50 protein-coding genes and 2 pseudogenes (1 of these 52 cut by a window edge) are annotated in these 56,518 nt (G+C 69.8%); 23 read left to right on the top strand and 29 right to left on the bottom strand.

The window, feature by feature from the left end; genetic code table 11:
- Positions 1-1,010 carry the 5' end (the start) of a TonB-dependent receptor gene (locus IPG61_19105; protein MBK6736132.1) on the bottom strand. 1,018 nt of this gene lie to the left of the window's left edge, so 1,010 of the gene's 2,028 nt are visible here — the first part of the coding sequence; its start codon is at positions 1,008-1,010; its stop codon lies beyond the left edge, outside the window.
- A gap of 242 nt (positions 1,011-1,252) precedes the next feature.
- Here IPG61_19105 and IPG61_19100 point away from each other — a divergent pair, with 242 nt between their 5' ends.
- Both IPG61_19100 and IPG61_19095 read left to right on the top strand, forming a co-directional pair.
- On the top strand, positions 1,253-1,795 hold the full coding sequence (locus IPG61_19100) for a YfiR family protein (protein MBK6736131.1): 543 nt from the start codon (positions 1,253-1,255) through the stop codon (positions 1,793-1,795).
- Positions 1,796-3,661 carry a response regulator gene (locus IPG61_19095; protein ID MBK6736130.1) on the top strand — a complete coding sequence of 622 codons (1,866 nt, stop codon included), beginning with the start codon at positions 1,796-1,798 and terminating at the stop codon, positions 3,659-3,661.
- 6 nt (positions 3,662-3,667) lie between these two features.
- On the opposite strand, the gene IPG61_19090 is transcribed toward IPG61_19095, so the two are convergent.
- The gene (locus IPG61_19090; GenBank protein MBK6736129.1) at positions 3,668-4,198 is read right to left on the bottom strand and encodes a c-type cytochrome; all 531 of its coding nucleotides are present in this window, start codon (positions 4,196-4,198) and stop codon (positions 3,668-3,670) included.
- 94 nt (positions 4,199-4,292) lie between these two features.
- The gene (locus IPG61_19085) at positions 4,293-6,416 is read right to left on the bottom strand and encodes a S46 family peptidase (protein ID MBK6736128.1); all 2,124 of its coding nucleotides are present in this window, start codon (positions 6,414-6,416) and stop codon (positions 4,293-4,295) included.
- 123 nt (positions 6,417-6,539) lie between these two features.
- Between IPG61_19085 and IPG61_19080 the strand changes: the two genes are divergently transcribed.
- On the top strand, positions 6,540-7,109 hold the full coding sequence (locus IPG61_19080; protein ID MBK6736127.1) for a DOMON-like domain-containing protein: 570 nt from the start codon (positions 6,540-6,542) through the stop codon (positions 7,107-7,109).
- The gene (locus IPG61_19075; protein MBK6736126.1) at positions 7,106-7,822 is read left to right on the top strand and encodes a histidine phosphatase family protein; all 717 of its coding nucleotides are present in this window, start codon (positions 7,106-7,108) and stop codon (positions 7,820-7,822) included. Before IPG61_19080 ends, IPG61_19075 begins: the two co-directional genes overlap by 4 nt.
- A 6-nt stretch (positions 7,823-7,828) precedes the next feature.
- Here the strand turns inward: IPG61_19075 and IPG61_19070 are convergent, their stop codons facing one another.
- A complete protein-coding gene (locus IPG61_19070) occupies positions 7,829-8,896 on the bottom strand; it encodes an NADH:flavin oxidoreductase/NADH oxidase (protein ID MBK6736125.1) in 1,068 nt (355 codons plus the stop codon).
- A 135-nt stretch (positions 8,897-9,031) separates the two neighbouring features.
- On the opposite strand from IPG61_19070, the gene IPG61_19065 reads away from it, so the two are divergent.
- Complete coding sequence (locus tag IPG61_19065) at positions 9,032-10,000, top strand: calcium/sodium antiporter (GenBank protein ID MBK6736124.1); 969 nt, start codon at positions 9,032-9,034, stop codon at positions 9,998-10,000.
- A gap of 15 nt (positions 10,001-10,015) precedes the next feature.
- On the opposite strand, the gene IPG61_19060 is transcribed toward IPG61_19065, so the two are convergent.
- From IPG61_19060 to IPG61_19040, 5 genes and pseudogenes are all read right to left on the bottom strand, one after another.
- Positions 10,016-10,534, bottom strand: coding sequence for a GNAT family N-acetyltransferase (locus IPG61_19060; GenBank protein ID MBK6736123.1), 519 nt, complete (start codon positions 10,532-10,534; stop codon positions 10,016-10,018).
- A 57-nt stretch (positions 10,535-10,591) separates the two neighbouring features.
- The gene (locus tag IPG61_19055; GenBank protein ID MBK6736122.1) at positions 10,592-11,581 is read right to left on the bottom strand and encodes a D-alanine--D-alanine ligase; all 990 of its coding nucleotides are present in this window, start codon (positions 11,579-11,581) and stop codon (positions 10,592-10,594) included.
- Positions 11,532-12,590 carry a D-alanine--D-alanine ligase gene (locus IPG61_19050; protein MBK6736121.1) on the bottom strand — a complete coding sequence of 353 codons (1,059 nt, stop codon included), beginning with the start codon at positions 12,588-12,590 and terminating at the stop codon, positions 11,532-11,534. Before IPG61_19050 ends, IPG61_19055 begins: the two co-directional genes overlap by 50 nt.
- The gene (locus tag IPG61_19045) at positions 12,587-13,711 is read right to left on the bottom strand and encodes a KamA family radical SAM protein (GenBank protein MBK6736120.1); all 1,125 of its coding nucleotides are present in this window, start codon (positions 13,709-13,711) and stop codon (positions 12,587-12,589) included. The genes IPG61_19050 and IPG61_19045 overlap by 4 nt, the downstream gene beginning before the upstream one ends.
- Before the next feature lie 429 nt (positions 13,712-14,140).
- A pseudogene (locus IPG61_19040) lies at positions 14,141-15,126 on the bottom strand (DUF523 and DUF1722 domain-containing protein).
- A gap of 97 nt (positions 15,127-15,223) precedes the next feature.
- Between IPG61_19040 and IPG61_19035 the strand changes: the two are divergent.
- On the top strand, positions 15,224-16,024 hold the full coding sequence (locus IPG61_19035; GenBank protein ID MBK6736119.1) for a YkgJ family cysteine cluster protein: 801 nt from the start codon (positions 15,224-15,226) through the stop codon (positions 16,022-16,024).
- Between the two features lie 4 nt (positions 16,025-16,028).
- Here the strand turns inward: IPG61_19035 and IPG61_19030 are convergent, their stop codons facing one another.
- Entirely contained in the window at positions 16,029-16,469 is a 441-nt protein-coding gene (locus IPG61_19030) for a hypothetical protein (GenBank protein ID MBK6736118.1), read from the bottom strand.
- A gap of 227 nt (positions 16,470-16,696) precedes the next feature.
- Here IPG61_19030 and IPG61_19025 point away from each other — a divergent pair, with 227 nt between their 5' ends.
- A complete protein-coding gene (locus tag IPG61_19025) occupies positions 16,697-18,931 on the top strand; it encodes a hypothetical protein (protein MBK6736117.1) in 2,235 nt (744 codons plus the stop codon).
- A 27-nt stretch (positions 18,932-18,958) separates the two neighbouring features.
- On the opposite strand, the gene IPG61_19020 is transcribed toward IPG61_19025, so the two are convergent.
- A complete protein-coding gene (locus IPG61_19020) occupies positions 18,959-19,918 on the bottom strand; it encodes a spondin domain-containing protein (GenBank protein MBK6736116.1) in 960 nt (319 codons plus the stop codon).
- A 92-nt stretch (positions 19,919-20,010) separates the two neighbouring features.
- Entirely contained in the window at positions 20,011-21,027 is a 1,017-nt protein-coding gene (locus IPG61_19015; GenBank protein ID MBK6736115.1) for a hypothetical protein, read from the bottom strand.
- Positions 21,028-21,204: 177 nt separating this feature from the next.
- Between IPG61_19015 and IPG61_19010 the strand changes: the two genes are divergently transcribed.
- The 4 genes from IPG61_19010 (at position 21,205) to IPG61_18995 (ending at position 27,296) form a co-directional block, all read left to right on the top strand.
- Positions 21,205-22,422: a hypothetical protein gene (locus IPG61_19010; GenBank protein MBK6736114.1), complete on the top strand. Its 1,218-nt coding sequence runs from the start codon at positions 21,205-21,207 to the stop codon at positions 22,420-22,422.
- Between the two features lie 71 nt (positions 22,423-22,493).
- A complete protein-coding gene (locus tag IPG61_19005) occupies positions 22,494-23,672 on the top strand; it encodes a DUF5009 domain-containing protein (protein ID MBK6736113.1) in 1,179 nt (392 codons plus the stop codon).
- 133 nt (positions 23,673-23,805) lie between these two features.
- Positions 23,806-24,975 carry an endonuclease gene (locus IPG61_19000; GenBank protein MBK6736112.1) on the top strand — a complete coding sequence of 390 codons (1,170 nt, stop codon included), beginning with the start codon at positions 23,806-23,808 and terminating at the stop codon, positions 24,973-24,975.
- A gap of 158 nt (positions 24,976-25,133) precedes the next feature.
- Positions 25,134-27,296: an alpha-glucosidase gene (locus IPG61_18995; protein ID MBK6736111.1), complete on the top strand. Its 2,163-nt coding sequence runs from the start codon at positions 25,134-25,136 to the stop codon at positions 27,294-27,296.
- A 19-nt stretch (positions 27,297-27,315) separates the two neighbouring features.
- Here IPG61_18995 and IPG61_18990 read toward each other — a convergent pair whose 3' ends face one another.
- The 3 genes from IPG61_18990 to IPG61_18980 are packed head-to-tail and all read right to left on the bottom strand — an operon-like array spanning position 27,316 to position 30,049.
- Complete coding sequence (locus tag IPG61_18990; GenBank protein ID MBK6736110.1) at positions 27,316-27,858, bottom strand: DUF1543 domain-containing protein; 543 nt, start codon at positions 27,856-27,858, stop codon at positions 27,316-27,318.
- Complete coding sequence (locus tag IPG61_18985) at positions 27,855-28,418, bottom strand: HD family hydrolase (GenBank protein ID MBK6736109.1); 564 nt, start codon at positions 28,416-28,418, stop codon at positions 27,855-27,857. Before IPG61_18985 ends, IPG61_18990 begins: the two co-directional genes overlap by 4 nt.
- Positions 28,419-28,441: 23 nt before the next feature.
- Positions 28,442-30,049, bottom strand: a complete 1,608-nt coding sequence (locus tag IPG61_18980; GenBank protein MBK6736108.1) for a sodium/solute symporter — start codon at positions 30,047-30,049, stop codon at positions 28,442-28,444.
- Positions 30,050-30,155: 106 nt separating this feature from the next.
- On the opposite strand from IPG61_18980, the gene IPG61_18975 reads away from it, so the two are divergent.
- Positions 30,156-31,355, top strand: a complete 1,200-nt coding sequence (locus tag IPG61_18975; protein ID MBK6736107.1) for an alpha/beta hydrolase — start codon at positions 30,156-30,158, stop codon at positions 31,353-31,355.
- Positions 31,356-31,411: 56 nt separating this feature from the next.
- On the opposite strand, the gene IPG61_18970 is transcribed toward IPG61_18975, so the two are convergent.
- A complete protein-coding gene (locus IPG61_18970) occupies positions 31,412-32,353 on the bottom strand; it encodes a hypothetical protein (protein MBK6736106.1) in 942 nt (313 codons plus the stop codon).
- A 146-nt stretch (positions 32,354-32,499) separates the two neighbouring features.
- Here IPG61_18970 and IPG61_18965 point away from each other — a divergent pair, with 146 nt between their 5' ends.
- Complete coding sequence (locus IPG61_18965) at positions 32,500-33,288, top strand: class I SAM-dependent methyltransferase (protein MBK6736105.1); 789 nt, start codon at positions 32,500-32,502, stop codon at positions 33,286-33,288.
- A 28-nt stretch (positions 33,289-33,316) separates the two neighbouring features.
- Here IPG61_18965 and IPG61_18960 read toward each other — a convergent pair whose 3' ends face one another.
- On the bottom strand, positions 33,317-34,459 hold the full coding sequence (locus IPG61_18960; protein MBK6736104.1) for a hypothetical protein: 1,143 nt from the start codon (positions 34,457-34,459) through the stop codon (positions 33,317-33,319).
- Positions 34,460-34,774: 315 nt separating this feature from the next.
- On the opposite strand from IPG61_18960, the gene IPG61_18955 reads away from it, so the two are divergent.
- Positions 34,775-35,326: a MarR family transcriptional regulator gene (locus IPG61_18955; protein ID MBK6736103.1), complete on the top strand. Its 552-nt coding sequence runs from the start codon at positions 34,775-34,777 to the stop codon at positions 35,324-35,326.
- A gap of 23 nt (positions 35,327-35,349) precedes the next feature.
- Here IPG61_18955 and IPG61_18950 read toward each other — a convergent pair whose 3' ends face one another.
- Complete coding sequence (locus IPG61_18950) at positions 35,350-36,588, bottom strand: NAD(P)/FAD-dependent oxidoreductase (GenBank protein ID MBK6736102.1); 1,239 nt, start codon at positions 36,586-36,588, stop codon at positions 35,350-35,352.
- A 120-nt stretch (positions 36,589-36,708) separates the two neighbouring features.
- On the opposite strand from IPG61_18950, the gene IPG61_18945 reads away from it, so the two are divergent.
- On the top strand, positions 36,709-37,257 hold the full coding sequence (locus IPG61_18945; GenBank protein ID MBK6736101.1) for a hypothetical protein: 549 nt from the start codon (positions 36,709-36,711) through the stop codon (positions 37,255-37,257).
- A 29-nt stretch (positions 37,258-37,286) separates the two neighbouring features.
- Here IPG61_18945 and IPG61_18940 read toward each other — a convergent pair whose 3' ends face one another.
- Entirely contained in the window at positions 37,287-38,309 is a 1,023-nt protein-coding gene (locus IPG61_18940; GenBank protein MBK6736100.1) for a 3'(2'),5'-bisphosphate nucleotidase, read from the bottom strand.
- Positions 38,310-38,496: 187 nt separating this feature from the next.
- Here IPG61_18940 and IPG61_18935 point away from each other — a divergent pair, with 187 nt between their 5' ends.
- Both IPG61_18935 and IPG61_18930 read left to right on the top strand, forming a co-directional pair.
- Complete coding sequence (locus IPG61_18935) at positions 38,497-39,942, top strand: OmpA family protein (protein ID MBK6736099.1); 1,446 nt, start codon at positions 38,497-38,499, stop codon at positions 39,940-39,942.
- An 84-nt stretch (positions 39,943-40,026) separates the two neighbouring features.
- A complete protein-coding gene (locus IPG61_18930; GenBank protein ID MBK6736098.1) occupies positions 40,027-40,344 on the top strand; it encodes a hypothetical protein in 318 nt (105 codons plus the stop codon).
- Between the two features lie 11 nt (positions 40,345-40,355).
- Here IPG61_18930 and IPG61_18925 read toward each other — a convergent pair whose 3' ends face one another.
- Positions 40,356-40,973, bottom strand: a complete 618-nt coding sequence (locus IPG61_18925) for an LON peptidase substrate-binding domain-containing protein (protein MBK6736097.1) — start codon at positions 40,971-40,973, stop codon at positions 40,356-40,358.
- 90 nt (positions 40,974-41,063) lie between these two features.
- Positions 41,064-41,600 (bottom strand): hypothetical protein, encoded by a 537-nt coding sequence (locus IPG61_18920; protein ID MBK6736096.1) that lies wholly within the window; start codon positions 41,598-41,600, stop codon positions 41,064-41,066.
- Positions 41,601-41,798: 198 nt separating this feature from the next.
- Here IPG61_18920 and IPG61_18915 point away from each other — a divergent pair, with 198 nt between their 5' ends.
- Complete coding sequence (locus tag IPG61_18915; GenBank protein ID MBK6736095.1) at positions 41,799-42,449, top strand: hypothetical protein; 651 nt, start codon at positions 41,799-41,801, stop codon at positions 42,447-42,449.
- 24 nt (positions 42,450-42,473) lie between these two features.
- Here the strand turns inward: IPG61_18915 and IPG61_18910 are convergent, their stop codons facing one another.
- The 3 genes from IPG61_18910 to IPG61_18900 all read right to left on the bottom strand — a co-directional run bounded on the left by IPG61_18910 (position 42,474) and on the right by IPG61_18900 (position 46,602).
- The gene (locus IPG61_18910) at positions 42,474-43,841 is read right to left on the bottom strand and encodes an aspartate aminotransferase family protein (GenBank protein MBK6736094.1); all 1,368 of its coding nucleotides are present in this window, start codon (positions 43,839-43,841) and stop codon (positions 42,474-42,476) included.
- Between the two features lie 170 nt (positions 43,842-44,011).
- The gene (locus tag IPG61_18905) at positions 44,012-44,626 is read right to left on the bottom strand and encodes a hypothetical protein (GenBank protein MBK6736093.1); all 615 of its coding nucleotides are present in this window, start codon (positions 44,624-44,626) and stop codon (positions 44,012-44,014) included.
- A gap of 176 nt (positions 44,627-44,802) precedes the next feature.
- On the bottom strand, positions 44,803-46,602 hold the full coding sequence (locus IPG61_18900; GenBank protein ID MBK6736092.1) for a T9SS type A sorting domain-containing protein: 1,800 nt from the start codon (positions 46,600-46,602) through the stop codon (positions 44,803-44,805).
- Between the two features lie 396 nt (positions 46,603-46,998).
- On the opposite strand from IPG61_18900, the gene IPG61_18895 reads away from it, so the two are divergent.
- The 3 genes from IPG61_18895 (at position 46,999) to IPG61_18885 (ending at position 49,182) form a co-directional block, all read left to right on the top strand.
- A complete protein-coding gene (locus IPG61_18895) occupies positions 46,999-47,250 on the top strand; it encodes an RNA-binding protein (GenBank protein ID MBK6736091.1) in 252 nt (83 codons plus the stop codon).
- 191 nt (positions 47,251-47,441) lie between these two features.
- Positions 47,442-48,374, top strand: a complete 933-nt coding sequence (locus IPG61_18890) for a polysaccharide deacetylase family protein (protein MBK6736090.1) — start codon at positions 47,442-47,444, stop codon at positions 48,372-48,374.
- Positions 48,375-48,450: 76 nt separating this feature from the next.
- Positions 48,451-49,182 carry an SDR family NAD(P)-dependent oxidoreductase gene (locus tag IPG61_18885; GenBank protein MBK6736089.1) on the top strand — a complete coding sequence of 244 codons (732 nt, stop codon included), beginning with the start codon at positions 48,451-48,453 and terminating at the stop codon, positions 49,180-49,182.
- 173 nt (positions 49,183-49,355) lie between these two features.
- Here IPG61_18885 and guaA read toward each other — a convergent pair whose 3' ends face one another.
- Positions 49,356-51,203, bottom strand: a complete 1,848-nt coding sequence (gene guaA / locus IPG61_18880) for a glutamine-hydrolyzing GMP synthase (protein MBK6736088.1) — start codon at positions 51,201-51,203, stop codon at positions 49,356-49,358.
- A 302-nt stretch (positions 51,204-51,505) separates the two neighbouring features.
- Between guaA and msrA the strand changes: the two genes are divergently transcribed.
- The gene (gene msrA, locus IPG61_18875; GenBank protein ID MBK6736087.1) at positions 51,506-52,048 is read left to right on the top strand and encodes a peptide-methionine (S)-S-oxide reductase MsrA; all 543 of its coding nucleotides are present in this window, start codon (positions 51,506-51,508) and stop codon (positions 52,046-52,048) included.
- On the opposite strand, the gene IPG61_18870 is transcribed toward msrA, so the two are convergent.
- Positions 52,005-53,048, bottom strand: coding sequence for a carbonic anhydrase (locus IPG61_18870; GenBank protein ID MBK6736086.1), 1,044 nt, complete (start codon positions 53,046-53,048; stop codon positions 52,005-52,007). The genes msrA and IPG61_18870 overlap by 44 nt on opposite strands.
- A pseudogene (locus IPG61_18865) lies at positions 53,022-53,591 on the bottom strand (carbonic anhydrase). The gene IPG61_18870 and the pseudogene IPG61_18865 overlap by 27 nt, the downstream one beginning before the upstream one ends.
- A 979-nt stretch (positions 53,592-54,570) precedes the next feature.
- Between IPG61_18865 and IPG61_18860 the strand changes: the two are divergent.
- On the top strand, positions 54,571-54,855 hold the full coding sequence (locus tag IPG61_18860) for a hypothetical protein (protein MBK6736085.1): 285 nt from the start codon (positions 54,571-54,573) through the stop codon (positions 54,853-54,855).
- A 310-nt stretch (positions 54,856-55,165) separates the two neighbouring features.
- Here the strand turns inward: IPG61_18860 and IPG61_18855 are convergent, their stop codons facing one another.
- Positions 55,166-55,744: a hypothetical protein gene (locus IPG61_18855; protein MBK6736084.1), complete on the bottom strand. Its 579-nt coding sequence runs from the start codon at positions 55,742-55,744 to the stop codon at positions 55,166-55,168.
- Positions 55,745-55,860: 116 nt separating this feature from the next.
- Positions 55,861-56,304: a hypothetical protein gene (locus IPG61_18850; GenBank protein MBK6736083.1), complete on the bottom strand. Its 444-nt coding sequence runs from the start codon at positions 56,302-56,304 to the stop codon at positions 55,861-55,863.
- Positions 56,305-56,518 lie beyond the last annotated feature (214 nt).

Raw genomic sequence — 56,518 nt, 5'->3', positions numbered from 1 at the left:
CCCTCCGCGGCGTTGTCGAGCGGATAGTCACCTGTGCATTCGTAGTCGTCATAGGCGATGCGGGCGCGCACCGCGGCGGCATCCGACAGCGGATGGCTTCCCGAGAGGTCGACGGCCGTCCTCTCGTCGCGGATCATGGCGCCGTCGTCATCGAAAATCATGCCCCATTCGCCGGTGGGAATGCGCTTGTCCCGGCGCATCCAGTTCGCCGTGAGCTGGATCCCGCCGCGCCGGTACTTCGCGAAGACGTGTCCGGCCTCTTCCCGGTCGCCGTCGACCGACAGTCCGTTGTTGGTGGACGGGTCGTCATACTCCGCGAAATGGATGTCGTCGCCGTCGGTCCGGAAGCCGTCGGCGGCCAGCAACAGGCTGCCCTTGTCGCCCACCTGTCCGCCCCAGGCGGCCCGGACGCCCTGGCGCTGCCGGCTGCCGTACTCGATGCCGGCCTCGGTCGCATCCCATTCGTCGCCGTCCCAGGTCACCAGGTTGATCACCGCGAAGAAGGCCCCGGCGCCGTACAGCGCACTGCCAGGGCCACGGATGACCTCGATGCGCTTGACCATGGCCAGATCCACGGCGAGTTCGGCACCGGCCGAGGCGGTTCCATAGATGATGTCGTTGGCCGTATGCCCGTCGTGGAGAACCAGGACGCGCGTATTGTAGTCGCCCGGACGCCCGAAGCCGCGAACGCCGATGTAGTCGTAGGAGCGGTCGTTGGTCACATGGAAGCCGCGAACCGAAGCCAGTACCTCGCCCAGCGTGCGGTAGCCGTGCGCGGCGATCTCCTCGGCCGTGATCACCGTGACGGCCGCGGGCGCGTCGGTGATCTTCTGGTCGTAGCTGGACGCACCGTAGACCACATCCATGTCCGTCAACTGGCCGAGGTCGAATTCGGTGTAGTCGGTGGCCGTGCCGGATACCGTCGACGGCTGGGCGGACGCCGGCGCCGTTGCGGCCAGCGCACACAGAAGGAGGGCAGGCGCCCCGATAGCGCTTCCTGGTCTGCTCACGATGCGTTCCCGTCAGTTCCGGGGCGGCCCTGGGCGCGCCGGTCAGATCCGGCTCAGGAGCGTCCCTCGCCAGCGGGATATCGGCTGCTCACCGAGCCTTGTTGAGTCCTATTTGTCCTTATAGCGCCTCGTTCCCTGCCGATAACCGCAGGGTATCAATTTCGGCCCGGTCGGGTCGCCGGGGGTGTTTGGCAGCCCGGCGTCCGCATCGGCAAGTGGTGTCCAAGGGTGGAAGGCGGGTCGTGGTCCGCACGCGGAGCATTGCCGCTGTCATGGCGCTGGCACTGGCGGTCACGTCCGTGCCTGCCTTGCCGTCCGAACCTGTCACGCCGGAGGCGCAGATCAAGGCGGGCATCGTCTTCAACCTGGCGCTCACCACCTCCTGGCCCGAAGGCTCCCTCCCGCCGACGAATTTCGTGATCGGCGTGATCGGGCACGACGCGTCGGATCCGTCCCTGACCGGACTCGCGGGAAAGGAGTTGCGTCGTCGCTCGCTCGTGCTGCGCGACCCGATGTCCGCCGCCGCCGCCACCGAGGCGCAGATCGTCTACATCTCGCGCTCGCGCCAGGCCGACATCAGGTCCGTCCTGGACTCGCTTGCCGGGCACCCGTTGCTGACCGTCAGCGATGTCGACGGCTTCTGCGAGGCCGGCGGCATGGTGCAGTTGCGGCGCGACCGCAATCGCATCCAGCTTCGGGTCAACCGCGAGGCGGCGGAACGGGCCGGCCTGCGTTTCAGTTCGCAACTGCTGAAGGTGGCCGAGATCGTGGAAGGGGGCGACTGAGTGAAGCTCGACTTCAATGCCTCGCTCAGCCGCCGGCTGAGCCTGATCGCCACGCTGCCGGTGATCATCGCCATGACCCTTGTGGCCCTGATCGTGACCGTGGACCAGGCCCGGCGCGAGCAGACGCGCCTGCGCGACCAGCAGCAGAGTGTGGCGTCGATCGTTGCCGCCAACTGCGCCGCGTCGCTCGTCTTCGACGACCGGGAGTTCGCGCGCGGCAGCCTGGCCTCGCTGCGCGTGCTGCCGCAGGTTGTCGGGGCGCGACTCTACGACGCCGATGGTCGCTCCTTTGCCGCCTTCGGCGAGGTGACCAGGACCCCGGTGCAATTCGCCGGCGAAACCGGTGTCGCGAGCGACGAGCCGACCATGGTCAGCGCGCCGGTCGTCTGGCAGGGGGAACGGGTCGGCACCATCGTCGTCATGGGCAGCCTCGACGCCCACCATCGGCAGCAGACGGCCTACGCCGCCGTCATCGGACTCGGTTGCCTGCTGGTGACGCTGGCGGCCGTCGTGCTCGTGCATCGCCTGCAGCGCCGCATCACCGGGCCGTTGTCTGACCTGGCCGTCGTCGCGCGCCGCGTGTCGCATGAACAGGACTTCACACTCCGTGCGCCGCCTGCCGCCGACCGCGAGCTCAGTGTGCTCGTGGATGCCTTCAACGAGATGCTCGACCAGATCCGCGAACGTACGGTGGCCAAGGAGAAGGCGGACGCCGCCAACCAGGCCAAGAGCGATTTCCTGGCGAACATGAGCCATGAGATCAGGACGCCGATGAACGGCGTGCTCGGGATGACCGGGGTCCTGCTCGACACGCCGTTGACGGCCGAGCAGCGTGAGTACGCCAGCATCATCTTCAACTCGGGACAGTCGCTGATGGCGATCATCAACGACATCCTCGACTTCAGCAAGATCGAGGCCGGCAAGCTCGAGATCGAGACGCATCCGCTGCGCATGAGCACCCTGGTCTCGGAAGTTGCGGAACTCATGCGCGCCAGCGCGGAAGCCAAGGGACTGGCGATCGTAGTCGAGCTGGAGACCGGCGGTGTCGACGACGTGGTCGGCGATGCCGGTCGCATCCGCCAGATCGTCACCAACCTGCTCAACAACGCCATCAAGTTCACGGAGCGTGGCCGGGTGCGCATCACCGCCTCCGGCAGGGCGCTCGGTGACGGCACGGCGCATTGGGATATCGCGATCGTCGACACCGGCATCGGCATCTCGGCCGACCGGCTGCCCGAACTGTTCAGCCGGTTCACGCAGGCCGATACGTCGACGACGCGCCGCTACGGTGGTACGGGGCTGGGCCTGGCCATCTGTCGCCAGCTGGCCGGCCTGATGGGCGGCAGCGTGGCCGCGACAAGCCGCGTGGGCGAGGGCTCGACCTTCCGCCTGCAGTTGACGCTGCCCGTGGCCGAGTCGAGCCAACTGGTGGAACCCGCAGCGGCACCACCGGCCGCGACAGTGGAAGCCCTGGCCGGCCTGCGCGTGCTGCTGGCCGAGGACAACGTGTTCAACCAGAAGGTCGCCCAGATGACGCTCGGTCGCTTCGGGTGTCGCGTCGACACCGTGGCCAACGGCGCCGAGGCGGTGCGGATGGCGCAGGACTTCGTCTACGACGTGATCCTGATGGATTGCCAGATGCCGGAGATGGACGGCTATGCCGCCACGGGCCTCATCCGCCGTTCGGACGGAACCGCTGCCACGGTGCCGATCATCGCCATGACGGCCCACGCCATGCCGGGCGACCGCGAGCGCTGCCTGTCCGCCGGCATGGACGACTACCTGAGCAAGCCCGTGCGCGCCGAGGATCTGCGCGACGCCCTGCTGCGTTGGGCCGGTTCCCGCCGTCAGCCGGCCCATTCCTGATCGCCGCTAACGGACGCTGCTTTCCCTCACCAGGAACTGCATCAGGGCCATGGCTTCGTCGTTCGTGACGTCCAGGTCGGCCATCGGCACCCCGTACTGCTCGACCATGGCGCGTGTCAGCGAATCGTGTTCCGCCATCCAGGTCGGCGCCGTGATCTGGCGGTGGAGCCAGGCCTCGGTCCGGCGTGCGGCGATGCCGCGCAGGTCGGGCGCGTTCTCCGCAGTGCCCATTTCGTGACAACCCGTGCAGCCCTTGGTGTCGAACAGTACTTCGCCGGTTGCCGCCAGGGGCGCGACCAGCATCATGGTTTCCAGCGCCCTCGGCCCGAGGTCCAGGGCCGCGGCCGAATCGGCGGCCGTCGTCGCCAATGTCGCCGCCGTCGCCGGCCCGCCGGCGGGCCTGGCGGCAGAGGCGGCTGCCTGTTCCGCCTGCGGGTCGCGCCGGCCGCAACCGGCCAGCGTCAGCACCAACAGGGCCGGCAGGAGCAGAGCCGGCAGGAGCAGGGCATGGGGCCCCATCACTTTGTTCGTCTGCATTTCGGTACTCTCCCGGATGAAGTCGGCCGCGGTCACCCCCGGGGCGACCGCGGCCTTCAAGATGCCACAATTCGGCCCCAACCGCCGCACGTGGTCAGTGCCCCTGCATCTCCTGCAGCAGGTGGCCCGCATCGTAGATGTCGCGCAGCGCCATCGCGATGCCGGCCGCGTGCACGGACACGGCGCGGTTGGCCGTGTCGTCGAAGACGAAATTGCCGGCCAGGCTCTCGATGTTGCCGTCAAAGACCAGTCCGACCAGCCGTCCGTCCCGGTCGACCACGGGCGAGCCCGAATTGCCGCCGGTGATGTCGCAGGTGCTGACGAAATTCAGGGGCGTGGCCAGGTCCAGCCTGGCCATCCGCTCCCTGAAACGCTTCGTCAGGGCGTAGGGAGGCTTCCCGCCGAACGACAGGGCGCGGTCGACCAGGCCGTGGAAGGTGGTCATGGCCGGCGCCCGCGTCCCATTGCTGGGGTAGCCCTTCACTTCGCCGTAGGACAGGCGCAGGGTGAACGTGGCGTCGGGCGGCGCCGTCCTGCCGTAGACCGCGAAGCGCGCCGCGCCGAGCATCTCGCCGCCCGCTGCGACCAGGCTCTCGACGTTCTCCTCCTGCCACAGTTCCTGTTCGCGCAGCAGCGGATCAAGGGCGCGCGCCATGACGATCAGGGGATCGGTGCTGGCAGCCACGGCGTCCGGACCGCCTTCGAGCAGCGCCTGTCGCATGGCGGGCTCGGCCAGCTTCGTGCCCTGGATGAGCGCTGCAGCCCGGTCGGCCGGCGACATGCCGTCCAGCGACAGGCGCGCGAACACATCGTCGGGATCCAGTTCCCTGGCCACCCGCTTCAGCGTCTGCTCCAGAAGGTACTGTTCGAGTTCCGGATACACGGGGGCCGGCGACAACAGGCGGAAGCGCTGGCGGCGCAACTGCGCGTCGTGATAGCCCTCGAGCCGCTCACCGTCCGGCTTTCGCGACTCGGCCACGAACCGCACCAGTCCCAGGGCCGTGCGCGCGAGCCCGAACCGCGGGACGGTCCGGCCCTCGATCTCCTTCTGCCGGGCCAGGCGAGCCTGCTCGGCCTTCGCGATCAGGTCCCACGCACTGCCGTAGCGGGCCTGCAGCGCGGGGTCGCCGGCAACGCGCGCCCGGAAATCGGCCTCTTCCCGCTCCTTGCGGGACCAGATGGCCGGGTCGAGCAGGCCGCGGTATTCGCCCTGGCGCGACTTGCGGCCGTTGTTCATGCCCGACAGCAGGGAGCCGGCCTGGCGCGCCTGCTCGGGCCCGCGGGCGGAGTACGCCTCGAGCGCGGCGATCGTCTCGTCGAGGTACTTCTCGGCGCGCGGGAAGGTGTGGTCGCGCATGGACTGCAGCTGGGCAACCGTCAGCAGTCGCTCCGTGGTGCCGGGGTGACCGGGGACGAAGACGAGGTCGCCCTCGCGCGCGCCGCCCGTGTTCAGCGGCAACCAGGCCGGGCTGGCCAGCGGTCGGCCGTTCTCGTAGACGCGGAACAGGGCCATGTCGAGGTCGTGACGCGGGAACGTGAAGTTGTCGTCATCGCCCCCGAAGTAGGCGGCGTCGGCCTCGGGCGCGAAGACCAGGCGCACGTCGGTGAAGCTGCGATAGCGGTACAGCCAGTACTCGCCGCCGTGGTACAGCGTCACCACGTCCGATTGCAGCCCCGTCGCTTCCTGACTGGCCTTGGCGATGGCCGCGCACGCAGCCTGCCGGGCCGCCGGCGCCCCGGGGCCGGAGGCATCGGCCGGCAGCGCTGCCAGCACGCGCGCCGTCACGTCCTCGTACGACTGGAGGATGACCACTTCCAGGTCCGGGCATTGCAGCTCCTGGGCGCGCGTGCGGGCCAGGAAGCCGTCGGCCACGTAGTCGCGATCGGCCGACGACAATTTCTGCTGTTGGCCTTCAGCCACGTGCGCGTTGGTCAGCACCAGGCCGTCCGGGCTGACGAACGAGCCCGACCCGCCGCCGATGCGCACGCACGACAGTTGCAGTCGCTCGAGCCAGCCAGGTGTTGCGGTGAAACCGTACCGCTCCTGCAGCTGCGCATTGGGCGGGTTGTCGAAGGTCCACATGCCCTCGTCGGCCAGGGCGGCGGTGGAAGTGGCCAGGGTGGCCAAGACCAGGGAGGCCAAGACCAGGGAGGCCAAGACCAGGATGGCTGTGACCAGAACAGCGGTGATGGTTGCGCGCTGGTGCAGGCAAGGCATGAGTTCCGTCTCCGTTCCAGGGCGTGGGGCGCGTACCGTGACAGTGCGGGCGGAGGTTCGCCCGGCCCGATCGCGACGGGAAAACGATAGCCCCTGGCGGGTCCGGGCGGTAGTCTGGCGACCATGGAGACGCTGGAGCGGCACCTGGAACCCTTCGCCGCGGCGGCCGGCAGGCCGCCGTTCCGCGTCATGGCCAGGCTCGAACGCAACGCCGGTAGCCTGGCCTTGCGCGTGGCCATGACCGGCCCCAGGCTGCTGGTTCCCGCGACGGACGGCGAACAGCCCGGGCGTCGCGACGGCCTGTGGCAACATACCTGCGCCGAACTGTTCGTGGGGGCCGTGGGCCGGCCCGGCTACCTCGAATGGAACCTGTCGCCGTCGGGCCACTGGAACCTGTACCGCTTCGACGGCTACCGCGAGGGTGGGCGCCCTGAGCCGGCGATCGCCGCCGCGGCGCCGCGCGTGACCCGGGCCGGCAGCGAACTGGTCCTGGAGGCCGACCTGCCGCTGGCGCCGCTGGGGCTGGCTGCCGATCCGCTCGAACTGGGACTCAGCGCGGTGCTGGAGGCGACCGACGGCACGCTGTCCTGGTGGGCGCTGGTCCATCCGGCCGCGCGGCCCGATTTCCACGATCGCCGCGGCTTCCTGCTGCGGCTGGCGCCCGCCTCATCAACCGGAGGGAACGAGCCATGATCCGTCACCATCACCAGCAGGTTGCCGGCGCCCGGGTGGCGTTCGCCCTTGCCGCACTCCTTGTCGCCGTGCTCGCGACGCCTGCGTCGGCCGTGCTGCCGACCGCCGACCAGCCCGTCCGCAACCTGTACCTGATCCGCCACGGGGAATATGTCCACGACGAGAACTGCGACGAAGCGGTGGGCTGCGAACTGGACGCGCTCGGCCGCGAGCAGGCCCGGCTGGTGGCGGCGCGACTGGACGCCATGCCGGTCGTCTTCACCTCGCTGCAGACCAGCCCGCTGACCCGGGCCCGGGGCACGGCCACGATCATCGCCGCCCAGATGCCGGAGCTGGCGCCGCTGGTGCAGAACGACATCCGCGAGTGCACGCCGTCGACGCGCCGGCAGGACGTCATGGATGGACTCGAGCCCGGCGAGGCCGTCGAGTGCGAGGTGCAGCTGAATGCTGCCGCACTGCGGCTCCTGGTGCCGGCGACCGGTACAGCCGATGCCCACGACATCGTCGTCTGCCACGGCAACGTGATCCGTTGGCTGGTGTGCCGCGCCCTGGGTGTGGACCCGCAGGCGTGGCTGGGCATGAGCATCGCCAACTGCAGCCTGACCATCATCCAGGTGAAAGCCGACGGCTCGTGCAAGCTGATCTCGTTCGCCGACAGCGGGCACATCCCGTGGTCGCAGACGACGTATCCGGGTGTCATCTGGAATCCGTGATCCGGTCTAGTACCCCCGCTGGTACTGCAGCGGCACCGGCGCCGCCTGGCCGAGCGCCAGTGCCGCGCGCAACGGCCAGTGCGGCTCCCGCAGCAGCACCCGGCCCAGCAGCACGACGTCGGCCTGGCCTTCACGCACGATCGCGTCGGCCTGCGCCGGCTCGGTGATGAGGCCCACGGCGCCGGTGGCCACGCCGGCCTCGCGCCTGATTCGTCCGGCGAACCGCACCTGGTAGCCGGGGCCCACCGGGATCGCGACGCCCGGAACGTTGCCGCCCGAGGAGCAGTCGACCAGGTCGGCGCCCAGCTCCTTCAACTCGCCGGACAGGGCCACCGACTCGTCCTCGTTCCAGCCGCCTTCCACCCAGTCGGTGGCCGAGATGCGTACCCATAGCGGCAGGTGGTCCGGCCAGACGGCGCGCACGGCGGCGACCACCTCGCGCGCCAGGCGCGTGCGGTTCGTGAACGAGCCGCCCCAGCGGTCATTGCGAAGGTTCGACAACGGCGACAGGAACTGGTGCAGCAGGTAGCCGTGCGCGGCGTGCACCTCGACGACCTGCGCGCCGGCCGCCAGGGCCCGGCCGGCGGCGGCCGCGAAGGCGGCAATCACGCCGGCAATACCCGCCTCGTCCAGCGCCTGCGGTACGGGGTAACCGTCGGTGAATGCCAGGGCGCTGGGCGCCGCCTGGTTCGTCCAGCCGCCGCCGGCGACGGCCAGCGGGGCGCCGCCGCGCCAGGGCGTCGCGGTCCCGGCCTTGCGGCCCGCATGGGCCAGCTGGATGCCCGGCGCCGCGCCTTGCGCCGCCACGAAGGTGAACACCCGGCGCAGCGGCTCCACGTGCCGGTCGTCCCAGATCCCCAGGTCGTCGGGGCTGATGCGCCCTTCCGGCAGCACGGCCGCCGCCTCGGCGATGACGGCGCCGGCGCCGCCCGCGGCGCGGCTGCCGAGGTGCGCCAGGTGCCAGTCGGTGGCCAGTCCGTCGTTCGACGAGTACTGGCACATGGGCGACATGACCACGCGATTGCGCAGGGTCAGGCCGCGCTGCGTGAAGGGGGTGAACAGGTGGTCGTCCATGGAGGTCCTTTCGCGGGGGCGCAGGGTGGCGCTGCGCCGGAAATCACCGGGGCGCGAAACGATGCTGCATCTTATCATGGTGCGAGCGTTTCGCAGACCCCTGACCGCGCCGCGCGCGCGCGCCGGAGGCCGCAGTTGCTACAACCTATCCTGATCATCCTCGTCTCGCTGGGTGCCATCACCCTGGGCGCCGAGTTCCTGGTCCGCGGCTCGTCGCGCCTGGCGCTGCGGGCCGGCGTCTCGTCGCTGTTCGTCGGCCTGACCATTGTCGGGTTCGGCACCTCCTCGCCCGAGCTGGGAGCCAGCCTCACCGCCACCCTGCGCCAATCTGCGGATGTGGCCATGGGCAACGCCGTCGGCTCGAATATCTTCAACATCGGGGTCATCCTCGGCCTGACGGCGCTGCTGAAGCCGATCCGCGTGAAGCTCGCCGCTGTGCGGCGCGACCTGCTGGTCGCCGTCGGTGCGGCCGTGGTGCCGTGGCTGGCGCTGCCGTTCGCCGGGTACATCCCGCGGCCGGTCGGCATCGTGCTGTTGGCCCTGCTGGTGACCTACCTTACGGTCGCCTACCGCTCGGCGCGGCGGGCCCCGTCAGCTGAAGTGCGGCTCGTCGAGGAGGAGATGGTGCCCGCGCTCAGCGTGAAGAAGAGCTCTACCCTGCTGGATATCGTGCTGGTTGTCGCGGGCCTTGGGCTGCTGATCCTGGGCTCGAGCGGCTTCGTCGACGCCGCCATCGGCATTGCCCGCCAGATCGGCTGGTCGGAACTCACCATCGGCCTGACCCTGGTGGCGTTCGGAACGTCGCTGCCCGAACTGGTGACTTCACTGGTGGCGATGAAGCGCGGCGATTCCGAAATCGCCGTTGGCAACGTAATCGGTTCGAACATCTTCAACTCGTTCGGGATCGTGGGCGTCTGTGCGACGGTGGCGCCGCAGGCGGTCAATGCCAGCATCACGCTGCGCGATACGCCGGTCATGCTGCTGGCGACCCTGGCGCTGCTGCCAATGATGCACAGCGGCGGGCGCATCTCGCGGCTGGAGGGCGGTTTGCTGCTGGGGGGCTATATCGCCTATGTCTTCGTGCTGTTCCGGATGGGGGGCTGAGCGCCGCCCGGCGCCCTAGCGGTCCAGCCGGCGGCAGTAGGTGTACTTGGCGTCACCGGGCGCGTAGAAGTCCTCGAACACGCCGGCGGTATCGTAGCCGCTCTTCTCGTAGAACCCGCGGGTCGAGGCGTACTGCGCCTTCCCGCTGGTCTCCGCGTACAGCGCCAGCCCGCCTGCCTCGCGCACGCGCCGCTCCGTCTCGCGCAGCAGGCGCCGCCCCAGGCCGCTGCCCTGCTGGCCCGGATGCACCGCGATCCAGTACAGGTCCCAGCTCACGCTCGAGCACGGCACCAGGCCGTAGCAGCTGTAGCCCACCACCCGGCCGTCCTCGTCCGCGAACAGGAACTCGTAGCCGCTGGCCGGGCCCTTCTCCAGGCGCTCGGCCGCCAGTTCGGCCGCGATGGCGATCTCTTCGTCGTTGAAGTACCCGGTGGCGCGCACCAGGCCGGCAATCGCCTGCACGTCGCCGGGCGTGACCTGGTCACGGAACGGGGCGTGCTCCGGGTGATCGTGCGTGCGTTCACTGTGATCCATGCTGGCAAGCTCCCGAAGTCCAGGTTGCCGGCGCCCGTGGCGCCGCAGTCACGCCGCTCAACCGATGGCCGAGCCGACGATGCGCGCGATGGCGTCCGGATAGGCGATGCCCGCGCGTTCGAGCCCCGCAGCGAATCCCGCGTCCGGCGACAGGCAGGGGTTCGCGTTCACTTCCAGGATGAAGGGGCGGCCCGACGCGTCGATGCGGAAATCGACGCGCGCCCAGCCCCGCAGGCGGAACAGGCGCCAGCAGGCCAGCGCCTGACGCGTCAATTCCGTCGCCAGCGCACTGTCCGTGCCCGGCAGGTCGAAGCTGCGAACGGTATGGCTGTATTCGAACGAGTCCTCATGCCACTTGGCGGCGTAGCCGACGATGTGCGGCTTGCCGGCCGGGAAGTCCCTGAAGACGATCTCGGCCGGCGGCAGCACCACCGGGCCGTCCGGCCCGTCGAGCAGGCCCAGGTTGAACTCGCGGCCCTCGATGAACGCCTCGGCGAACCACGGCGAGCCGGTGCGGCCGGCCCGCTTGCGCAGCTCCGTGCGGGCAGCCTCGGCCCCGCCGGACACGACGGCCGAGTCGTCCATGCCCAGCGAGGCGTCTTCCCACACCGATTTCACGATCCAGCGATCGGCGTCGGCGGGGCCCGGGTCGGCAGCGGCGTCGGCGAGGCCTTCGCCCAGCCAGTCGGGTGTGGGCAGGCCGGACCTTCGCAGCAGGCCCTTGGCCAGGACCTTGTGCGAGGTCAGGAAGATGGCCTCGGCCGGGCAGCCCGCCATCGGCACGCGCATCGCCTCGAGCACGCCGGGCGCCACATGGATCAGCTTGCCGTGGCCGTCGAGGCCCTCGACGAGGTTGAAGACCAGGTCGGGCGTGGAGCCGCTGAGGGAAAACGCGAGGGATTCGAGGTCGAGGTCGCAGCCCCAGGGTTCGACGGTGTGGCCCAGTGCGATCAGCGCCTCGCCGACCGCCTCCACCTGGACCAGGACGTCGAGTTCGTCAGGCGCCGCCTGCGCCGGCACGCGGTTGTGCAGGATGACCACCCGCATGGCCGACCGCCTTCTGCTTCGGGTGGGTCGGCTCGATCCGCGTGGCGGCCGAGTCGACGATGCGGCCGATCAACTCGTCAAAGGGCAGGCCGACCATGTTGCAGATGATGGGCAGGTCCGAGTGCTCCGGATGCAGGCCCGCCAGCGGGTTCAGCTCCATCAGCTGCGGGTTGCCGTCCGCATCGCAACGCAGGTCCAGACGGCCGCCGTCACGGCAGCCCAGCAGGCGCCACGCCGCCAGCGAGATCTCCTCGGCGGCGCGCACCACAGGGTCCTGCGCGGTCACCAGCCGGTACTCGACCAGCTCCTCGCACAGTTCCTTGTTGGTGTAGGTGTAGGCGCCGGCCTCGGCCTTGTCGCCCAGGATCACTTCGATGGTGCCGACCACGCGCGCCGCCTCGCCGGTGCCCACGATGCCCGTGGTCAGCTCGCGCCCGGGCAGGTAGGTCTCCACCAGCACCGGCTGCCGGAAGGTGGCCAGCAGGCGCTCGCACGTCGCACGAAGTTCCGCCGGTGTGCGCACGACCGAAGCACCGTCGATGCCTTTGCCCGTCCCCTCGGCCAGCGGTTTGCAGAACAGCGGGAACGGCAGGTCCACCTTGTCGATGTCTGCGGGTACGACCACTTCGTGGAACTGCGGCGTCGGCAGGCCGCCGTCGCGCAGCACGCGCTTGGTCATGCCCTTGTGCAGCGTCAGGCTCAAGACCAGCGGATCGCTGAATGTGTACGGGATCGCATAGGCGTCCAGCAGCGCGGGCACCTGGGCTTCGCGCCCGATCCCGTACATCCCTTCGGCGATGTTGAAGACCAGTTCCCAGCGGTCACCGGCGGCCAGTCGGGCCGCCAGCGCCTTCACGTGTCCGATCCGGTCGGTCTGGTGGCCCAGCCGGCGCAACGCGCCCTCCAGGGCTTCGATCGTCGAGACACGGTCGAACTCGGCCGTCTCCAGCTCGTCGTAGCCCATCGCGAGGTAGTCGTCGCGCAGGTCGTAGGTCAGCCCGATTCTCACCGCACCGCCTCCATGGCCACATGGCCGTCCGGATAGCGGTGGATGTTCCCCTCGTAGTTGCGCAGCAGCACGTCGCCGCCCTCGTAGCCGACCACCGAATCCGGCTGCAGCGGGATCTTGCCGCCGCCTCCGGGAGCGTCGATCACGTAGGTCGGCACCGCGTAGCCGGTGGTGAAGCCGCGCAGCCCGCGGATGATCTCCAGCCCCCTGGCCACGGTCGTGCGGAAGTGCGACGAGCCCGAGATCGGGTCGCACTGGTACAGGTAGTAGGGTCGCACCCGCATCATCAGCAGCGAGTGCATCAGCGCCTTCATGGTTCCGACGTCGTCGTTGACGCCCTTCAGCAGCACCGTCTGGCTTCCCAGGGGGATGCCGGCGTCGGCCAGCCTCCGGCAGGCTGCCGTCGACTCGGGCGTGCACTCGTCCGGATGCAGGTAGTGCAGGCTCAGCCACAGCGGGTGATGCTTCCGCAGCACCTTGACCAGGGCCGGGGTGATGCGCTGCGGCAGCACCGCCGGCACCTTCGTGCCGATGCGCACGAATTGCACGTGCGGGATCTTCCGCAGCTCGCCCAGCAGGTAGTCCAGGCGCTCGTCACTGAGGGTCAGGGGGTCGCCGCCGGACAGCAGCACGTCCCGGATCTCCGGGTGGCTGCGGATGTAGTCCAGCGCCGATTCCCAGCGGTCGCGGCTCGGCCGCAGCTCGTCCTGGCCGACCACACGCGAGCGCGTGCAGTACCGGCAGTAGGTTGCGCAGCGATCCAGGACCAGGAACAGCACCCGGTCGGGGTAGCGATGCACCAGGCCGGGGACGGGGCTGTGCCCGTCCTCGTCCAGCGGATCGTCCGCCTCGCCGTGGGTGCGCAGGAACTCGTTCTGCACCGGCACCACCGTGCGCCGCAGGCCGCAGTCGGCGTCGAAGGCGCCCAGCAGGCTCATATAGTAAGGCGTGACCGCCACCGGCAGCAGCGAACCGCAGCGGTCCAGTGCGGTCCGCTCCTCGTCGGTAAGTTCAAGCACGCGTGCAAGTTGCTCGGTCGTTCGGAACGAATGGCGAAGCTGCCACCGCCAGTCGTGCCACTCGCTGTCCTTCACGTCCGGGAAATGCGCGCGACGGAACATGCGCGTGCGCGGCCCGGTGCGGGGCAGTCGCTTGGCGAGGAAATGTTCGAGCTGGATCGGCTGGGCGGGAATGTTGACGGGTGCTTCGACGGGCTCGGGCTCGGAAGCAAGCGACGGAGGGTCGTCGGGAGAAGCTCCCGCATCGACCTCCTGCAGGCTCCGGCTCAGCCCGGAGTGGATATCCAGACGAGCGGTATGTTCTCTCAAGGTCTGCCTCCGTGAGGACTGACCGTACCTCCGTGACCGGCAAGGGCGGGACGCCGCCGCCGGAAGATCCCTGACTACCCGCGCGCGACCCGAAAGATTCGCGAGAGAACAGCAGAGTTCGCGCAGAAAATATGGCAACTGGAAAATGTGTCAACCCGCAATCGGTCCCAACGCCGGGAAATCGCGATGTGACGCATCGCCGCAACCCTGCCGCGGTGCCGCCTAGACGTGGTTGCGGAGCATCAACTCGCGCGGATGGGGGTTCAGGTAGACCTGGTCCTTCACGTACGGCACGTCGTGCAACTCGACGTAATGGCGCAGGAGCGTCGCCGGGACGATGAGGGGAACCAGTCCGCGGCCGTAGTCGTCGATGACCGCCAGGAGGCGCTTCTGCTCGGCGTCGGAAACCTGCCCGCGCAGGTGTCCGGCCACGTGCTGGAGGGCGTTGACATGCCGCCGCGGGGTAGCCAGGACCGCCAGCGCCTCCAGGTAGAGGGCCAGGTACTGGTCGCGGAAGCGGGCGGGCGGTACCTGGGCGATGCCCGCCACGAGCCTGCCGAGCTCCTGGTAGTGCCGCGGGCTGTGGGCCATCAGCAGGTATTTCTCGCGACTGTGGAAGGCCACGACGGCGCCGCGGGCCCAGCGTCCGCTGAACACCTGCCTGGCCCGGCGATAGGCGAAGATGCGCTCGACGAAGTTCTCGCGCAGGCGCGGGTCGGTCAGGCGGCCCTCTTCCTCGACCGGCAGCAGCGGGCAGGCCGCGACCAGGGCGGCGGCGAAGAGCCCCCGCCCGCCCCGGGCGGGCATCCCGCGGTCGGGGTATACTTTGACCCGAAACAGCCCGCAGCTCGGCGAGTTCTTCTTGAGGACGAACCCGTCAAGGTCTGCCGCAGCCATTTCCCGCGCCCGCCGCCGGCTCAAGTCGTTCATCGGCGCGGTCCAGTCCACGCCGGAGCGCGCGGCGCCACCATGCGCGGCGCATCGGCGTCGCCCTCCAGCCGCACCGACTCGCGGGGGGTGCCCATGCCCACCTCGATCTCGGGGCACACCGGCACCAGCTCGCACCAGGTGGCCAGCGTTCCGGTCAGCCAGCGGTCGTGCTTGTGGCCGCCATCGAAGCGCACTTCCTGCCCGAGCAGGCAGGCGCTGACGCCGATGCGCAGGGTGGTGGCGGTCGGCTGGGGGTCTGGATCCTTGACGCGTGCCATTGTCGCTCCCGGGTCTCGCGGGACAGGGCTGGCGCTGGAGGGCCATTCATAGCAGGATTGGGGTGAGCGAGCCAGCGCCATCCCCCCGAGGTGGGTCATGAAGCAGAAGCACAGGAACACGTCGCACACGTCGCGGACGCCGCGCCCGGCCGCCAAGCCGACAGCGCGCGCCAAGCCCGCAGCCGGGGCCAGACCTGCAGCGGGCGACAAGCGTCCCGTCGGCGACAGGCCCATCGGCGACAAGCGACCCGTCGGCGAAAAGCGTCCCGTCGGCGAAAAGCGTCCGATGGGCGAGAAGCGTCCCCTCGGCGACAAGCCGGTCGGCGCCAGGCGCCCCACCGGTGCCGGTGGACCGGCGCGTTCGCTGCGCCCGGCACGCGCGGCCGCCCCGGCTTTCGCCATCGTCCCGGCCCGCGCTCCCCAGCCGAAGGAGCAGGAGGACTTCTCGGTCACGAGCTGCTCGTGCGACAACTGCCGCGCCGCCTGCCAGAACGCTCCCGGATGGTTCATGCCCAACCAGATCCCGGCCCTGGCGCGCCACCTGGGGCTGTCGGTGGAGGAGACCTTCCGTAAGTACCTGGCGATCGGGGTCACGCGCCTGGCCGACGGCACCGAGCGCTCGGGCGTCATGCCCCACAAGCTGCGCGACGGCAAGAAGCCCGGCAGCCGCTGGAGCCTGGCCGAGATCGCGCAGCCGGGCCGCTGCATCTTCTTCGACCGCGGCAAGTGCTCGATCTACGCCGGGCGCCCCTACGAGTGCGCCCGGATGATGCACGACCGCGGCGACCAGACGATCCGGCTGCGCAAGCGCATCATCCCGAAATGGACCGACGCGGCGCTCGCGCCGTTCCTCAAGCTGGCCGGCGCCGCGGCGGCCCGGCGCCGCGGCCGTCCCTGAGGCCTCAGGCGCGCGCCACGAGCGCCGCCCCGGCCATGATCAGCGCCGCCCCGCCCAGCAGCTTCGGCGTGTCGACTTCCCGGCTCTCGGCGAAGAGCACCAGCGCCAGCACGACCACCACCAGCGTGTTCAGGTTGTAGAGCGGCGCCAGCTTCGAGAGCGGCGCCCCGAACCGGCTGAGCCCCAGCATGACCGCGATCATCCCCAGGCCCCAGCTCAGGCCGATGCCGAGGGCAGCCACGCCTGCCCGCGCCGTCAGGGCGCGGTCGCCGAGCAGCGGCAGCGCCGCCAGGCCGGTGGCGGCCACGCCCAACCCGACGAGCGGCAGGTACCAGCCGGCGCCGCCGCCGGCACGGCCGTAGACCTTCTGCAGCACCCCGGTCATGCCGAAGCAGAGGGCGGGCAGCAGGCCGCCGACGAGAAGGCCTTTCCAGGCGGTGGGCACGGGGATACCTCCGGTGGGATGTGGCTTCGCGGCACATCGACGTGCGTGCCGCGACAGGATGGCGACAACAGCAAACCGAGTCAACCGCGACGGGTCGACACCCGGCCTGGTTCCTTCACCGGCCGGCTGGAACCCGGTTTCGCTATCGGACCGGTCCGGACGAGCCATCGGTGCTACAATATCGCCTTCGAATCGCGCCCGATGGGACCCCGGACGAGGAGACCAGCATGCCCCGCCTGATCCGCGCCTTCTTCATCCTGGTTTTGTGCGCCGCCGCCGGCACCGCCGCCGCGGTCTCACCGTTCCAGCAGGCCGTCACCGCCCTGGAAGGCCTGGACACCGCCCGCATTCCGGGCGGCCGCCTGTATGACCGGGCCCTGCCCATGTCAGGCCTGGCGCAGCAGGACGGCAGCGGCGCCGGCCCGGCGGTGGACGCGGCGTCGTGGCGCCAGATGCTCCACGAACTGCGGCTGGCCTCGACGGAAGAACCGGCCGGCTGGCCCACGCCGGAGCAGGCGCGCGACGAGGCGCGGCGCGCGAAGTCAGCGGGCCTGGTGCCCATCGCGCTGCTCGATGCCGGCTACGCCCGGCTGCGGCCCGACGCCCTGGAACTGGGGCTGGTGGAGATGCAGGGCGACCGCCTGGTGGAGACGCCGGCTGCCGTCGTCACCTCGCCGTACCTGGCACAGCGCGCCTTTGCCGCTGCAGCGCTGGTGCCGCGCACGTACCACGGCGCGAACGTCACCTTCGTCCTGCCGTCGTCACTGCTGGCGATCGACGGCCCGCAGGCGCCGAAGCTGGAAGCGGACCTGGCCGACGGCCGTGGCTGGCGCCCGCTGCGCGCCGATGAGCCGTTCACCGCGAGCTACGACGCAGCCGGCCCGCGCACGCTGCGCCTGCGCGCCGACGTCGGCAGCGGCGTCGTGCGCGAGGCGACCTTCAGCTTCGAGGTCGCGGCACTGGCCGCGCCCCTGCCGACGGCGACCTGGCCCATCACGGCGACGGTGCCGTTCCAGGGTGTCTACGGATTCGGAGAGGCCTACGTCTACCTCGCCCCGGGCCACGCCACGGTGACCGAGCCGGTGGTCATCGTCGAGGGCTTCGACATGGACAACATCATGGACTGGGACGAGCTGTACGACCTGCTCAACCAGGAGAACATGCTGGAGGAACTGCGCGCCGACGGGTTCGACGCCGTGGTCCTGAACTTCAACGACTCGACCGACGACATGCGCCGCAATGCGATGATCCTGACCGAACTGTTGCGCCAGGTCGAGCTCGCGCAACCGGACGGACGGGACAGGATCGTCATCGGCGCCAGCATGGGCGGCCTGGTCTCGCGCTACGCGCTGGCCTGGCTCGAACATCAGGGAGTGGACCACAACGCACGCGCATTCATCTCGTTCGACAGCCCGCAGCTGGGCGCGAACATCCCGCTCGGCGTGCAGTACTGGCTGCAGCTGTTCCAGGTCGAGTCGACCGATGCGGGGTACCTGCTCAGCCGGCTTGACCGGCCCGCCGCGCGGCAGATGCTGCTCTATCACCATTCCGTGGGCGGCGCCACGGGCCAGGCCGACCCGCAGCGCGCGGCATTCCTCGCCGATCTGGCCGCGGTCGGCAACTGGCCGCAGGACCTGCGCAAGGTGGCCGTGGCCAACGGCAGCGGCGCCGCGCAGGGCCAGGGTTACGCGCCGGGAACGCAGCTCATCTCCTACGAGTACTACAGCTTCCTGGTCGATTTGATCGGCAATGTCTGGGCGGTGCCCAACGGCGGTTCGCAGCAGATCCTGCGCGGGCTCATCGACCGCATCTGGCCGCTGCCCAACGACGAACTGAACGTGACCGTGAACGGCACGCTGCCGCTGGACAGCGCGCCCGGCGGCTGGCGCGCCTCGCTGGCCGACATGGATGCCACGCCGGCCCCTTACGGCGACATCGTCGCGCTGTACCCCAACCACTGCTTCATCCCGACGATCAGCGCACTGGCGCTCGACCTCGCCGACCCGTACACGAACATCGCCGGCCTGGCCGATCCCGCGGCCCACAGCGCCTTCGACGCCGTCTACTTCCCGGTCGCCAACCAGGAGCACATCCTGGTCACGCCGGAGAACAAGGCGTGGCTCGCGGCCGAGATCGCACGGCCTTTCAGCGGTGTGGATGATGTTGCGGGAGTGCCGACAGCGCGGCTGCGGGTCGTCGGCGCCCAGCCCAACCCGTTCAACCCGTCCACGCGCATCATCGTGGACCTGCCGGCTGCGGCGGCGCAGGCGCGCCTCGAGATCTTCGATCTGGCGGGCCGTCGCCTGCGCACGCTGGTGGACGGGCCGCTGCCGGCCGGACGCCAGCAGGTGGCGTGGGACGGGCGCGATGACGCCGGACGCGCCCTGGCTTCGGGCACCTTCGTCTGCCGGCTCAGCGCGGGGGATGCCGCCGGTGCGGCGCGGCTGACGCTCGTGCGGTAGCGTCCGCCGCGCCCGGCGTCTGTACGCCTACTTCACCAGGGTCAGGCGGCCACTGGTGCGCTGCTCGCCGGCCTGCACCACATACACGTACGATCCGGCCGCCACCGCGCGGCCGGCGTCGTCCCTGCCGTCCCAGGTGGCGCGACCGCGCTCTGCCGCGTTGTTCTCCTGGAAGACCTCTCGCACGCGGCGGCCGTTCGCGTCGAAAACCGTCACCGTCACATCGGTGCCCTGTGGCGCCTGCCAGTCGATGGTCACGCGCGGGTTGAACGGGTTCGGGTAGGCGAGTGCCGTCAGCGTCGGCGCCGGCGGCACCGCGGCCACCGACTGCAGGCGGAATGTAAAGGTGCCGAGGGGTTCGCCGGGCGTGAACGGCGTGTCCATGATCGCGAACAGCGGCACCGGCGGCACCGTGGGAATGTCCCCCGAGGCGTAGCTGGCGCCGCTGTCGGTGCCCGCGTCCCAGGGGTACAGCACGGCTGTCGCCTCTTCGACCCATTCGCCGCCCGGGCGCAGGTCCAGTCCCATCACGCCCACGAACCAGTCGGGGCTCGGCGCGATCATCGTCACCAGCGTCACCAGCGGATGCGAAGGCGTGGCCGTGAACTGCAGCGAGGCCGAGCCTGGCAGCGTGGCGATGGCCGGTCCCAGGAGCACGCTGCCGGCCGTGCCGGCGCCGATGGCCGCCTGCACCTCGCCGGCCAGCGTCGTCTGCTGGCCCCACTCGGCCATGCGCTTGATGCCGAGGCTGGCCAGCGTGCCGGGCGTCCAGAACTGGACGGCAGGGCTGTGCGTGCCGCCCACCAGGCCCGAGAAGTGCGCATTGGAAGGGAACATGACCGGATGCGTGTCCGCGCTCCAGCTGACATCGAAGGTGACTTCGTAGGTGGCGTCCCCGGGATCGGCGACGGCCTGCGCGCCTGGAAACGCAGCAAGGCTGGCGGCCAACACAACGGCGGCAGCGAAGGAACGACGGAACGCGCTCATGGCTTTCCTCCTGGCCTCAGGGCAACGGGCGATCTGTTGATCCCCCGGGTTCAATTCGGGCGGGGTCAGGGGTGCGCTCAAGGTAACTGTCGTCAGCGCCACCCCGCCAGCATCGCCGACACGCGCCAGTACCCGTGATGGCCTTCGGCGTTGGCCGGCCGGATGTCCTCGACGCGCCAGCTTACCGTGTGGGTGCCGGGCGTCAGCCAGGCCGTCAGGTCGACGACCTGGGGCAGCGCGACGTCGCCCGGGCACCAGCCGCTGCGCTCGTAGTCACTGCTCCACGAGCCGTCCGACCAGCGCGCGCAATACGGGTTGATGGCCCGCAGTTCATCGCAATCGTCGCGCCACGGCCGCCAGCGCAGCACTTCGCGCCCGTCAACGCTGATGACGTTGTCCTTGGTGATGAACTCGTCGGCGTCGGTGCCGTCGGTGCAGTGGCCGGTCGAGATGGCGGCCAGTTCCACCCGCCGCAGTCCTTCCGGCACGGTCACGGTCGTCTCGGCCAGGGGCGATGCCGCCGTCAGGTTCCCGGCCGGCAACAGGGCGCCGTGGGCCCAGGCAGGCCGGGCCACGCTGCCGTCATCCGCCACCGTGAACACCAGGGCCGCATCCACTTCCCAGGCCGGCGTCACCCAGGTGTCGATGAAGACCTCGAAGGCGCAGTGCCCGCCCAGGAGCGGCGCCACGCGCGTGACATCGACCTCGTGCTCGATGGGGCCGCCGTAGGCGGTCATGAAGCGGCACAACTCGACCGGCGCCATGCCCGGCCGCAGCAGGCGCACCGAGCCGGCGCGGTCCCAGCGGTCGACCACGCTGCGGATGTCCTGGCGGATGGGCCGCACCGCCAGGCGCAACGTCACCTTCGCCGGTCCGCGCGGGGGAGAGAGTTCGCGGTAGGTGGCCATCACGCGGCCGTTGTCGCGCGCCGTGGCCACCGGCGTGTCGTAGCGCGTGCTGTCGGCAGGGGTGAAGTGCACGGTCACGTTCTCGAACAGCGGCACCACAAGCGGCGGCGGCGACTCGACGCGCGCGCCGCATCCCGCCAGCATCACCCCGAGGCACACGGCCACTGCGCCCTCCCGCCATCGTCCCGTGCTTCCGGTCATGCCGCGAACTCCCTTGCCCGTTGCCACCGATGTGTCATTGCAGGTGCGCTTGTCCTGGCCGCGCCGACGAGCATACACGGTGCGGCGGCGGCTGGGAACGTCGCTTGCACGACGTTCCCCACAGAGATGCCCGGTCGGGCGCAACACCCGTCAAGGCGATGGCCCGGGGAAGGACCCATGAGGAACGACGAGAAGCTCAACGTGATGGAAGCCGGGGACGTCCTGGACATCAGGGACCGCACCCGGAAAGCGACCTCCACGCCCATCACCCCGCTGACGGCCCGCGGACCGTACCAGATGCCGCGTCGCGACGCCTCCGCCGCGTCGTCCCCCGCGACCGCACCGACCATGCACTATGCCCTGCTGCTGGGGTTGACCTGGCTGCTGGGGCCGGCTGCGCTGCTGTTGACGCCCGATGGTCGACGACATCACGGCTGGTTGACGCTCGGTATCGCATCGGCCCTGGCCGGCGCCGTGATCGCCCTGGTGCCGTACTCCCGGTTCGTGCCCGTCACCACGCTGGCGACGCCGTTGGCCTGGGGCACGCTCGCCGCGCTGGCGACCATCGGCGGCTTCAGCGCCTGGGCGCGCGCGGTGCAGTTCGCCGCCGCGCAGGTGCCGCCGCCGCATCGGCAGAACCGCTGGTTGCGTTCGCGCCTGGCCGTGTGCGCGCTGGGCCTGATCGCTCCCGGCTGCGGCATGCTTGTCGGTGGCAGCCGGTGGCGCGCCTCGCTGTGGTTGTGGGCCCTGTGGCCGGCGGCCCTTGGTGTGGCCGTGCTGGGAAACGCCATGGACATGTGGCGCCACCTGGCCACGACGGTGCCCGACCGCGCGGCCGCAGACCTGCTCGAGTTCTCGATCCTGATGGCTGCAGGGGCCGTCGTGCTCGGCGCCCTGGCCTGGCTGGTGCAGGCACTCGAGGGTGCGCGCCGACTCGCGCCGGCTCCGGCCCTGGCCCGTGGCCACGGCGACTGGTTTGCCGTGGCCCTCGGAGTCTCCTGTGCGGCGCTGGCGGTGGCCGGCAATCCTGAACGTGCAGCGCGCAACCTGGGCGATGCGGCGCTGGTTCTGCAGGCCGAAGGCTTCTCCGTGATCCCGCTGCAGCTGTCACTGGCGGCCGACCGGCTCGATTCCGCGCACGCCGAGTACGCGGTGACGGCGATCGCGCTGCACGAGATCCGCGGCGACGAACAGGGCGCGAAGGCGCTGCGTGAGCGGCTCGACCTCAGCCTGGCTCCGTACGTGGCTCTGCTGGATGCCTCGGCAGCACGGCCCGGAAGCGACGGCGAATCGGTTCCCTCGCCGTCCTCGCGTGCGGCAGACCCGTCGCGCCCGGGCACCGGTGAACTGTACTACGGCACGCTGGCGCGCGCGCGCCCGGCCGGCGGGCGTTGAGCAGGACCGGCCGCGAGGCGGTTCCCGGAAAACACTCGCCAACACCGGTATTGCCGGTGCACCATGGCCGCATGCGTCACAGACTGGTCTCCCTGGACGTGCTGCGCGGCCTGACCGTCGCGCTCATGATCCAGGTCAACAACCCCGGATCATGGGAGTGGAGCCTCAGTTCCCAGTTGCGGCACGCCGCCTGGCACGGCTGCACGCTGACGGACCTGGTGTTCCCGTTCTTCCTGTTCGCGATGGGCGGGGCCATGGCCCTGAGCCTGGAGCGGCGCCTGCGTGACGGCGAGGCACGGGCAAGCCTGCTGCGACACTCGCTGCGCCGGGGCGGCCTCATCATCCTGATCGGGCTCGTGCTGAACGCCTTTCCTTTCGGCCTTCCGCTCGACCCCACCGCGGCACGCGCGTTCACCCTGCAGTCCGTGGCGGACAGCTTCAGCCATCTCCGGTTGCCGGGCGTGCTGCAGCGCATCGGCGGCTGCTGGCTGCTGGCCTCGACCATCATCGTCGCCTGGCCCGGTCAGCGCCGCCGCATCGCGGCCGCCGCCGTTCTCCTGCTCCTCTATGAAGTCGCCATGCGCGCGCCACTGCTCGACGGGTGGGGTGGCGGCAGCTTCGAGGCGGCCGACAATCTTGCCCGCTGGATCGACCTCCAGGTGCTCGGCGCCGGGCACATGCTGAGCGTCGGCGTCGATGGCGGCAGCGATCCCGAGGGGCTGCTGTCGACGCTCACGGCGACCCTGACCACGCTGTTCGGGTTCGCGGTGGTGTCTTGGCTCGGGCGGGCGCCGCTGGCGACGCGCCGGTTGGCCGCCCTCGCCCTGGCCGGAGCCGGACTGGCTGCGGTCGGCCGGCTTCTGGCGCCCCTCGAGCCGGTCAACAAGTCGCTCTGGACCGCCACCTACGTACTCCTGACGGGCGGCCTGGCCTGTGTCGCCCTGGCGGCGGTGGCGTGGCTGGTCGACATCCGCGGCTGGCGTCGCCCGATGCTTCCCTTCGAGGCGTTCGGATTCAACCCCATGCTGATGTTCTTCGGCTCGGGCCTTCTGGCGCGCCTGCTCGTGAACGCGCGCTGGAGCCTCGCCGGCGGCACGCCCACCACGCTGCGCACGCTGCTTTACCGCCACGCTTTCGTGCCCTGGGCAGGCCCCGAATGGGGATCGGTGTTGTTTGCGAGCGCCCAGGTCCTGGTCTGGATGACGGTTGCCTGGGTGCTGTACCGTCGGGGCTGGGCCTGGCGGGTGTGAACGCCGGCCGGGGCCCGGTGCCGGAACCTATTGTATTGCCCGTCAAGTAATGTTATGATTATGCAGAATCGATCGCCGGATGGGGGGAGCCCGGTCCCACGCAAGTGGGCCAACACGGAACCTGGTGGTTAACATGCTGTTCAGGAACAATTTGCGGCCCTGGGGCCCGGTGCGGTCGTGCGCTGTCATCATCTCGCTGCTGGCCGCCGCGGTCGCGCAGGCCGACGCGCCGATCGGCTACTACGACGCGGTCGACACCACGACGCCGGCCACCCTGCGGGCCACGCTTCACACGGTGATCCGGGCCGGGCATGTGAAGATCCCGTACACCGCCGCCTCGACCGACACCTGGAACGTACTCGAACTGGCCGACCAGGACCCGCTCGACAGCGGACGCATCATCGACGTCTACAAGAACACCTCGTACATCAAGTACGGCGCCGGCAATGCCGAGTACGACCGCGAGCACACCTGGCCGAAGAGCTTTGGATTCCCCAACGACGGCTCGTCGGTGCTGCCGTACAGCGACTGCCACATGCTCTTCCTGTGCAACAGCAGCTACAACAGCTCGCGCAGCAACAACGTCTACGACACCTGCACGGTCATCACGCAGTCGTACCCCACGGCTGTCTACAACGGCGAATCGGGCACCAACTACCGCCAGAACATCCTGCCCGAGGGGCGCTGGGAGACCTGGACCGGCCGCCGCGGCGACGTTGCCCGCGCGCTGCTCTATTTCGATGTGCGCTACGAGGGCGACGGCACGGAGCCGGACCTGATCCTGACCGACGACATCAACCTGATCGTCGCCTCGAACACGGGCGTGAACCTCGACGTGGCCTACATGGGCATCCTCACCACGCTGCTGCAGTGGCACGTGCAGGACCCCGTGAGCGATCGCGAGCGGAACCGCAACGACATCGTCTACACGTACCAGCACAACCGGAATCCGTTCATCGACCACCCGGAGTGGGTGCTGCCGATCTTCCAGGGCTACATCAGCGGCGTGGGCGACCTGCCGCTGGCGGCGGCCGAGATCCAGTCGATCTACCCGAACCCGTTCAACCCGAACACGAACATCGCCTTCAGCCTGCCGGAGGCGGGCCAGGTGCGCGTGGAAGTGTTCACGGTGGGTGGTCGCCTGGTGCGCGTGCTGCTCAACGACAGTTATGACGCCGGCGAGCACGTGCTGCGCTGGGACGGCACCGACGAGGCGGGCGGCTCCGTCGCGAGCGGCGCCTACTTCTTCCGCGTGCAGAACAGCGCCGGCATCGACACCAAGCCGGCCATCCTGCTCAAATAGCCGCCCTTCAACAGGTGGCGGCCGCCTTCGGGCGGCGGCAACGGCCGGGGGACTGCGGACCCCCGGCCGGTTGCTTTCCCCCAACGTGGCCACCGGTCTTGAGCCCCGCGCCGGCAGACGCTATGCTGCGGCAAACCCGGTGGAAGGAACAGCCCGCCATGAGCCTGACCCGACGCTCGACCATGTCCTGTGCCCTCGTGCCGGCAGCGCTCGTTGCCGTGCTCGCCGTGTTCGCGGCCGTGCCTGCAGCACGTGCCCAGGCGGCAGCGCCCACGCCCCCGGCGGGACAATCCCTGCCCGAGCCCGTGCCCGGCACCCGCGCCGTCGTCTTCCATGCCTCGGCCGCCGCGCGTGACCAGGCGCCGCCGTCGCTGTGCCTGCAGGCGCCGCTGCGCCCCGACGGCCCGCCGCCGCCGGACTGGTCGGCCGACGCGGTGCGCACGCCCGTGTTCTCCAGGGTCCAGGGCCGCGCAGCCGCCTGGCTGCCGGTGGCCGAAGGCACCGACCTCTACGGCACCGGCGAGGTGGCCGGCGGCCTGCGCCGCAACCGCACGCGCACCGTTGCCTGGAACACCGATGCCTACGGCTGGCAGCGCGCCGAGCTCAGCCTGTACCAGTCGCACCCCTGGGTGCTGGCCGTCCGGAGCGACGGCTCGGCGTACGGCGTGCTGGCCGACACGCCGGAGCGCTGCCTGATCGACCTGAACCAGGGCATCCGTTTCGAGGCGGCGGGGCCGGAGTTCGCGGTGATCGTCATCGAGGGCGCATCGCCGCAGGACGTCGTCCGCGCCCTGGCCGCGCTGACGGGCACCATGCACCTGCCGCCTCGCTGGGCCCTGGGCTACCACCAGTGCCGCTATTCCTACACACCCGACGATCGCGTGCGCGAGATCGCCGACGGCTTCCGCAGCCGCGCCATCCCCTGCGACGTCATCTGGCTCGACATCGACTACATGGACGGCTTCCGCTGCTTCACGGTCGATGCGAACGCGTTTCCCGACCTGCGCGGACTGGACGGCGAGCTGCAGGCGCAGGGCTTCCGCACCGTGGCCATCATCGACCCGGGCATCAAGCAGGAGAGCGGCTACCACGTGTTCGAGACGGGCGACGCGCTCGACGCCTGGGTGCAGACGCCGGCAGGCAAGCCCTACCAGGGTTCGGTCTGGCCGGGCAACTGCGTGTTCCCCGACTTCACGATCGAACGCGTGCGGGCCTGGTGGGGCGGCCTCTACGGGCAGTTCCTCAGCCTGGGCCTGGACGGCATCTGGAACGACATGAACGAGCCGGCCGTCTTCAACGTCGACGGCCACACGATGCCGGTCACCAACGTGCATCGCGCCGACCCGGAGCTGGGCGGCACCGGCACGCATGCGCGCTACCACAACGTCTACGGCATGCTGATGTCGCGCGCGACGTACGAGGGCTTCGAACAGGCGCGCCCGCGGCAGAGACCGTTCGTGCTGACCCGAGCCTCGCACCTCGGCGGCCAGCGCTGGGCCGCGACGTGGACGGGCGACAACACGGCCAGCTGGGACCACCTCGACATGTCGCTGTCGATGGTCCTGAACCTGGGCCTGTCGGGGCAGCCGCTGAGCGGTCCGGACATCGGCGGCTTTGTCGGCCCCGGCGACGGCCCGCTGTACGCGCGCTGGATGGGTGTCGGCGCGCTGCTGCCGTTCGCGCGCGGACACACCGGCAAGGGTAACATCGACAAGGAACCGTGGTCGTTCGGCAAGGACGTCGAGAACACCTGCCGCCTGGCCCTGCAGCGTCGCTACCGCCTGCTGCCGTACTTCTACACGCTGGCGCGCGAGGCCGCACGCAGCGGCCTGCCCATCGCGCGGCCGGTCTTCTTCGCCGACCCGGCCGACCCGGCGCTGCGCGATGTCGACGACGCCTTCCTGCTCGGCGACGACCTGCTCGTGGTGGCCAACGTGAAGCCGGGCCGGCGCGACCCGGCCGCTCCGTTGCCGGCGTTCCCGCGCGGCAACTGGCGCGAGATCTCGCTCGTGGACGGTGACCTGACCGACGCCGACCTGCCGCGCCTGTTCCTGCGCGAAGGGGCCGCACTGCCGCTCGGGCCGCTCGTGCAGTGGTCGGACGAGAAAGCGCTCGAAGAGGTCGAACTGCTCGTCAATCCCGATGCGCAGGGCCGCGCCGTCGGGGCGCTCTACGAGGACGCCGGCGACGGCCACGGCCACCTGGACGGCGAGTACCGCCTGACGCAGTTCACCTACGGTGACGGGCGCCTGGAGTCTGCGCGGGTGGACGGCGACTGGACGGCGGGCGTGTGGTCCACGCATGTGCGGGTGGTGCGCTGAGGAAGGGCCGCTGTCGGGACTAGACCCGCCCCGACTTCAATGCGTAGGCGGCGATCACGCCTTCGGGCAGCGGGTGCCAGCCGTTGACCGGCTCAAGCGCCGCCGCGGGGTCGGCGGCGGGCTCCAGGTGCACATGCAGCCCGCCCGCAACAGCCACCTCGATGATGTCGTCGACTTCGTGCAGGTCGTCGGTGTGCTGTTCGGACTCGCCGACCAGCAGGGCGGCGCGGGCGCGCGACTTGACCTCGTCGCCCGTCTCGGCCACGAGGAAGGCGACCTCGTGCAGCTCGCCGAAGCGTCCGCTGCGGTAGGCGCCCAGGTTGATGAACCACAGGCGGCGCGAACCGCCTGGCGGCTCCGGGCGCAGCACCACGCGATGCCCGTCGACCACCTCGAGCGGCAGCCACGAATCGATGTGCAGCCCGCGCAACGCGCCGAACCACTGGCCCATCAGCTGCTCATACGTGGACTCGATGGTGTCGCCGACGGCGAAGACCGCATCGTGCAGTTCCGTATTGGCGCCGGGGGCGGTGCCGCCGAGCATGACCGCAAACAGCTTCATGGGCGGCGCTCCTGCAGCCCGCGCACCAGTTCGCGGCTCACGTCGTAGGTGAAGCCCGACTCCGGCGCGAAGCGCCAGAATTCCTCCAGGCAGCTGGTGCCGGTCGAGAGCTCGTACGACAGCGCGGTGGCCAGCAGGTCCAGCCGGTCGGCGTCGCGCACGAGCCTGGCCTCGGGCGTGGCCTGCGCCTCGAATTCCACCCACAGGTCCATCCACTCGCCGGCAAAGCCGATCCCGGCCAGCAGTTCGTCCAGGGCGGCGCTCTCGGCGGCCATCTTGGCGCCCGGCGGCAGCAGACGCGAGGCGCCCAGCGAGAGGTCTCCGGTCACGCTCTCGGCCAGGTCATGGGCGATGGCCATCGCCAGCACCTTCGCACGGTCCAGCTTCTCCGGCACGCTGCCGAGCAGCGCCAGCGCGATGAGCGCCACGCCATGGCTGTGGTCGGCCACGCTTTCGGGCGAAGGCACGCCGCGCTGGAACCAGCCGGTGCGCGGCGTTGTTTTCAGCCGGTTGGCCTGCATCAGCATGTCCAGCAGGCGCCCAGCGACGACATCGGCCATGTTCGGGACCTTTCGCCACGGTTTCAGCCGCGGAACACCCACCAGGTGATCGCGACTCCCAGGACCACCAGCCAGCTCAGCCAGACCAGCAGCCCGCGATGCTTCGACGGTACGTTCGGCCCCGCCGTCGCGTACGTCAACCCGGCCAGTTGTGCGCTCGAAGGCGCGGGCGCCGTCAGGCTCACGAGCACGAGCACGGCGACGCAGATCGCGAACAGCATCGCCGCGAAGTGCAGGAAGTTCATCTTCGCGTAGGCCAGCAGCAGGCCGTCCAGCGACCCCGCGTTCAATTCCAGCACCAGTCGCAGCGCGCCCAGCACGAAGCCCGCGCCGAGGGCGGCCATGGCGCCGCGCGCGTTCACGCGCGTCCAGAACAGGCCCAGCAGGAAGACCGCCGCGATGGGCGGCGAGATGTACGCCTGCACGCTCTGCAGGTACTGGTAGAGCTGGCCCGAGATGCGCGCCATCAGCGGGATCCACAGCACGGCCAGCAGCACCAGCACGCCGGTGGCGATCTGGCCGAACGCCACCAGTTGCCGCTCGGAAGCCGCCGGCTTCAGCTTGCGGTAGATGTCGAAGGTCATCAGGGTCGAGCACGAGTTGAACACCGACGACAGCGAGCTCATGAGCGCCGCGAGCAGCCCCGCCACGACGATGCCGCGCAGTCCGGCCGGCAGCAGGGCCGTGACCATCGCCGGCAGCGCCTGGTCGGGCCTTTCCAGCACCAGCTTGCCCTGCTGCACCAGCCCGTAGGCCGCGACGCCCGGCAGCACGAACAGCACCACGGGCAGCAGCTTCAGGAGGGCGGCGAAGATGGTGCCGCCACGCGCATGGTCGAGATTGCGTGCCGCCAGCACGCGCTGGACGATGAACTGGTCGGTGCACCAGTACCAGACGCCGAGGATGGGCGCCCCCAGCAGGATGCCGGTCCAGGGGAAGTTCGGGTCGGTGGCCGGCAGCCACATGTCGAAGAAGCCGGGGCCGGCGCTCGCCTTCAGCTGGGACCAGCCGCCCAGGGCGTTCACGCCGGCAAAGGTGAGCACCAGCGAGCCGATCAGCAGCACGAACAACTGCAGCGTGTCGGTGATGAGCACCGCGCGCAGGCCGCCCAGCACCGTGTAGATGCCGGTGGCCACCACGACGATCAGCGCGCCGACCCAGAAATCGAGCCCCATCAGCGCGCCGAAGACGATGCCGCCGGCGGCGATGGTGACCGAGATCTTCGTCAGCACATAGCCCACCACCGAGATGACGGCCAGGTACCAGCGCGCCGCCGGCGAGTACCGGCGCTCGAGGAACTCGGGCATGGTGGTGACGCCGCTGCGCAGGTAGAACGGGACGAACACCCAGCCCAGCAGCAGCAGGATCAGCGAGGCCAGCACCTCGAACTGCCCGACCGCGACGCCGCTGGCGGCGCCGGTGCCCGCCAGGCCCACCAGGTGTTCCGAACCGATGTTCGAGGCGAACAGCGAAGCGCCCACCACGAACCAGCCCACGTCCCGGCCGGCCAGGAAGTACTGCCCGGAACTCTCGCGCACGCGCTCGCGCCGCGTGTAGAGCCAGGCGATGAAGAACACCAGTGCGAAGTACGCGGCAATGACCAACCAGTCGAGCCAGGCCAGGCGGTTCATGGTATCCTCTCGGCGTCCCGGGATCCGGTATCAGGGCGGATGGGGATCATTCTGGACGATGGGGGCGGGCCGTGTCAGCAAAAAGCGCCGATCGGGAGCTCGATCCATGAAGGCAGCGGCCGTTGTCATCGGCATGGTGGTCCTGGCGTTCTGTGCCCGGGCCGCGGAAGTCACCTTCGAGGTGTCGGTACCCCCGTCGACGCCGGCACAGGCCGTGGTGTACGTGGCGGGCGACTTCCAGGGCTGGCGCCCGGGAGAGGCGGCGTGGGCGCTGGAGCGCGGCAGCGACGGGCTGTGGCGGCGACGGGCGACGTTCCCTGACGGGCAGCCCCTGCAGTTCAAGTTCACGCTCGGCGGCTGGTCGTCCGTGGAGAAGGGGCCGGCCGGCGAGGAGCTCCAGAACCGCCTGCACGTGGCGCTCGGCGACACGACGCTGTCGCTGGCGGTTGCCGGCTGGGCCGACGGCTCCCCGCCGCGAGCGAGCACGACCGGCGATGTGCGGCGGCTCGAGGTCCCCGGCTTCCTGGACGGCCGCCGCGTCTGGGTCTGGCTGCCGCCCGGCTACGAGGACGACCCGGCGCGCCGCTACCCCGTGCTCTACCTGCTGGACGGCCAGAACGTCTTCGATGCCGCCACCAGCTTCGCGGGCGAGTGGGAAGTGGACGAATCGCTGGCCCGGCTCGTGGACGCGGGCGGGGTCGAACCGCTCATCGCCGTGGCAGTGGCCAACGGCGAGGGCCTGCGCGCGCGGGAGTACACGCCCTGGCCGGAGCCCGCCTGGCGCGAAGCAACCGGCGGCGGGGGCGATCACCTGCGCGCCATCGTCGAGGTGCTGAAGCCTGCCGTCGACCGCGCCTTCCGTACACTCGACGGCCCCACCCACACGGGTCTGTGCGGGTCCTCGTTCGGCGGGCTCATGGCCCTGCATGCGGCCTATGCGCGCCCCGACGTCTTCGGCCGCCTGGCTGCGCTGTCGCCCAGCCTGGCCTGGGCCGGCCACGCGCCGCAGGCCATGGCGGCCTCGCGACCGCGTCCCGCCGTGCGCCTGTACGTCGACATGGGATCGCGCGAGGAAGGCAACCTGCAGGACGGCGACGGCAACGGCGTCGACGACTCCCTCGACGACCTGCGCGCCCTTCGCGAAGCGCTCCTGCGCCGCGGATTCCGCGAGGGCGAAGACCTCCTCGTCGTCGAGGATGACGGCGCACGCCACCACGAGTCGTTCTGGGCGCGGCGCTTTCCCGCGGCTGCCCGATTCCTGTTCCCGGCCCAGGCCGGGCCCCGGTCGACAACCAGGGCCCCATAGGAACAGGCCCGGGACCACGCCTGTGATCCCGGGCCCCGTGGCGGAGATGTTCCTGCCTACCTGAACATCGCCTTCAGCGTGCCCAGGTTCGTGACTTCCTCGGCGGCCTTCTCGTCGACCTCGAAGTCGGCAAGGTCGCCGGTGAATTCCTGGTTCGAGTCACCGAAGTCCAGCGTCAGGCCGTCCTTGCCGGTTTCCTCGTCGTCGTCGCCCAGGATCTGGCTGCCGTCGGGGCAACCGCTGTGGTTCCATTGGCACAGGTTCTTGATCAGGCGCAGTCCGGCACGCCGCTCGTTGTTGCGCGGTTCCTGGTGACGGCTGCGCGAATCCAGGGGATGGGCCACCAGCCAGGCGTCGGCAGCGGCCACGGACTCGGCGATATCATTCGTGGCGCCGTTGGCCAGATTCAGCTTGGCCACAGCCAGCTGGTGCGCCAGGCGACGGGCCACCTGCCCGCGATGCGGACCGCGCAGGAGGTGCGTCAGCTGCCCCGCATCGTACTCGACGTGGCCCAGGCTCAGCGCGCCCACCGGCCATTGCGAGCGATGGCGCAGCCACCAGCGGGCGGCGTGCCGGCAGGTATCGGCCGGCGTGCCGCCGTCGGCATTGCAGGCCAGCGGGGTGACGACATCGCCCTGGGTCAGCGAGTAGACATCGCCGCGCGCATCGTAGACTTCGGCGAAAGCAATCATCGTGGCTGAGCGGTCGAGCGGCGTCTGCCAGGCGGCCCCGAACGGGTAGGTTGCCGTCGCCGTCGCCGGGATCTCGAGCCACTGTTCCCAATGATAGTCCTCGATCACGACGCCGACGCTGTCGGCCAGTTGCATGTCGAAGAGGAGGAGTACCATCGTTGCGCCCGGCCGGAAGGCGACGGTCGCTTCCGCGCTCCACGCGTTGCAATCCGCAGTGGCGGTCAGTGCCTCCAGCGTCCCGGCGCCCGCCAGCGCCGGCGGCAGGAACAGGACGGCCAGGGCCAGCAGCAGATGCTTGTTTCTCATGGTGCCTTCTCCTGTGCTACTGCGGCCATCCCTCATGACCGCCGTGCCTTGTGCAGTCGAGCAGGAGCATTTTGCGGGCCATGATGGTACCCGGGGCTGCGCACTGGCCGCTTGCTTCGCGGGCGGGGTGCGCTACGATGCCGTCCATGAACTGCCCGATCTGCCGTTCCGCCGCCCGTTTCGCGCGCGTGGGCGCCTATGCGCGCTGCGCGGCCTGCGGGGGCTTCTTCCTGCCCGACCCGCCCGCACTGCCGGGCAACGCGCCGTTCAGCGGCGCTGCGGCCGCGCATTGTGAAGCGGCCGATCTCGTGCGCAAAGCGTACTTCAGGCGCCGCCTGGACCTGGCATTGCGACATGCGAACGTCGACAGCGGTCCGGGCCGGCTGGTCGACGTCGGCTGCGGCGCGGGCATCCTGCTGGCGGACGCCGCCGCGCGTGGCTGGCAGGTGGCGGGCGTCGAGTTGTCGCCGGAGCTGGCAGCGCGCGCACAGGAACGGGTGCCGACGGCCACCATCGTCACGGGTGACGCGGTTTCCGGCAGCGAATGGCCGTGGCCCGGCGCCGCCGATGTCGTCATCGCGTTGGATGTGCTCGAACACGTGGTCGACCCGACGGCGTTGCTGCAACGCTGTCGCGCGGGCCTGCGTCCCGGCGGGGTCCTGGTCGTGCAGACTCCGAACGCGCGCTCCCTGCGCGCGCGCTGGCAGAAGGACCGCTGGCCGATGCTGGACCCGGCGCAGCACCTGGTGCTGTACCCGCCGACGCAGCTGCGACGTGCGCTGCGCGAAGCCGGCTTCGTGGTGGAAACCCGTCAGACGGTGAGCGGCACCGGTTGCGAGGTGGGGCTGTCGCGCATCGTCGCGGCGGCGCGCGAGGCGGCGCTTTCGCCGGGCGAGCTGGGCAACGCCGTCCTGGTCGTGGCGCGGGCGCGCTGAACCTGCGCGCCGCGGCCACACCGCAGCATCAGTCGCGCGTCCACAACGTCGGCTGCTCCAGCCCGAGACCCGCCGTCGAGCGGTAGCCCACGGCGTGCACCACGCCGTCGCCGTCGACCGCCATCTGCTGCACCTTGCCCTGGAACGGCGTCATCTCCCGCGTGGCCGTGGTGCCCGACACGCGCACGATGGTCGCCAGCCCGGCGCCGCCGGCGCCGCCGCAAGCCACGTACCAGGCGCCGTCAGCCGACGGCAGGATGTCGTTGATGCCGCCGATCAGGTCGCCGTCCGGCAGCGCGATGTCGCTCCAGGTGCCGGCGCTGCTGCGCAGCATCAGGAACGCACGCGGCGACTGGCCACCGCCGCCCGCGAGGCCCCCGACCATGAGGGCGCCGGCTGCTGTTCCCGCGATGCAGCGGAATGTCCGCGTGGCGACCCCGGCTCCCAGCGGAACCTTGCGCCACACGCCGGCCACCGTGTCGAGCGACAGCACCACCTGCAGCGTGTCGGCTCCTTCGTCATAGCCGCAGGCCAGCGCACGCCCGCCGTCGACGAAGACATCGGTGTAGCCGCCCTCGTGCTGCGTGTCGAGCGGTGTCACCTCGATGGCCCAGATTCCCGGCTCACGGCTCGACCACAGCGTGCCGCCGATGCCAGTGCCGCCGGCGACCATCAGGTCATCGTCACCGTCGACCGCGGCGATGCGCACGCCTGGGCGCGCAATCGAGGCTGTCGGGTAGCTGCGCCCGTCGTAGAGCAGGCAGGGGTCGATGTCCTGGTCCAGGAATCCGCCCACCGCCAGTCCCAGGGCGCCGGCCGCCAGGTCCAGCAGCACCGCGTTGTCGGGCGGGTCGGCCAGTTCCGCGCTGACCCAGTGCCGCTCCGGGTCGCGCGACAGCAGCAGGTAGTCGGTGCCGACCTTCTGCGATGTCCCGCCCAGGATGTGGCCCTGGTTGCCGTCGAAGTCGATGGCGGTCAAGCCCACGCCGATCGTCAACAGGGGCAGGTCCTCGACATGCCAGGCGTCGGTGTTCGCGGGCATGGTGGGGCGATCGTCGTCGCAGCCCGACAGTCCCGCCAGGACGCCCATCCCGGCAGCGATGGCGACGACCGGCAGGCAGTTGTGGACCAGGAGGCTGATGCCCGAACGGAGCGGATATCTCAGGCTCACGGTGTCATCTCCGGGGGAGCGGGGCGGTGGCGGCCGTTGGGCGGGCAGTCGCCGTGGCAGCCGTGAACATACGAATCCGCCCCCGGCGCGGCAACGCGTCGGGATGGGTGGAGATCATGTCAAGGATGTTGACAATAGTGCGGGCGCCAGCAGCGGGGTGTCCCAGGTGTTTGGGTTGTAGTGTCAATATTGTTGACGAAGTGTTCGGCGCCTCGGGCGGGGGCATCGAGGCGGCTTTCTGGGATGACAACATGGTTGACGTTGGAGTCCCGTTCGGGCAACCTGACAACCGGATCCACTTTCAGGGAGGAAGCCATGCCCGACCCGATCCCGGTTGCCGGGAGACCATCTGCCGATACTCCTGCCGTGGACCCGCAGGCTGTCTTCGCCGCCGGCGCCCTGGTGGCGGCGGCGCGCCGGCTGGCCGAACACCTCGAGGCGGCGGCCCGCGATCTCCACGCCGGCGACGACCTGACGGTGGCCGAACGGGGCCTGTTGCTGCTCCTGCGGCAGGGGGGCGTGCAGACCATTCCCCAGCTCGCGGCGCGGCGCGGCGCCTCGCGGCAGTATCTCCAGCAGACGCTGGCACCGCTGGTCGAGCGCGGGCTGGTGACCTGGCGCGAGAACCCGCGTCACCGGCGCTCGCGCCTGGCCGAACTGACGCCGGCCGGCGTCGGGCTGGCGCGGCGCGTCATGGCGCGCGAAGGGGCCATGCTCGGTCGCCTGGCGGTGGCCGTGGACAGGACCAGGCTGCAGGCCGCGACCGAGGTCGTGCGGGCCATCGATGACGCCCTGTGCGAGGGCAGGGACGTCCTGGTCGCCGAAGCGGCGGCGGCGTCCGGGCGGACCATGGCCGCCGAAGGCTGACCACGACCGCGCGATGGCGGGCCTCAGTCGGCTGCGAGTGCCAGCCCGGCCAGGCGGCCGGTGGTCCAGCAGCCCTGGAAGTTGAAGCCGCCGGTCACGCCGTCGATATCCAGCACCTCGCCCGCCAGGTACAGTCCCGGGCAGCGACGACTCTCCATGGTGCGAAAGTCCACCTCGCGCAGGTCCACGCCGCCGCAGGTGACGAACTCCTCCTTGTGCGTGCTCTGCCCCGTGGTGTGCAGGCACGTGTTGCGCAGGGCCGCGCCAAGCATCTCGCGGCCGGCCCGGTCGAGGTCGCCCCAGCGCTGCTGCGCGTCCACGCCGGCATGCATCGCCAGGGCGGTCCACAGGCGCTTCGGCAGGCCGCCCGGCCCCAGCGCCACGACTTCCTGCTTGCCGTGTGCGTGCGCCCACTCCTTCAGCAGCGCATCGATGCCGGATGCAGGCGTGCCGGGCAGCCAGTCCACGCGCAGTTCCGCAACATACCCCGCCTCGTGCAGCGTGCGCGCCGCCCAGGCCGAGAGCACCAGCACGGCCGGGCCGCTCACGCCACGGTGGGTGACCAGCACCGGACCGCGGCGGCTGACGGCGGCACGGCCCTCGCCCACGGCGACGACCGCATCGGCCACGGCTACGCCGGCCAGCGCGGTGAGCCAGGGTTCGGCACAGTCCAGGCTGAACAGCGAGGGCACCGGCGGCACCACCGTGTGTCCCAGGGCCGCGGCCAGCGTGTAGCCGTCGACGCTCCCGGCGTCGCCCCGCGAGGTGCGGCCGCCGGTGGCGAGCAGCACCTTGTCGGCGACAATCGGTTCGCCGGCCTCGGGCTCCACGCGGAAGCCGCCTTCGGTCACGCTCACCGCGCGCACACCTTCGCGCAGGCGCAGGTCCACGCCCAGGTCTCTTGACGCGCCCAGCAGCGCCTCGGCCACGGTGCGCGAGTCGTCGGTGGTGGGGAACATGCGGCCATCGGCTTCGGTTTTCAGCACCACGCCGTGCGCAGCGAACCAGGCCGCGGTCTCGGCCGGGCCGAAGCGGGTGAGGGGGCCGCGCAATTCGCGGCCGCCGCGCGGGTAGCGTGTGACCAGCTCCCGGGGGTCGAAACAGGCGTGGGTGACGTTGCAGCGCCCGCCGCCGGACACCAGCACCTTGGCCAGCGGCTTGCCGGCCTTCTCGAACACGACGACCGGTCGGCCCGGCGCCGCCTCTCGAGCGGTAACGGCCGCGAACAGGCCCGCCGGCCCGGCGCCGACAACGACGATCATGCATGCCTCCGCAGGGTGGACGTCCGGCGCCCCGCGCCGCTACCATGGCCGGAATGCCGCGAGGCAAGAATGCCCCAACCACCTTCGCCGCGCCAGCGACGACTTCCCGGGAGAACCGCCATGCCGTCCACTGCCCACCGCAACGCTCTCCGTACCGTCGTGCGCGTCGCAGCGTTCATGGCCGTCGCCGCCGCCACCGCAATGGCCGCCGGGCTCGATCCGCGCCTGGCGCCCCTGGCTCCCTACGTGGACCGCGTGTTCACCGCGAACATGGGGCCGGCCGGGAACGAGGCCGCGACCGTCGACGTGCAGGAGTGGGAGACCATCCTCGGCGGCAAGGCCGTGCGCATCACCCACTCGATCAACGGCGGTGACTACGGCGGCGAGTCGATCATCATGTGGGACGTCTCACGTCAGGCCATCGCCTACTGGTACGTGACCACGGCCGACTTCTACACGCACGGCACCATCACCGCCGCCGGTGATTCACTGGTCACGCGCGAGCAGGTGGTGGGCAATGCGGGGGACATCAGCGAGGTGGAGGGCGTCTGGCGCCGCACGGCCGACGGTCACACCGTCGAGAGCCGCATGAAGATCGGTGGGCAGTGGCAGCCGAAAAGGACCTCGACCTACCGGGAGACGCCGGGCGCCGTGCCGATGTTCCGCTGAGTCGCGGCCGCGGGTAGCGACCGGGAGCGTTAACCCGCCAATCCCAGCTTGCCGATGGCCCCGATGACCGCGGCGTGGACCGGCCCGCAGGTGGCTACGACGCCGCGATTGACCGCCAGCTTGACCCCGCGCGAGAAATCGAGCGGCTTGCCGGCAATGTCCGTCACCGTGCCGCCGGCCTCCGTCACCACCAGGGCGCCGGCAGCGTGATCCCAGATGTTCTCGGAATAGTCGGCACGGTTCGGCATGCGCAGGTAGGCTTCAGCTTCCCCACGGGCGACCACGCCGTACTTGGCCTGGCTGTCCAGCCGCACCGGCGGGGCCGTGACGCCCAGCAGCTCCGTCACGCGGGCTGCGTTGCCGTGCGACGAATGGGCGGCTTCGACCGACTCGCAGAATCGCACCCGCGCCGGGTCGGCGACGGCGCTCGTGCCCATGGTCCGCGGTGCACCCGCCGCACGCAGCGGCATCTGCCAGGCGCCGCCGCCGGCCAGTGCGGCGAACAGCGTGCCGTCGCCGGCATCGTCGGCCACCTGCGTACCCAGGCTGGGGCAGCCCATCACCGCGGCCGCCAGTTGCCCATCGACTATGAGCGCCAGCGCGATGGCGTACTGCCCGCCCCGCAGGAATCCCTTGGTGCCGTCGACGGGGTCGAGGGCCCAGAAGCGCGGCGCAGTCGCGGCGAACTGCCCGCGGTCGATCCACGCGCAGACGTCCCCGGCGCCGGCGCCCGGTCGCCGCGCGGCGACCAGCGCCGTCACGCGCGCCAGCAGGGCCGCGGCTTCCGGCTGTCGCAGTGCGGCAGCGGATTCCTCGCCCATCACCGGGTCGGTCGCGAAGGCCTCGCCGAGGGCACGGCACACCAGCGCCTGGGCGCCGAAATCGGCCACGGTGACCGGGCTGCGGTCGGGCTTGGCCAACGCGCCGCGGTCGACCGCCTGTCCAACCTCATGGCACAGCGAACCGGCTTCGCGAACGGCGTCCAGGGCCACGTCCAGTTCGCGGGCCAGCGGATGGGCGGACCAGGGGCGGGTGGAATCGGATGCGGTCATGCGGCCTCCGGGCTGGTTGGTGCGACCGGCAGCACCTTAGCTGCACGGGGTCGGCGCGGCAATGCCCGGTCGCGGCGCAGAAATCTCTGGATCAAAGCGGACCATTGCATTAGGAATTGAGACACATCCAGCATTCGAAGTCGCCATTTCAGGAGCGCGCGGCCCACCCCGCGCAGGAGGAACCCCCATGAAACGTATCGTCGCGCTGGCACCCCTGGTGCTGATGCTGCTGGCCGGCCCCGTGCTGGCCAACGACCTGACCGGGCGCTGGGGCGTGGGCACCCAGCTCGGCCTGCAGAAGATGATCGGCGGCGAGCACGACTATTCGAACGCCGACCAGGATGTCGCGTTCTGGCTGCGCAACGGGCTGAACCCGAACTGGTCGCTGGAGATGGGCCTGCGCTACGGCTGGGTGCGCCCGGGCGCCCTGAGCGGCGAGGACGCCGGCCTCACTTTCGACAGCGTGCATGCCTACTACACGACCACGATGCACGGCCTGATCGGCGTCCGCCGCCATTTCGGTTCCGAGTCGTCGTTCGTGCCCTACATGGGGCTGTACGCCGGTTACCTCGATTGGCGCGTGCGTGACGAGAACGGCACCGACGGCGTGGGCCTGATGCCCGACGGCGAGATCGTGCACGGCTACGACGCCGAGGGTCGCAGCCATCCGCTGCACGGCCAGAACTTCACCGGCACGCTGGGGCTGGGCGTGGAGTGGTTCGTGGGCGAGAACTCGAGCCTGGACCTGGGCGCGCGCTATTCGCGCATCATCGACAACGACCTCGACACCATCGGCAGCGGCAACCTATGGGGCGCCGAAGAGGTCGATGTCAACGACGGCATCCTCGAAGCCTACGTCGGCTTTGCCATGTACTGGGGCGGCGACAAGGACAAGGATGACGACGGCATCCTCGACGACGCCGACCTCTGCCCCGAAGTGGCCGAGGACTTCGACAGCTGGCAGGACACCGACGGCTGTCCCGAGCCGGACAACGACAGCGACGGCATCGGCGACACCGTCGACGGCTGCCCGAACGACGCCGAGGACCGCGACGGCTTCCGCGACGAGGACGGCTGCCCCGATCCCGACAACGACGGTGACGGCGTGCTCGACGCCAAGGACAAGTGCCCGGACCAGGCCGAGGATCCGGACGGCTTCCAGGACGCGGACGGCTGCCCCGACCCGGACAACGACGGCGACGGCGTGAACGACGCCGCCGACACCTGCCCCGACACGCCGGCCGGCGTGAAGGTGGACAAGGACGGCTGCCCGCTGGCCGCTGAGATCAAGGCGACGATGACGCTCAAGGGCGTGCGTTTCAAGACCGGCTCGGCCGTGCTCGACCCGGTGTCGGTGACGACGCTCGAGGAAGTCGCGGCTTCGCTGAAGGCATGGCCGATGGTGCGCGTGGAAGTGCAGGGCCACACCGACAACGTCGGCTCGGCCGAGGCCAACCGTAACCTCTCGGCCCAGCGTGCCGAGGCCGTGCGCCAGTACCTGGTCGGCGCCGGCGTCGAGGCCGGCCGGATGACCGCTGTCGGTTACGGCGAGGACCTGCCGGTGGCGGACAACACCACCGACGCGGGTCGCCAGGCGAACCGGCGGGTGGATCTGGTGCGTACCGATCGCTAGGATGCCGCCTGACGGCGGTGCGCGGGGCCCCGGGAACGTCCCGGGGCCCCGTTTCCTTGAGCGGGTGAGGGGCGTGCGGAAGCGATGACGTTGGTGCGACAGCTGCGCGACCTGTGGGCGGGGAACCTGCCGCTCCACGAGACCCTGTGGACCTGGGGTCTCTTCCGCGGACTGTTGCTCAACGTCGGCTGCACCCTGGTCTCGATGTGGATCTGGCTGGTGTACGACACCGGGCCGGTTGCCGCGTTGGCCCTGGGCATCCATTTCCTGCCGGTGCCCTACAACGTCGTCTTTGCCGTGGGGGCCTGGCGCTCGGCGGCCGACCCGCGGCATTCAGACCGTGCGCGGCTGTACTCGCGGGTCATCGCGGTTGCCCTGGCGGCACTCTACATGTTCATCTGAACCCGGCGTGTTCACCCGGACGGCGACTCGTTTTCGCCCGCAGCATGCCAGGCCAGCGCCATCCCGGCGCGCCCGACCGCATCCAGTTCCGTGAATGCCAGGTGTCTCTGCTCCGGTTGCAGGGGCAGCGCGTGCAGAAGCAGGTCGGCCAGTTGGCCCACCGGCGCTTCATCAGGCATGCTCTCCCAGTTGCCGTTGGAACGTGCCTGCAGTGCCGCGACCAGTTCCGCGCGCATTGGCGCGGATACTTCGCCGCCCGCATCGCGGTCCGGGACGACACGGGCATCGACCCGGCGATAGAGGCGCTCGCTCGGCACTTCGGCCATGTCCACGCGCGTCAGCGCGAGCAGGAGGATGAGCCAGCGGCCGTCTTCCAGTTCCTCGGTCTGGACGATCTCGACCAGGGTGCCCAGCTCCGGCAGCACGGGCCCCGACTGGCCGACCGGGGCCCGGTCGTCGACCGGTGCGCAGGGCGCCATCACGAAGCGACCGCTGCTGTCCATCAGGTCACCCATCATCTGGCGATAGCGGGTCTCGAAGATGTGCAACGGCGTCACCGTGCCCGGAAACAGGTAGTACCCGGGCAGGGGGAATACGGGCAGTCCGCGCATGACAACGGGCGGGTTCACGACGGCAGGCACTCCTGGCTCGGGGAGATGGCATTGCGGCCTTCCCCCAGGATAAGGCCGGCCGCACGGGCGGCCAGTCGGGTGCGGCGGCTAACGCGATGCCGCGGTGCGTTTATAGCGCCGCGTGGTCACATCGTCACCGCTCTCGTTGCTGTAGGTTTCCGAACGGGTGAAATGTTCGGCGTCCTCGAAGACGAATTCGCAGGCGACCATGCGCGAGGCATGCTCGCCGGCCAGGTTGGTCACGTCGAGGAACGTGAACGGCAGGTGATCCGCGGGCCCCGTCAGGTCGGCCACCAGTCGCGGCTGGTTGCCCTGGGCGCAGTAGTGCGTGAGCAGGACACGTTGTCCGTCAGGATGGTAGACGGTCTGCGTCAGGGTCGTACCCGCTTCGTAGCGCTCGACCAGGGCGCTGTCGCGGGAGATCGGCTCGAAAGTGAGCCGGATGACCGTACCCTTCGCCGTCACGGACTCCCATTGACCGGCCAGGCCCAACAGGCGCGCGAACGCCGCTTCGCCTCCGGCTGGCGCGGTGGCAGGCGTGACTTCCGTCGCCGCTGCCGCCGCCGTCCGACTCGCGCCGCCGACACCCGCCAGCATGGCCATGAGCAGGATCAGGTTTCGCATCATCGACTCCCTGTGTACGGTGTTGGGGCTGATCACGCCCTGTCGGCGATCGTCCGCAGCGAAAGTGGCGCGAATCGCGGGGAACCTCCACGGCCGGGGAAAGGTTCCCTGAAGGCCGGTTCACGGTGTAAGCTTCCCGGGGTTCGACGGTGGCAGGCACCGGACGTCCCACCTGCGATCCTGGACAGGAGTCACCCCATGGCCGAAGCGGCGCGCAGCCACGGGCTGCAGACGATCTTCTCGTTCTTCCTGGGACTGATGCTGACCGCGTTCATCGGCGTGGGTGTCTACACCTTCCACCCGCCGGTGAAGGAACTCGACCGGCAGATCCAGGAGCTGGACCGCCGCGAGCAGGCGATCCGCAACGCGAACCCGAAGGACGAGTTGACGGTTGCCGATCGCGACGAGGTCCAGCAGATCACCGACTCCCGCAACCAGCTGTACGATGCCGCACAGGCCCGGCGCGAAGCGTGGGGCCGCAGCACGAGCATCATCCTGATCGCCCTGGCCACGCTGGTCATGGCCGTGTCGCTGGTGCGCGCGGACCAGTTGCCGGTGATCAGCAACGGCCTGTTGCTGGGCGGCGTGTTCACGATGGTCTACGGCGTCGGCTGGATCGTTGCCACCGACACGTCCGTGTCCCGGTTCGTGGTCATGACCGTGGCCCTGGCCATCACCCTGGGGCTGGGCTATGCCCGGTTCGTGCGACGACGGGCGTCGCCATCGCTGCCAGCAGGCTCGGCCTTGCCGGACAGCGAGGGGCTGGCGCGCCTCGAGCAGCGCCTGCAGGACGTCGAGGATCGCCTGGACAGGGCAGCCGGTGTGCTTGGATCCGGGGGCAATCGCTGATCGGTGCTGCCGCCGGCCGCATCATCATTTGGCTGCTGCGGCCTTCGCCTGCGCCGCTGCGCGCAGGATGGCCTCCAGGCTCAACTCCACATCGGCTGCAGTCGTGGCCCACGAACACACGCTGATGCGCATGGCCGTGCGACCCTGCCAGACGGTGCCGCCACACCAGCAGGTGCCGTCCGACTGCACGAGAGCGATCGTGCGTTCCGTGACCTCCGGCGAGCCGAACGAAACCAGCACCTGGTTTAGGTTCACCTCGTTCAGCACGTCGTGGCCGGCGGCGACGAATCCGGCGGCGAAACGAGCGGCGTGGCGACAGCAGCGCTCGATCATTTCGGCGATCCCGGAGCGGCCGAGCGTGTGAAGCGCGGCCCACACCTCGACGCCTCGCGCACGCCGCGACAGCTCGGGCGTGAAGTCCGACGGGATGCGCGGCGAATCCGCCGGCAGGTAGGCTGCACGCACCGCCATGGCAGCGCCCAGGGCGCGCCCGTCGCGGACGAAGGCCAGTCCGCAATCGTACGGCACGTTCAGCCACTTGTGCGCGTCGACAGCCCACGAGTCGGCGCCTTCGATGCCGGCCACCTGATGCCGCCGCGCCGGGGCGGCCGCCGCCCACAGCCCGAAGGCGCCATCCACGTGCACCCAGGCGTCGGCTGCCCTGGCCGCCGGTATGATCGCCTCGAGGGGATCGCAGGCGCCGGTATTCACGTTGCCTGCCTGCAGGCAGACGATCGTGGGACCGTGCAGGCGCGGCAGGGCATCGGCACGCATGCGGCCCTGTCCATCCACCGGAACGCGCGTCACGCGCGTGCGCCCGAGTCCCAGCACGCCCAGCGATTTCAGCAGCGTCGGATGCACTTCCTCGCCGACCACCACCGTGATGGGTGGGGCGCCGAACAGTCCAGCAGCTTCGACGTCCCAGCCTGCCCTCTCCAACACCGTGTGGCGAGCGGCGGCGAGCGCCGTCAGGTTCGCCACCGTCGCGCCCGTGACGAAGGCGCCTTGGCAATCGGCGGGCAGTCCGAGCATGTCCACCAGCCAGCGCAGCGCCACCCGCTCGATCTCCGCCGTGGCAGGTGTCGGGTGGTAGAAGGCGGTGTTCTGGTCCCACGCCGTGGCCAGCCAGTTGGCAGCTACCGTCACCGGCAGCGCTCCCCCGATCACGAATCCGAAGAATCGCGGTCCCGCCATGGCCATCGTCGCGGGAGAGCCCACGTCATCGAGCCGGCGAAGGACCTCGTGCGGGTCCGTCGGGCAGTCGGGCAGGGGTGTGTCCCAGGCGGCCAGTCCTGCCACGGCGGCGGGGTCGGGTCGTACCGCGCGCGCGTCAACGGATTCGAGATAGCGGACGGCCCGAGCCGCCGCTTCCTGCAGGAGTTCGCGGGACATTCCAGGTCCTTTCGGCAGGGGAACCTCCCCAGGCTAATTGCGACGCGGTGGCGCCGCTGCCCGCAGGTGGGATCCTGCAGCGCTCCATCGGGTCCGGCGCGCAGGCAAGGGAAAGGGCCGCCCCCTCGCGGGTGGCGGCCCATTCCCTGACGTCGAACGTCGGTCGAAGACTACCGGTACAGGCTCTTGATGCCGCCCCAGGTCGCCGAATCGGTGGCAACGATGCCTTCCTGCTCCAGGCTCACGTTGTCCACGTACATCTTCGAGATGCTGCCGACATTGGCACCCGTGTTGGCCATGAACTGGATCGACAGGAAGTCCGTACCGGCCGGCGCCACGAACGAACCGCTGTACGTATTCCAGCCGGCCGACGCGTAGTTGCCCAGCAGGCCCGAGGTGCCGACGATGCCGGCGCCCGTCTTTTCAGCGAAGATCTGCACGAAGAAGACGCCGCCCAGGGCCGCCTGGCCCAGCTTCAGGTCGAAGGTCCACGTGACCAGGCCGCCGGCGGCCGTGCCCGGCGCCGTCGTCTGCTTCAGGGTCAGGCCCAGGGCCTCGGCATGGTTGTCCATGAAGGCGCAATGGGTACCGGCGGCCGACGGGCCGTTGTCCGCGACCACGGTGACGGCCGAGTTGCCGCTCAGGCCGAACGCCTGCCAGGCAGTCAGGTCGCCGGACTCGAAACCGGGGTTCGTCAGGGCGTTGGCGGCGAAACCGGCCGTCGCGCTCAGCGTCACCAGGGCGACGCAGGCAACGCTGGTCATCAGCTTTCTCATTGTCATCATCCAGCCTCCTCTTGAAGTGATCCGCAGTGCGGGACCGGTCGTCGCTCCCCGAAGGAGCCGGGCGTGCGAACGGCCTCGCGATGACTCATCCAGCCCAGTCATTTTCGGCCGCGGGGCGGGCTCATTCCCCTCGGTTGCGGCCGAAAATCGAGTGCGTACCCCGTCAGCGAGGCACGCTATTTCACGAGCACCAGCTTGCCGCTCGCCGTGCTGCCGGCGCTCAGCAAGCGGTAGTGGTAGACGCCGGCGGCGGCATTGCGGCCCAGTTCGTCGCGGCCGTCCCAGCGCACCGCGTTGACGCCGACCTGGCCGATGCCCTGGAAGCCGGTCACGCGGCGCCCGCCGATGTCATAGACCTCGATCTCGTACGGGCCCGCGGCCGGCAGCTCGAAGCGCAGTTCGGTGCCCGCGTTGAACGGGTTGGGCACGTTTGCCAGCACCTTCGCCCCGACAGGGCGGTACTCGGGGCGGTCCGTGCCGCTGGCCAGCCCGCCCGAGTAGTAGATGTCGTCGAGGGCGAACTCGCAGCCGACGCCCTGTTCCTCGAGGATCACGAACTCGTAGCTCAGCATGCGCAGGTCGATGGCCGTGCCGCGCAGGTCTGTGACCGGGATCGACGCCTGGCCCCACTCGCCGTTCCGCACCAGGCCGTACTTCGTCTGGCCGGCGGGGAAGCTCACGTAGTACTGGTTGTTCCAGGTGTCGATGACGCCGATCTTGAAGGTGACGTTGGCCGGGATCTTGATGCGGAAATTGAGATGGCCCTCGCCGAAGTTGAACAGGTTCACCGGCTGGATCGACATGATGCCGGCGCCGAACCAGCCGCGGCCGTTGGTGCGCCAGGCCAGGCCGTTGTCGCCCTCGTAGGGCGGGATGGTGCCGTCGACCAGCGTGCTCTCCCATACGTAGATCTGCGAGGAGACTTCGGTCACGAGCGTGTCGTTGACCGGCGTCGTGTCGGTGAACAGTCCGAATGCGCCGCCGCGCGGGGTGGGCGGCCCCAGGAAGACTTCGCCCTGGCCGTTCCACTGGTAGGCGCGCACGTAGTCCACGTACATCGTCGCCGGGAACGGCATCGTGACCGGCAGGCCGGCTCCCGGGTCGCCCAACACGTAGCAGTCGGTGACCGCGCCGCCGATGGCCAGGTTGGCGATCAGGTAGAACGGGCTGCGGAACTCGTCGGACTCGGCGTCGATGGTGAACGGCTCGGCGAACAGGTCGTACTCGACGCCGTTGTCGACGATCGTCTGCCGCAGCGAGTTCTCGTCCCAGTACAGCCGGTAGATCAGGAAGCGCCCGTTCAGCGGGTTCGCGTAGTTGTAGTAGGGGCGGTAGTACACATCGGTTGGATCCCAGGCCAGGCTCGCGGCGCCCGACGGGTTGCCCGGGTTGATGGCGGCCTCGGAGTAGAAGATGGCGTTGGCGCCCATCATCTGGTTGACCGTCGAGTTGTCCAGGCCGTTGCCGCCGTTGTGCGTGTCGTGCAGGTCGCGATAGACCTTCTTCAGGCCCATCTCCATCATGTCGATCTCGCCGCTCCGCGGCCACGCGTAGTTCGCGGTGCCCAGCAGCCAGAACGCGGGCCAGCCGCCGAGATTCAGGTTGGGCACCCAGACGCGCGCTTCGATCATCCCGTACTTGACCGAGACGAACGACTTGCTCATCACCTTGCCCGAGGTGTACTGCAGCGGGTTGCCCCACTGGTCGACGATGCCGGGGCCGCTCTCCTGCTTCGCGACGATGCGCAGGGCCTTGTTGCCGGGCTCGCCGGGCACGTCGGCGATGTCGACGTTTTCGTTCTTGTAGAACTCAAGTTCGCCGTTGCCCCAGCCCCAGCTTCCGTTGCCGGTGATCTTCAGCCAGTTGTCCAGGGTGTTGAAGTTGTCTTCCCACAGCAGGGGGCCGACCTGGGCCGGCGCCTGGACCGCGGAAACGAGAACGAGCGCGAGTGCGACAACGACGAAGAGCTTGCGCATGACCTGTCCTCTGGTTGCCGGCCCGGCCGCTGGTCCGATCGCTGCCGCCGCTGGCGGGCCGTGTGGCGCAGGGCAACGATCTTCGGTCCGGCGATTATCAACTTTGTTCGGACTCCGATCAATGTATTTTTCGTGTCCGCCGGGGAATTTGCTCCCCGATACGATAATGCTTTATCAATGGATGCCGGCCGGGGGGGTGGGCCGTCGGGGACGCCGGACCTCTGACCGAAGCCGTAAATTCAAGAAACAAGCGGCTCTGCCGCCGGCGGGCTATATTGGGGGCCAGGATTTCTGGATTGTTTTCGACCCGCCGCGTCCCACGCCCCGGATCTTCACCAACCCTGATCGGGGTTCCCCCGATTCCGGAAAGCTCCCCTTCCCTATAGGTGGAACCACATGAAGAAGATCTACGTCGGCAACCTGCCGTTCACCGCGACCAACGACTCGGTGTCCCAGCTGTTCGCCAAGCACGGCACCGTGCACTCGGTGGCCCTCATCAACGACCGCGAAACCGGCCGCCCCCGCGGCTTCGGTTTCATCGAGATGGATGACAGCGCCTGTGCGGGGGCCATCCAGGCGCTCGACGGCTTCGCGATGGAGGGTCGCAACCTCAGCGTGAACGAGGCCAAGGACCGCGCGCCGCGGTAGCCCGCATCGCGTCATGCCTGGCGTGAACGCCGGGGACCGGCCCGGAGGCAACGGCTTCCGGGCCGGTCCCGTTCCAGCGGGTCGTCCACCGTTGCGGCCGCACTGGTCGTTGCCGGCAGCGCAGGCTACGATGGTGGGCATCGTGGACATCCCCACCTTCAGCCGGTGCCTGGAACCGCGCGGGAGCCCGCATGTCGTACCCGGTCGATCGCCTCCTGTGCGCCCTCGCGCTCGCGTTCGCACTGCTGCCGGTGCTGCCGCCGGCAGCCGCCGCACAGAGCGTGGCCCTGTCCTTCGACGACGGCTTCGACCCGCGCGAGCAGCCGCAGGCCGCAGCCTGGAACGGGGCCATCCTTGAGGCGCTGGAAGCCGCGGGCGTCCAGGCGATCCTCTTTCCGACCGGCCGGCGCGTCGACAGTGACGAGGGCCTGCGGCTGGTGGGGGACTGGGGCCGCGCCGGCCATGCGATCGGCAACCACACCTACGCGCACCGCAATTTCGGCGCGGCGGCCATGACCGTCGAGGTGTTCACCGCCGACATCGGGAAGGCCCAGGCGCTGTTGCAGGAACTGCCCGGCTGGACGCCGCGGCTGCGGTTCCCGTACCTCAAGGAAGGCGAGACACCGGAGAAGCGTGACGCGTTGCGGGCGTGGCTGCGCGAACAGGGGTACGGCAGCGGTGCCGTCAGCATCGACGCCAGCGACTGGTACTACAACAGCCGCTTCCTGGAGTGGCGCGGGCAGCACCCGACGGACGACCCGGCGGCCTGGCGCGACGCCTACCTCGACCACCTGTGGGACCGCGCCTGCTATTACGATTCGCTGTCGGTGGCGGTGCTCGGCCGCAGCCTGCCGCACGTGCTGCTGCTGCACGCCAACGCCATCAACGCCGCCTTCCTGCCGGACGTCATCGCGATGTTCCGGGAGCGTGGGTGGAAGCTTGTGTCACCTGCGGAAGCCTGGGCCGATCCTGCGTACCAACTCGGACCGCAGACCCTGCCGGCAGGCGAGAGCCATCTGTGGGCCCTGGCCAGGGAGCGGGGATTGCCCGGCCTGCGCTATCCGGCCGAGAGTGACGAGTACGAAAAGGAGCGCGTAGACCGGTTGGTGGCGGCAGGAGACTGACGATGCGACGCGCGGTTGCCGCGCCCTTAAGCACAACGGGTGATCAAGTTCACGCACCAGACAGGAGAACAACGCGATGGCGACGAAGAACGGCAGGGTAGCGCTCATCACGGGGGCGAACAAGGGACTGGGCAAGGAGATCGGGCGGCAGCTGGGCGCGCTCGGCTACACGGTGGTCCTGACGGCCCGCGACGAACAGGCCGGGCGGGCGGCGGCGGCGGAACTCGCGGCGGCAGGATGCGATGCCCACACGATTCGTCTCGAGGTCACCAGCCCCGATGACATCGGCCGGCTCGCGGGCTATCTGGAGTCCACGTTCGGCAGGCTCGACGTGCTCGTGAACAACGCCGGGATCGCCATCGAGTGGGAAGGCCAACCGACCGACGCCGACAAGGTCCGGCGCACGCTCGAGGTCAACCTCATCGCCCCGTTCGCGATCACCGAGGCCCTCGTCCCGCTCCTGGCGCGCAGCGACGATGCACGGGTGATCAACCATTCCTCGATGCTCGGCTCGATCGGCACGGCGGAGAGCATGTGGAAGCAGGTCGGGGGCTTCATGGCCGTGGGATACTCCACCTCGAAGGCCGGGCTCAACATGCTGACCCTGATCCAGTCCAAGACGCTGGCGGGCAAGGGCATTGCGGTTGCCGCCGCCCATCCGGGCTGGGTGAAGACCGATCTCGGGACCCAGGCCGCGCCGCTTGAGGTTGATGAGGGCGCGGGCACGGTCGTCGACCTGGTGACCATGGCCCGCGAGAAGTTTCCCAACGGCCAACTGTGGCACAAGGGCGCGCGGATGCCCTGGTAGGTGTGGTCTCACCGCGCGGTGGATCGATGCGCTGGAATTGCGCGTCGACCTGTTGCCCGGACTTGCGCCGGCGCAAGTCCGGGGATGTTCGGCTTTCGGTGGCCCGTAGCTCCGTCGCCAGGGACGTGGACGGCAATCGCCCGCAAGGTCTGCGCCGCACGCTGACGCCGGGGCTACTCCCACTCGATAGTCCCCGGCGGCTTGCTCGTCAGGTCATACGCCACCGCGCTGATCTCGCTGCGCGCGATGATCTGCGCCCGCACCTCGTCCAGCAGCCTGCGCGGCAGCCGCGCCGCCGTGGCCGTCATCGCGCGCTCGCTGAGGATGGGCCGCACGATGCACAGCTCCCGCCCGCGGCCGTCGATCTCCAGAGGCACCAGCACCGTCGGGCACTGCCACACCTGGTCGTACAGGCCATGGCGCCGCAGCGCGGCCATCATCACCTCGTCGCACTCGCGCAGCAGATCCAGGCGTTCGCGCGTCATCTGCGCGGCCAGCGGACGGCACTCGTGTGGGAGGCCATCGCCCAGCAGCAGCAGCGCGCGGTTGAGTCCGCCCACGGTCTTGAAGATGGTGCCCGAGGCCTCGGCCAGCGCGTCCCAGTCGTACTCGCCGCCGGCCACGGAAGCCGGCGCGTGCAGCAGCACCGGGTGTTCGTACGTGCGCAGGTCGGCCTTCACGCCCACCGAGCGGATCGGCAGCGGCATCGCCTGCAGGCCGTAGTCCTCAACGGCCTTGGCCACCGCGGGGGTGATCTTCGCCAGCGTCGTCTCGTCGGCCACGGCGCCGTCGCTGCACAGCAGCCGCACGCCGAGACCCGGGCCGGGGAAGGGGTGGCGCCAGATCATGTCGTGGGGAATGCCCAGCTTCTCGCCCAGTTCGCGCACCTCGACCTTGTAGAGGTCGGCCAGCGGTTCGACCACCTTGCCTGCCTTGATCATCTCCTCGATGATCGGCACCCGGTTGTGGTGCGTCTTGATGGTGTCGGCGCGCTTGGTGCCGCCCGTCTCGATCGTGTCGGGGTAGATGGTGCCCTGGCCCAGCATGTGCCCGGTGATGCCCAGCCGCCGCGCCTCGCTCTCGAACACGGTGATGAAGGTGTCGCCGATGGCGCGCCGCTTGGCCTCGGGCTCGACCTTCCCGGCCAGCGCCGCCAGGAACGTGTCGGTGGCGTCGATGAAGTGCAGATGGTCGCCCAGCCCCATGTCGCGGAACATCGCCACGACCTGGCGCGATTCATCCTTGCGCATGAGCCCGTTGTCCACGTGCAGCAGTTCCAGCCGCTCGGGGCCGAGCGCCTCGACGAACAGCCGGGCCGCCACCGTCGAGTCGACGCCACCCGAGGCGAGCAGGAACACCGAGCGGTCGCCGACCTGCTCGCGGATGCGTTCGACCTGCTCCTCGACGTAGCGCTCCATGGTCCAGGTGGGCCGGCAGCCGCAGATCCCGAGCACGAAGTTGGCGATCATGTCGTCGCCGTGCACGGTGTCGTCGACCTCGGGATGGTACTGGAAACCGTAGCGGCGGCGCGTATCGTCGGCAATGGCGGCGAAGCGGTGCGGCTCGGCGTTCGCCCCGAGTTTCGACCAGCCCAGCTCGCGGAACCCTTCGCCGACCGCCGTGACCGAGTCGAAGTGGCTCATCCACACCGTCTCGACCGGGCCCAGGCCCTTGTAGAGCGCGTGCTCGCCGGTCAGGTGCAGGTCGGCGCGGCCCCACTCCTGCTTCCCGTGGATGACGGTGCCGCCGTAGTGCTTGGCGATCTCCTGGTGCCCGAAGCAGAACCCGAGGATGGGCACGTCGAGGTCGAGGATGGCCTTGTTCCAGTCCGAGTCCTCGCCGAACGAGGCCAGCGACGGGCTGCCGCTCAGGATGATGCCCTTGCAGCCGGCGAAGGCCTCGCACGGGTCCTCGGGCTGGCGGATCTCGGCCAGCACCCGCGCCGCGCGCCTGACCTTGGTGGCGATGAGATGGGCGTACTGGCCGCCGAAGTCGATGACGGCGATGACGTCGTGCTTCATGGGTCCGTCCTGTGGTCGGAAAGGCGGGCAGGGGGCAGGCCGGGCCGCCGCGGGGGCGCCGGCCGGTAAGGGCCATATTTAGCAGAACGGGCGCGATTGCACAACCGGGAGGTGGTCCCGCGGAACCGGACCGGCGCTCGCGGGGTACCACGGAGGTTGCCGGTGGCGGCGTCCCGCCGATGCCCCGACCATGTGACCGGTGGCGCCTGCGTGGCGCCCGGGAGGAGACAAACATGCAGAAGCTCAACAAGGTGATCGCAGCGGCGGTGTTCGCGGCGGTCCTTGGCGGAGGTACAGGCGCCATGGCGGAAACGGGCAAGCAGCAGGCAGTCCTGGGCGGTGGGTGCTTCTGGTGCCTGGAGGCCGTCTACCAGCGCCTGAAGGGCGTTGAACAGGTCGAGTCGGGCTACGCCGGCGGCAGCGGACCGACCACGTACCGGGAAGTGTGTACGGGGGAGACCGGGCATGCCGAGGTGGTGCGGGTGACGTACGATCCGGCCGTGATCACCTATCGCGACCTGCTGACGGTGTTCTTCGCCACGCATGACCCGACAACCCTCAATCGCCAGGGTGCCGATGCCGGCACGCAGTACCGGTCGGTCATCTTCTGTCGCGATGCGGCGCAGCGCGCGGACGCCGAGGCGATGATCGCCGAACTGACGCGCGACAAGATCTTCGACAACCGCATCGTGACCGAACTGGCCGCGGACGCGACGTTCCATGTGGCAGAGGACTATCACCAGGACTACTACGAGAACAACCGGTCGCAGGGGTACTGCCAGGTCGTGATCAATCCCAAGATCAAGAAGCTGCGGGAGCAGTTCGCGGACAAGCTGAAGGACTAGACAAGGAGCGGCGCCGGAATCCGGTCCGGGATCGCGCGGGGCAGTGGTCGTTTGACCAGCACCGCGCGATCCCGTTCCTGTTCCTAGCGACCGTGTGTCGATCCGTGCGGTTCGGCACCCGGCTTTGCGATCGGGGCGGCGTGCGCAGCCGGCTTGGCCGTATCGTGTGCCGCCTTGGCCGGTGTGTGCGCCGCCGGCGTTGCCGCATGCGCCGCAGGCGCAGCCGTGTGCGCCGCTGCGTGCTGTGCCGCCGGCGTGCCGCGGCCGCGTGGTTCGGCGTGGCCGCCGGAATTGCCGCATGCGCCGGTGCGTGCTTCGACTTGGCCGCCGGTGCCGCGGCGTGCGCCGCCGCTCCGTGGCCCGGTCCCGCCAGCCCGTCGAGCCATTCGACGATGCCCGTGTCCAGATCGTAGCGGGCGCCGACGATCTTCAGCTCACCCTTCTCGACCATCTCGGCCAGGATCGGCCCGCTCTCGCGCAGCAGTTCGGCGGTCAGCTCGACGTTCGCCCGGATGGCGCCCTCCACCGGGTCGCCGTGCGGGTCACGATTGGCCGCCACCGCCGGCTGCAGCGCGGTCATCAGCGCCGGCAGGTGCCCCGGCAGTTCGCCGCCGCCCACCGCCGCGGTCACGGCCCCGCAGCGCTCATGGCCCAGCACCACGATCAACCGAGTGCCCAGGTGCTCGGCCGCGTACTCCAGGCTGGCGATGCCGATCGCGTTGGCCACGTTGCCGGCCACGCGCACCACGAACAGGTCGCCCAGGCCCTGGTCGAAGAGCACTTCGGGCGCCACGCGCGAGTCCGAGCAACTGAGGATGGCGGCAAACGGCGCCTGGCCTTCGAGCAGGGCTTCGCGTCGCGCGGCATCCTGGTCCGGGAACGCGGGCTTGGCATTGACGAAATGACGGTTGCCGATGATGAGGCGGGCCAGCGCCTCTTCGGGGCTGACGCCGTCGTGCCCGGAGCCGGCGTCAACGACTGCGACGGCGCCCGTGTCCAGGTCGTAGCGCGCGCCGACCCCCTTCAACCTGCCCTCGGCCACCAGGCCCGACAGGACGGGGCCGGATGCGCGCAACTGCCGCGCGGTCAGCTCGATGTTCGCCGCCATGGCTCCTTCCACCGCGTCGCCGTGCGGGTCATGATTGCCGTCGACCGCAGGCTGCAGGGCCGCCATCAGCGCCGGCAGGTGGCCCGGCAGCTCGCCGCCCTTCACCGCCGCGGTCACGGCGCCGCAGCGCTCGTGCCCGAGCACCATGACCAGGCGCACGCCGAGGTGCTCGGCGGCGTACTCGATGCTGGCCAGGCCGATCTCGTCGGCCACGTTGCCGGCCACGCGCACCACGAACAGGTCGCCCAGGCCCTGGTCGAAAACCACTTCGGGCGGCACGCGTGAATCCGAACAGCACAGGATGATCGCGAACGGCTCCTGGCCCCCGGCCAGCAGGGCTCGCCGCGACACGTCCTGGTTGGGATGTGACGGTGCGGCATCGAGGAAGCGGCGGTTGCCCTCGAGCAGCCGCGACAGCGCGCTGTCGGGATCCATGCCGCCGTCATGCCCGGCCCGTGCGGCTGAAACCGGGGCCAGCAGCAGCAGCGTTGCCAGCCAGGCCCATTTGAGCACCTTCATCGACAAACCTCCCTGGGAACGGCGCAGCCGACGCCACCGCACCGGTGGCACCCTCGTTGACAATGGATCGGCCTTCCTGAGGAAAGCTTTATGCGCGGATTGGAGTCCCTGCAGACCGGGAGCCCTCGATCATCCTGATGTGCCCAGCACTGATCCGATGGCATCGCCCTGGTGATCACCGCACGGCAAAACCAGGCTCGGCGCTTGTCCCACAGGCACTTGCGGTCACGACGACCGAGGGCACGAAACCTGCGCTGGACGATGTGGAGGCCTGCAGCATGGCGTTGGCGACGCGGTGTCGTCACGTCTCCACGGCCGGCCACGACCAGGGAGTCATGAGATATGAAGGCGATCGGCATCGCATTGGTCATCGCAGGCTTCGTTGCGCTCGTCTACGGAGGATTCAGCTATTCCAGGCACCGCGAGGTGCTTTGATCTGGGGCCATTGAAGACCACTGCCACCGAGCACAAGGGCTTTCCCGTCCCGGCCGCGGCCGGTGCCGCAGTCCTGCTCGTCGGCTTTGCCCTGGTTGTGGGCAGCAATCGTCGTCTGCGGCGGCCATAGCGGAGATCGCCGTGCTCCCGCCGAGCGTCCCAATCTGAGTGACAGCGCATCAATCTGATCAGGTGCGACGGCGCTGAGGATCGAATCGGCGAGCTTGTCCCGGCGGCAGGCCCGGTCCGCCGAGTACAGGGAAGGTAGCGAATGACAGGAAACAAGCTGTTTCCAGACGCAGCCGCGCGAATGCAGGAGGACGCAACCTCGTGGCCCGACGATTGCGGTTCTGCCCACAATCACCGGCACGCATTCCGGAGACCCATTTCCGAAACCGGCCTTGCCGCGGTCGCATATCGCGGAACCACGGAAGCCCGTTCAAGTCGAAAGGGAAGAGAAATGAAGAGCAACAAGCTTGCTATCGCGATCCTGATCGTGACCGGACTGACGGCGGCCTCATGCGCAGGACCGAAAGAGGTGCGGTTGGCCGGTAACGGCGATATCCCCGCGGCCGAGTCGCCCGTGAAGGTGGGCGCGAACGAGAACGGTAACACCACCTTCGAACTCGGTCAAGCACCTGGCACTGCCGCAGCGCGTCGATCCCGCCGCCACCGTCTATGTCGTGTGGCTGCGCGGCAACGATTCGGCCGACCGCTCGCAGAACATGGGTGCGCTCAAGGTTGATGATGACCTGAACGGAAGCTACTCCGGCGTCACGCCCTTGCGTGAATTCTAGCTGTTCGTCACCGCTGAAGCAGCCGCGTCGGGCACCTAGCCTTCAGGTCCGGCGCTCCTGCACACGAACGTTTCCGCGACGAAGTAGGAACACCGGCGCGTATCGACACCGGGACCACGGCATGGTCGCCACAACCGGCCAGGTCGTGGTCCTGCAGTCGTGGACCTGCAACGGACAGTGGCGGAGCTTCATCCGTCGGTCCCGCGATCCTCATGGACGTACCCGTCATCCGAGTCGTCGCGCTTGCGGTCGCGCAGGTCACGCAGCATGCGGCGAACGTCGCGCACGCCGCCGATGGTGAACCAGATCATCACCAGCGACGAGACGATCTCGATCCAGAAGCGCGTGCCAGAAGCGGAGCCATTGTGTCGTAGTTGACCAGCCGCCGTCCGTCAGGCGGCGGGAAAGGAAGAAGATGGTGCCGACGGCGAAGACCGCCATCCAGGCCAGGTTCCAGCTCCAGGTCATGACGTAGAGGAACTTGTCGCGCCGTCCGAACTCGTCGGTGATGCCGATGGCGCGCCAGCCCCGCGAGACCGCCTGTCCCGTGCCCTCGAACCGCCCGCCACGGCCCACTTTGCCGCGGTGCAGCAGCCGATCCAGGTCGAACACGCGGCGCTTCACCAGCTGCTGGCCCAGCGAAACCGCCACATAGACCAGTGCGCAGACCCACATCGACCAGCGCCCCAGACCTGCTGGCCGTTGGGCAGGTTCGCGTCGGATCCAGGCGGCCCACGACTCGGCCTGCGCGCGGCCCGTGAAATCCAGCAGGCCCCAGAACGGCGTCCCTGTCTCGTGCCACGCGCGCTTGGCCTGCTCCAGCACGAAGCCGGTCATGGTCAGTGTCACTCCGGCGATGCCGGCCGCCCAGGCGCCCGCCGTGGTGCCCCAGCGCGGTGTAGAGCCCGCCGATGATGACCGCGCCCGACCAGCCGGCGCGAAGATCGCCCCGGTCAGCGAAGAACAGGAGGATAGCCCGGCTCTGCTTGTGGAACAGGCTGAAGACGAAGGGAACAGTCCCACGCCGACCACGGCCAGGCAGCGTGCGCATGGACGGTCAGACGCCAGCGGCGCCCCGGCGCAGCGGAATCAGCACGTCCTGCACGAAGATGCTGCTCCACGAGCGCATGCAGGTACAGCGTGCTGATCGAGGCGCAGAGCATCAGCGCCGCGAAGGCGCCCAGCAGGCCGGTGGGCAGCAGGGCCGACAGCGTCAGGGGGCCGCGCATCTGCGAACGCAGCGCCTCGTTGGGGATGCCGTCCAGCTTCGCCTGCACGCCGCCGGTCAGGCCGCTCCAGTCGGGGTGATGCAGCACCGTATAGATCAGGATCGGCACGGGGGTCATGAACATGCCCCTGCCCGATGCCGGGCGCCACAGTCCCAGCACGTTGTCCATCTTACCCTCGTGGGCGGAACGGGCCGAGGTGTTGTAGGCCTGCGTGCCCTGCCACGACAGGCCCCGTAGAACAGGCCGATGACGCCGATCGTGAAGTAGGTGACGTTGAAGCCGGCCACGGAGCCGGTGCCGAAGGGGTTGACCTCGAGAGGCCGGCCGGCGTCTGGCATCATCACCGTCGAGACATCGTCCCAGCCTACCTTCTGCAGCAGCC

The sequence above is a fragment of the bacterium genome, from assembly GCA_016703265.1.
In the GTDB taxonomy this organism is placed as follows: domain Bacteria; phylum Krumholzibacteriota; class Krumholzibacteriia; order LZORAL124-64-63; family LZORAL124-64-63; genus CAINDZ01.
This window is presented reverse-complemented; position numbering and strand designations above follow the sequence as displayed.

Excerpts from the sequence above, each read along its gene's own strand:
- IPG61_18985 (MBK6736109.1), bottom strand. The coding sequence starts at position 28,418 with ATGGCCGATGTCGTCGCTGGGCGCCTGCTGGACATGCTGATGCAGGCC.
- IPG61_18950 (MBK6736102.1), bottom strand. The coding sequence starts at position 36,588 with ATGATCGTCGTTGTCGGCGCCGGGCCGGCGGGCCTGTTCGCGGCCGTT.
- IPG61_18965 (MBK6736105.1), top strand. The coding sequence starts at position 32,500 with ATGAACTGCCCGATCTGCCGTTCCGCCGCCCGTTTCGCGCGCGTGGGC.
- IPG61_18945 (MBK6736101.1), top strand. The coding sequence starts at position 36,709 with ATGCCGTCCACTGCCCACCGCAACGCTCTCCGTACCGTCGTGCGCGTC.
- IPG61_19085 (MBK6736128.1), bottom strand. The coding sequence starts at position 6,416 with ATGCCTTGCCTGCACCAGCGCGCAACCATCACCGCTGTTCTGGTCACA.
- IPG61_18890 (MBK6736090.1), top strand. The coding sequence starts at position 47,442 with ATGTCGTACCCGGTCGATCGCCTCCTGTGCGCCCTCGCGCTCGCGTTC.
- IPG61_18970 (MBK6736106.1), bottom strand. The coding sequence starts at position 32,353 with ATGAGAAACAAGCATCTGCTGCTGGCCCTGGCCGTCCTGTTCCTGCCG.
- IPG61_18955 (MBK6736103.1), top strand. The coding sequence starts at position 34,775 with ATGCCCGACCCGATCCCGGTTGCCGGGAGACCATCTGCCGATACTCCT.
- IPG61_18975 (MBK6736107.1), top strand. The coding sequence starts at position 30,156 with ATGAAGGCAGCGGCCGTTGTCATCGGCATGGTGGTCCTGGCGTTCTGT.
- IPG61_18900 (MBK6736092.1), bottom strand. The coding sequence starts at position 46,602 with ATGCGCAAGCTCTTCGTCGTTGTCGCACTCGCGCTCGTTCTCGTTTCC.
- IPG61_19025 (MBK6736117.1), top strand. The coding sequence starts at position 16,697 with ATGCCCCGCCTGATCCGCGCCTTCTTCATCCTGGTTTTGTGCGCCGCC.
- IPG61_19070 (MBK6736125.1), bottom strand. The coding sequence starts at position 8,896 with ATGGACGACCACCTGTTCACCCCCTTCACGCAGCGCGGCCTGACCCTG.
- IPG61_19015 (MBK6736115.1), bottom strand. The coding sequence starts at position 21,027 with ATGACCGGAAGCACGGGACGATGGCGGGAGGGCGCAGTGGCCGTGTGC.
- guaA (MBK6736088.1), bottom strand. The coding sequence starts at position 51,203 with ATGAAGCACGACGTCATCGCCGTCATCGACTTCGGCGGCCAGTACGCC.
- IPG61_18850 (MBK6736083.1), bottom strand. The coding sequence starts at position 56,304 with ATGGACAACGTGCTGGGACTGTGGCGCCCGGCATCGGGCAGGGGCATG.
- IPG61_19000 (MBK6736112.1), top strand. The coding sequence starts at position 23,806 with ATGCTGTTCAGGAACAATTTGCGGCCCTGGGGCCCGGTGCGGTCGTGC.
- IPG61_18920 (MBK6736096.1), bottom strand. The coding sequence starts at position 41,600 with ATGCGAAACCTGATCCTGCTCATGGCCATGCTGGCGGGTGTCGGCGGC.
- IPG61_19075 (MBK6736126.1), top strand. The coding sequence starts at position 7,106 with ATGATCCGTCACCATCACCAGCAGGTTGCCGGCGCCCGGGTGGCGTTC.
- IPG61_18930 (MBK6736098.1), top strand. The coding sequence starts at position 40,027 with ATGACGTTGGTGCGACAGCTGCGCGACCTGTGGGCGGGGAACCTGCCG.
- IPG61_18860 (MBK6736085.1), top strand. The coding sequence starts at position 54,571 with ATGAAGAGCAACAAGCTTGCTATCGCGATCCTGATCGTGACCGGACTG.
- IPG61_18940 (MBK6736100.1), bottom strand. The coding sequence starts at position 38,309 with ATGACCGCATCCGATTCCACCCGCCCCTGGTCCGCCCATCCGCTGGCC.
- IPG61_19010 (MBK6736114.1), top strand. The coding sequence starts at position 21,205 with ATGAGGAACGACGAGAAGCTCAACGTGATGGAAGCCGGGGACGTCCTG.
- msrA (MBK6736087.1), top strand. The coding sequence starts at position 51,506 with ATGGCGGAAACGGGCAAGCAGCAGGCAGTCCTGGGCGGTGGGTGCTTC.
- IPG61_19005 (MBK6736113.1), top strand. The coding sequence starts at position 22,494 with ATGCGTCACAGACTGGTCTCCCTGGACGTGCTGCGCGGCCTGACCGTC.
- IPG61_18980 (MBK6736108.1), bottom strand. The coding sequence starts at position 30,049 with ATGAACCGCCTGGCCTGGCTCGACTGGTTGGTCATTGCCGCGTACTTC.
- IPG61_19020 (MBK6736116.1), bottom strand. The coding sequence starts at position 19,918 with ATGAGCGCGTTCCGTCGTTCCTTCGCTGCCGCCGTTGTGTTGGCCGCC.
- IPG61_18855 (MBK6736084.1), bottom strand. The coding sequence starts at position 55,744 with ATGACCGGCTTCGTGCTGGAGCAGGCCAAGCGCGCGTGGCACGAGACA.
- IPG61_19080 (MBK6736127.1), top strand. The coding sequence starts at position 6,540 with ATGGAGACGCTGGAGCGGCACCTGGAACCCTTCGCCGCGGCGGCCGGC.
- IPG61_19060 (MBK6736123.1), bottom strand. The coding sequence starts at position 10,534 with ATGGATCACAGTGAACGCACGCACGATCACCCGGAGCACGCCCCGTTC.
- IPG61_19035 (MBK6736119.1), top strand. The coding sequence starts at position 15,224 with ATGAAGCAGAAGCACAGGAACACGTCGCACACGTCGCGGACGCCGCGC.
- IPG61_18910 (MBK6736094.1), bottom strand. The coding sequence starts at position 43,841 with ATGTCCCGCGAACTCCTGCAGGAAGCGGCGGCTCGGGCCGTCCGCTAT.
- IPG61_18885 (MBK6736089.1), top strand. The coding sequence starts at position 48,451 with ATGGCGACGAAGAACGGCAGGGTAGCGCTCATCACGGGGGCGAACAAG.
- IPG61_19090 (MBK6736129.1), bottom strand. The coding sequence starts at position 4,198 with ATGCAGACGAACAAAGTGATGGGGCCCCATGCCCTGCTCCTGCCGGCT.
- IPG61_18915 (MBK6736095.1), top strand. The coding sequence starts at position 41,799 with ATGGCCGAAGCGGCGCGCAGCCACGGGCTGCAGACGATCTTCTCGTTC.
- IPG61_18905 (MBK6736093.1), bottom strand. The coding sequence starts at position 44,626 with ATGATGACAATGAGAAAGCTGATGACCAGCGTTGCCTGCGTCGCCCTG.
- IPG61_19045 (MBK6736120.1), bottom strand. The coding sequence starts at position 13,711 with ATGTTCCGTCGCGCGCATTTCCCGGACGTGAAGGACAGCGAGTGGCAC.
- IPG61_18995 (MBK6736111.1), top strand. The coding sequence starts at position 25,134 with ATGAGCCTGACCCGACGCTCGACCATGTCCTGTGCCCTCGTGCCGGCA.
- IPG61_18990 (MBK6736110.1), bottom strand. The coding sequence starts at position 27,858 with ATGAAGCTGTTTGCGGTCATGCTCGGCGGCACCGCCCCCGGCGCCAAT.
- IPG61_18895 (MBK6736091.1), top strand. The coding sequence starts at position 46,999 with ATGAAGAAGATCTACGTCGGCAACCTGCCGTTCACCGCGACCAACGAC.
- IPG61_19055 (MBK6736122.1), bottom strand. The coding sequence starts at position 11,581 with ATGCGGGTGGTCATCCTGCACAACCGCGTGCCGGCGCAGGCGGCGCCT.
- IPG61_18935 (MBK6736099.1), top strand. The coding sequence starts at position 38,497 with ATGAAACGTATCGTCGCGCTGGCACCCCTGGTGCTGATGCTGCTGGCC.